The sequence below is a fragment of the Furfurilactobacillus milii genome, from assembly GCF_009864005.1.
In the GTDB taxonomy this organism is placed as follows: domain Bacteria; phylum Bacillota; class Bacilli; order Lactobacillales; family Lactobacillaceae; genus Furfurilactobacillus; species Furfurilactobacillus rossiae_B.
The window spans coordinates 1-57,671 of record NZ_WEZQ01000011.1 but is presented as its reverse complement, the minus strand read 5'-3'; the positions used below and the strand labels follow the sequence as shown (position 1 = coordinate 57,671).

Sequence of the window (57,671 nt, the reverse complement as noted above, 5' to 3'; positions counted from 1 at the left end):
GAACCTGCAACTATTGTTTGGTCACGATTGTCGGATGCCGAAGATTGGTTGCTGGATGTTAGGTGACTAGCGCTTGAATCGTTAGAATCAATCACTGAGTTATCCGTTGAACTTTCGTTGGCGTGATTGGTATCTACGTGATGACTGTCTGAATTACCATTACTTTCAACAGCACTGGTGTCACTATTTTCTGATGAACTGCTATTTGAGCTTTCAAAGGCACTATTGGATTCGCTCGTCGAACTTTCATTGGAATCGTTGCTGTCTGAGCTATTGTTTGATTCTTCGCCAGAGTTATTATTCTCAGAACCACTACCTGTTCCTGAACCAGCAGTTTGTTTCACGCTGGCAGTGGCCTTTTCAGTATTAGTACCACTGCCGTTTTTACCCCAGCTCATTGTGGCCGTATTTTTGAACACAGAACTGCCATCAGAGGCAACGGCTGGATCCTTAAACGTTGTTAGATAATCAATGACAACCATCTGTGAATCAAGTTTAGCAAACGTTGTTTCAAAACTGTCGCCAGTCACTGATACTGTGTAATCTGCTCCAGCAGTCAGGGTTTCATCACGCTTATAGCTTGCTTGTGTGGTGGGGTCTGTCCAATGTCCATTAGATACAGTAATGCTGTCAGGGACTAATTGTTGACCAGCATCAGTGATGATATCTGAAACTTTTACATTTTCCATCAGTAGTTCATTACGGTTAACCAGAATGGTCCATTTGATTGCCGGGTTGCCGTTGCGGTCAGTCGTGAAACTGCCCTTTTTTGACAAGTTATTTGTGGATGGACTGACAATCACTGGGCTTGTTAATGTCCCGTTGTTAGTTTCAAACGGCACATTTTGTTCACCTAATCCGATTGTTGCCGCATTAAGTTTGGTCGAGAAGGTAATGGTGCCATGGAGGTTACTCAGGGTTGCTGCAGTTTCATTAAACGTAACCACCATTGTGCCATCAGTCTTTACGTCGACAGTTCCTAACGCCGTGCCATCGTCAGCAAGCAGCGGAAAAGTTGATTCCTTTGAGACACGAAGGGCGTCTGGTAATTGAATTTTCATTTGATCGTTAGCAGCGATATGAACGTCGTTTGGCACTGCCCAGTCGTAGCGCACGTTGACGTTACTGGCATAGCTAAAATTAGGTCCATTTGTAATTGTTCCGCTAGTGATGAATTCGTTGCCGTATGTTGCGGCTTGTGCGGTCTGAGTGTTGAAAATGAAGCCGATCATCACGGTGAACACAATAAGTAGCCAGTTTATTAATCGAGAACGTTTCATAATTCTATCTTCCTCCCAAATTACTCTTGGAAATAGCGTACGAGAGAAATGAGCGGATAATATCTCAAACTTCACGGCCAGTTCGATTTTTACGAGAAATCTGACTCGTGAAAAATTGATATACCTAGAAAAATGATGAATTTATGACATTCTGTGTCGATTAAAGTACGTTCTTTGGTGTTCGATGGCATGGTGGGTTCGTTGCCGATAGTTCGCGGGGATGCCCAGTTAAGCCTCGATTATTTGGGGTAGCTTGGAGTAATTCAGTTATTTTAGTCAAATCATCTTCGGATCCTAGATCCGTCAAAATATACGTTTGGGCAGCTTGAATAACAGGTTGATCGGGACAATGATCGGATAAATAAAGATCATATTGCTTATTTGGGTCAAAGACTTCAACTGTCGTTCTAAGTGTTTGATTAAAGTAGTTTTGGCAAATTTGAATAAAGGGTTCGAGCCACATCTCACCAATTTCCGGATCGATGGCAATCCTGTAGGTTGGGGCAAATCGCTGTCTCAACGTTAAACGTAGTAGTACCATAAGCTGTTGCACATATCCTGGATCGACAGAAATCTTAAATTTGTCTGCCAAGGATGAAACGATGACGCGAGTAAGCTCGTGGGCCTGACGGATGATCAATTCATTATGAAGGCGTTGGTAGTAACGTGTTGTTGTATCTGGCCGCATAACGTTGATATGACCAGCACAGACGGTGAGGTTGACCAATGTGCGATAGAGAGTAGCGACACTGTATCGCGTAATGGTTGGCGTGTCTAAATTAAGCATTGGCTGAACATGTTCTTGGTGGATAGTTTGCGCCATGATCGCAAGAGAATCAGCCGTATTGACCATGTCCACAGCAGGTTGCCAAAAGGCGTCGTCAATGGGGAAAACTTCATGAGCAACACAAAAAATCAATAAACTTTGCTCAAGTTCTGTTTTTTCGATTCGCTGCATAAACGTGGGCATCGAATCCTGTAGTCGTTGCCACAACTGTTGAAAGTGGGGCGCACTTGCCATCGTCTTATAGACTTGGCGGGCGAGGGGAGATAAGGTCATCGTCGTGTCGGCATGTCGGTTGCGCAGCCGAATAATTAGTAGCCAAGTATACAGTTTGCGAGGCCCGTCAGCCGCGAGATATTTATTAGATCCGTCGATTAATAAACGATGCATTGTCTCCGCTAAAGGACTGTTACGTTGCAAATAACGACGGTAAACGTACTGGTCTTTTGGGCAGACATTCCACAGCAGTTCATACATTAAATGTTGAATAGCAAGATCTGGGCCAGTGAGTTGCAGTTGATTGATTTTGACGTGAAAGGGCGCTAAAAGATCATTAAGTTCGGCAATCTTACGGTAAAGAGTGGCCACGCTGAAGTTGAGCTTGGTGGCCAATTGAATGCTGGTTAGATTGGGATTAAGGACGATGTTTTCGATAATGCTGATTTTAGGTGTCTGGCGATAGTACGAGAAAATGAGCGTTTTTAAACTCATTTGACCGTTGATGTGTAAATGAACTTTTTCATTGTTCCATTTAAAGGAAATATCATATTGAGCTAGTGAAGGTCTCAGCACCATTTGGATGGCTTGCAGGTCGTCCATTAATAAATTGCGGCTTGAAAAAGGTAACGCGGTCGCAATTTCTGAAATTTTGGCCTCGCCATTATTACGGTATAGATATTGCAAAATCCTAATCTGTCGCCGTTCAAACGGCTCTAAAAGATCTTCTTTGTTCATTATTCCACCTCAGTGTCGTAAATAACTGTTGCCATTAATTAATTTACCCACTAAACTAAACGTGTGGTTCTCAAATTTTTCGATAATTTTTGAATTATTGCAAGGCAGTTTTAATCTTCAATTTGTATCTTTAGAATAACGGAAATGATTTTGTTAAGACATTTTTGTGCTTAGGAGGCAAATAGCAGTCGTGGAGAAATTAAAGGCTTCATTAACAAACAAGAAACAGTATCATGATGACCAACTTGGCGATTATAAAATGACCGCTTTGGAATTGGGCAGTGGTTTTTTTCAGTTTGATATTGATAGTTTGATTTATCAGGGAAGAATTGTTGAATCGCGTCGAAGCGATGGCACGTTTCTAACCACGCTTGGTGATCAAGAACGTGTTATTGAAATCGAGTAGTCAAGATTGTTGGTAATTGAATAAATGATTATTGATGGCATCAGTTACTTTTGTTACTGGTGTTTTTTTTGCGCGATGGAAACAACGAATTGTTGATAAAATGGCCATTCTGCGAACCTGTTGAGTGTTAGTAAAGTGTATTTTCAAGCTAAAGTGTTTGCACGAGCAAATAAATGGCCGAAATGAAAACGGATTCTAGCGAAGATTGCCTCAAAATTGTTACGATACTCATGTGAGATAACTTACAAAGCATTTGATGGTTGATTTGTGTACACAGCAAAGATAAGGAGTACAAATTATGCAAATTACAGCAGCTGTTGCGCCAGCTAAGGGTGAACCCTTAGTTGTTGAACCCGTTGAATTAGATGACACGTTACATGGTGATCAATTATTAGTTAAAATCGTTGCGGTCGGCGTTTGTGGCGCAGATATTATGCGTGCCAAAACCGGTATGGGACGCAGTGAATTTCCGATTGTTTTGGGACATGAAGGTGCCGGCATTGTCGAGCAGGTCGGTGAAGATGTCCGCGAGTTTCAAGTTGGTGATCATGTGGCGATTTCATATGCTAGTTGTGGTCACTGTCGCCAATGTCTGGCCGGTCGTCCGTATGCGTGTGAACGCTCAGATGAATTGAATTTTGGCGGCGTTGATTACTACGGTGGTAGCCGTTTTACCTTAAACGGCCAGCCAGTGACGTCGTTCTTCCAGCAATCATCGTTTGGTACCTATGCGAAGGTTCAGGAACGAAACGCTGTCAAAGTAACCAAGGATGTTGATGTTAGTTTGCTTGGACCATTGGGATGTGGCTTACAAACGGGGGCTGGTACCGTTATGCACATTCTTAAACCCGAAGTTGGTAGTTCAATGGCGGTGTTCGGTACTGGAACGGTCGGCGATGCAGCCATTATGGCGGCCAAGGCGATGCACGTAGCCAAAATCATCGCTGTTGATATCTTTGATACACGTTTGGCAGAAGCCAAGGCACTTGGGGCAACGGATATTATCAACAGCAAGGCAGTTGATGATGTGCCAGCGATGATTCAAGAAATGACTGACGGTGGTGTAGATTATGCTGTTGTTTCGGCGCCTGCTAATGGATTACCAGAGCAAGCCATCCGCAGCACGGGGATTCTCGGTCATACTGCAATCATTGGCGGCGCAGCGCATGCGGACTTGAGCATGATGAATGACATTCTGGTGCCAGCTCGCCAAGTCACGGGTGTGTTACAAGGATTTTCATTGCCTAAGCTGTTTATTCCCCAACTGATTCAGTTGTATCAACAAGGTGATTTTCCGTTTGATAAACTGGTTAAGTTTTACGATCTAAAAGATGTCAATCAGGCCTTTGAAGACTCATTAAACGGAACCACAGTGAAGGCCATTTTACGGATGCCTTAATTCACGGAAATGGCATCAATAATGCGAAAATCGAAAATTTAATCGGGAGGTAAGCATGATGATTTTAGTAACCTCAGCAGCTGGCCACACTGGTCGCGTGATTGTGAGCAAACTAGTGGCCGCTGGATTCGACGTGAAAGCAACGGACATTAATCCAGCCGTGAAAGATTTGCCAGGTATTCGTGAAGGGGTCGTTGCCGATTTAACCCGTGCAGATGAAATTGATAAGTTGATTGCGGATGTCGACAGTGTCGTCGAAATTCCACCCTTGTTTGTTGCAGAAGAAGCAGACATTGGCAAGTATTTGACGGACCAGTTGGCTGCTGCCCACAAACAATTTATCTTTATTTCGGTTACGCATCCAATTCTGTCTACGTTGCGTCAGCATTTGATGAAACGTGATGTTGAAGAACACATGATTTATACCGGGATGGTTAAGGATTATCAATATACTATTTTGCAACCAATGCACTATATGCATAATTTCAATCCAAACGTGGTTCATGAAACGGGTGCCTACAATATCTTTTATGATATCAATACAAAACTTTCCTATGTGGCACCGGAAGACGTTGGTGATGTAGTCGTAGAGGTTGCCCAAAATCCTGAGAAGCATAATAAGGCCACGTATGAATTGGTAGGTACGGATTATGCTTCACCGGTAGATCTAGTGGCATTGTATAACCGGTTAACAGGCGAGCATGCCGTTGCCAAGCGTGTCGATATGACAGAGTTTCTTAATCAGGCAGGCATCCAAAATGTTTATTCACGAGACGCCTTTCGCCACCTAGCAGATACGTATAGTAAGTGGGGACTCGATGGCAACTCGAATGTTCTACGCTTGTTGCTTGGACGCAAACCAACAAGCTATGAAGACTATATGAAGCAGCAGATTAAATTTTAAATATGCAAACAGAAAGCGCGACATAATACAGTTTTGCTTTCTCAGGCAACGAAAAAATGGATGTTTATGGGCGATTTTCCCGTGAACATCCGTTTTATGTTAGATGAGCAAAAGTCAGTGTTATGTCTCGCGTTTGCGGCAATTTTTCATCCGCGTGACCTTCTGCGGTTGAAAAAAAGGCTTGTTGCCGTTTCGATAAAATTTAAGTTGAAGAGTTATGCTCCGATCCTTTTTGATTGGTAAGAAAAGTGTTTGTACGGTCAGCTTACAATTGCAAAATTCAATTTTTTATTTGGTTGCTCAATAGTTAAAAACTTGTCACAGTTATGCGCAGTAAGACGGACGTAAATCGGATTTAAACTTGAATCTTAATTAGACTTTGAGGATTAATTTGTTTTGCTCAACGATTCTCAAAGACAGTGAAAATAAATGATTTTATTTCAACAAATTATGCATACGGGGGTTGAAACCGATTACATTTCGAAATACCATGAAGGCGTGGAGCGTTCCAAAGTAGCTATAATTACATATCGATGATGTGCGTGAATGATAAAATAAGCACATAAAAATGTTATTACAGTTGCTCTTAATTGAAGTTGTTCTTGGCGAGCTCATTTGCTCAATAATTCACCAAATAATCATTTGGAGGAAAAACATCATGAAAATTAAAGCAGCAGTTGTTGAAAAAAAGGGTGGTCCGTTTGTTATCAAGGATGATGTTGAATTATCCGAAATGCAGGCCGATGACCTACAAATTCACATGGTTGCCAGTGGCATTTGTCATTCAGATGAAGCCTTAAGAAAAGGTGATGCTGAAATTGGCTACCCAATTGTTTTGGGGCACGAGGGCTCAGGAATAGTTGAAAAGGTAGGCCCAGAGGTTAAAAACTTCAAGGTCGGTGATCACGTTGTCTTGTCATTTTACGGCTGTGGCAACTGTGAAAATTGTTTGAAGGGGATGCCGACTCGTTGTCTCAATTACGCAGCTAATAATTTGTCCGGTGTTCGTCCGGATGGCAGTGATCACTTTACTGAGGATGGTCATCGTGTCAGTGACATGTTTGATCAGTCATCATTTACGACAACCACTGTTGTTCGCGAACGTAACGCGGTTAAGGTTCCTACGAACTTGGATTTGCGCCGTCTTGGACCTTTAGGTTGTGGCTATGTAACTGGTAGTGGGACTGTTTTGAATACATTGAAACCCAAGCCTGGCGAAACTATCGCTGTCTTCGGGACTGGTGCCGTTGGTTTAGCTGCGATGATGGCTGGTAAGATTTCTGGCTGTACCACTGTCATTGCCGTTGATGTTGTCGATTCACGTTTGCAATTAGCCAAGGAACTTGGCGCAACTGACGCAATCAACAGCAAGAACGAAGATGCCGTTGCTAAAATCAAGGAGCTGACGGATGGCAAAGGTGTCGACTATGCAGTTGATACCACTGGTATAACGAAAGTTATGGAAGATTCCATTCAGGCACTCGCCCAGGGCGGAACCACTGCGACTATTGCTGTTACAGCTAACCACATTGACCTAGATACATGGAACGATCTTTGCACAAACGATCGCTCAATCATCGGGGTCAACATGGGCGATTCCATTCCACAAGTCGACATTCCCCGTTTGATCAAGTTCTACCAGATGGGCATGTTTGATTTTGATAAGACAGAAAAGTTCTATCCGTTTGAGCAAATTAACGAGGCTAACGCCGATTCCGGTAGTGGTAAGACTATTAAGCCTGTTTTGGTGATTGATGATCAGTATAAGCCAGAAGAGTGATGCCGAAACTTGGTAAGGGTTGAACAAAATTCAAAAGACGTTTTTAGGTTTCCTTGCCACAAGCGACAAGGCAGAAAGGAAGCACATTATGTCTGAAGCAATTGCGTTAAAGCATTATCAAATGTATATCAATGGTCAGTTTGTTGATTCGAAATCCGGTAACACACTAACTGTCATTAACCCCTCCGATGAACAACCAATCTCAACTGTTCCAAGCGCAACGGTTGAAGAAACGCGTGCAGCAATCGATGATGCGTTTGAAGCACAAAAGTCATGGAAAGAGGTTCCGGCCGCAACCCGTGGTGCATATCTACACAAGATTGCTGAAGAAATTCGGAATCAAGAAGACGATTTAGTTTCCATTTTGATGGAAGAACAGGGGAAGATTAAGTCCTTAGCTCAAACGGAAATCATGTTCTCAGCTGACTATTTTGATTACATGGCTGCCGCAGCACGGATGTATGAAGGTGAAGTTCTTCAATCTGACAACCCTAACGAAAACATCATGATTGCCAAACAACCAATTGGTGTTGCTGCTGGGATTTTACCGTGGAACTTCCCATTCTTCCTGATTGCGCGGAAGATGGGACCAGCTTTGGTAACTGGGAACACCATTGTGATCAAGCCAAGTTCCGATACACCAAACAACGCTCTGGCGTTTGCTAAGATTTGTGACAAGGTTGGCCTACCAAAGGGTGTTGTGAACTTTGTTACTGGTCCTGGTGCAGTCGTTGGCAGCGAATTATCCAAGAACAAGAAGATTGGCATTATCAGTTTGACTGGTTCCGTTGACTCTGGCCGTCGAGTCATGAGCGATGCTGCTGACCACTTAGCCAAGGTCTCACTTGAATTAGGTGGGAAGGCGCCTGCCATTGTTTGCAAGGATGCGGACATTGACTTGGCTGTCCAAGCCATCATTGATTCACGTGTCGACAACAACGGGCAAGTTTGTAACAACGCTGAACGGGTTTACGTACAAGAAGATGTTGCAGACGAATTCGTTAAAAAGCTGACTGACAAGATGAGCAAGATTACGGTCGGTGATCCGAATAAAGATGAGACCATTGGCATGGGGCCGCTGATCAACAAGGCTGCGTTGGACAACGTTGATGGAATGGTTCAACGTGCTGTTAAGGCTGGCGGCAAAGTCACTACTGGTGGTCGCCCAGCTGACATTGATAAAGGGTTCTACTACTTGCCAACGGTTATCACCAACGTTAAGCAGGATTCTGAGATTATCCAGCACGAGATCTTTGGACCAGTGCTTCCAATCGTCACCTTTAAGACGTTGGATGAAGCCATTGATATGTCAAATGACAACGACTTGGGCTTAACTTCATCCATCTTTACTGAAAACTTGGATAATGCTGCTAAGGCTGCCAACGAATTGCAAGACGGTGAAACGTACATCAACCGTTACAACTTCGAGGCTATTCAAGGCTTCCACGCCGGCTGGAAGGAGTCCGGTGTTGGCGGCGCTGATGGTAAACACGGATTGGATGAATTCTTGAACACCCACGTTGTTTATTTGCAGAGGCACCCGGAAAAGGGAAGAGCGTAAACAACCCCGGTTAAAAGCCGAGCAATGACATAAAATAAGCGTTGTAAAGGTGAACTTTCCTTTACGACGCTTATTTTGGGTTATGCACAGACTTTTGGGTTGTGAACGCGTTTGCGACAATGTAACAGGAAAAATTTGGTTTAGTACACTTTGAATTACTGTATTGCAATATTTGCGGCTAAAACCTGCCCCTAATCAAAATTTACCGCGTTTGTTAATTGAGGTGCTATACTCAATGCAAACATAAGGAGGCGCTTACAAATGCAAAATTTCACTGTGGATGAACTAAAGCAATTTGATGGCAAAGATGGTCATAAAGCCTACGTAGCAGTAGATGGCACTGTTTATGACCTGACAAATGTTGATGCTTGGCAGGGCGGCCAACACCATGGTCTGACAGCCGGCAGAGACCTCACGGAAATGATTAAAAAATCTCCGCATGGTAAAAAAAAATTAACTGATAAACCAGTCGTTGGGCAATTGATTTAATAAAAAACATCAAGTACTACAATGAGGTTGTGACATAAGTTTATTGGGGACGAATAATATGAGCAATATTGCGCCCCAAAGTCCTGAGAACTCTGCTTAACCCAAAACTGACCCATTCCCAAAGTTCGGGAATAGGTCAGTTTTACGTTAATGCTCGTTCTCAAACCAGACTTGTGTCACAGCTCCGTTTCAAATCAGGCGTCTTCATTGTTTAAACATCTGTTAATCAATAGCAATAACGTTGAAAGGCTGTGTAGTTAGCCTTTATAATTTGTGGGTAGCTCAAGGAATTTGTCTCGTTTGGAAAGTGAGTTTGGCTCACGCGAGGTTATGATTATGCGTAAGAATTATTTGGGCAGACTTGTAGGACTCGTTGTCGTGATTGTTGGCGGCGCACTGTTTTTACAAAATCACCCACTACTGGAAAAGCAACTTTCTGCCCAGGTTAGTCCGGTCAACATTCAACGGTCATTTCAAAAGGTTCACGAGCAAGTAAATACTTTTTTTACGGCCGTTACATTAAACGCCAATACTGGCGCCCAGAATTCAACGGCCTCACAGGCGACATCGTCTAGCAGCATGCCGTCACCACATGTTGCAGCGTCTAAAGACAATTCAACTGCCACTGATGCGACGCCTGTTGAATCGATTGTCAGCAATGTTCATTTGCAACCCACGTATTACTACGAGTACGCAGCTTCTGATTCGCCGGCAGTGCGTTTGGCGTTTGATACTGCCGTGCAAACGTATAATGCAACCGGGATTGTTACCCTTAAGCCCGGCCACGCGGGAAGTGGACAAAATCAGTTGACGTTTAGCACCTATCATGAAGTTTCAAAAGCAGCCAGCGATGGTGCGGTCGAGGTAGGTCATGGCGGCCCAGAAATTTACCAAACGAATTTTAGTGGTGTTAACGCAACGAATCATGGGAGTGCCAAACTGAATACAGCTTATTTGAGTTCATACAACGATGCTGTGGCCATTCATGAGGTGGGCCACGCATTGGGACTTGATCATAGTAGTGATCCGAATTCGGTCATGTACCCAGTGACGCAGGGTCGTGTGCAATTAACGAGTGGCGATATTGCTGGTTTGAAGGCGATTTATTCGCAGAACTAATTTTTCAATTAAATAGGTCCGAAACTGACAAAAAGCCACATCGCAGAAAAATTGCGATGTGGCTTTTAATGTTTTAAATTAACGGTTTAAGCGATATACCCAAGCCCGGTGGTCACGTTGCAACAGTTCATCTGATGCAGCTGGTCCCATAGAACCGGAGATGTAGTTAGGGAGGTCTGGTGTTTCTGAATCCCATAACTTCTGGATAACATCAACGAACTTCCATGCGTATGAAACTTCATCCCATGAGGCGAAGTTAGTTTGGTCACCCTTCAAGGTGTCATGCAGCAAACGTTCGTATGGTTCTGGGGTTTCTTCCTTTTGAGCAACATCTTGCTGGAAGTCCAAGTGGATTGGTTCCGTTTCGAAGCCTTGACCAGCAGTCTTGGCGTTCAATTGGAGAGAGAAGCCTGAGTTTGGTTCAACATAGATTGTTAAAACGTTTGGTGCTAATGAGTTATCACGGTTTTGTGGGAAGGCGAAGATGTCGATCAAAGGCTTCTTGAAGACAACGTCGATCCGTGTAAACTTGTCAGCTAAACGCTTACCAGTCCGGACGTAGAAAGGTACACCTGACCAACGATAGTTGTCGAATAATAATTTACCGGCAACAAACGTGTCGTTGTGTGAATCCTTTGGTACGTTTGGTTCATCACGGTAAGCAGGTTCAGTATCGTTAGCACCGTATTGGCCGCGGATAAAGTTCTTGGCAGCTTCGGCTGGGCTGTAAACCCGGAGTGAACGCAATGCCTTGATCTTTTCAACACGAACATCGGCGTCAGTAAATGAAACAGGTTGTTCCATTGCCAACTGAGAAACGATTTGCATGATATGGTTTTGAACCATGTCACGTAATGCACCAGCAGTATCGTAGTAACCGGCACGGTCTTCAACACCAAGTTTTTCACTTAAGGTAACTTGAACGTTGTCGATGTAACGGTTGTTCCACAAGGATTCAACGAAGGTGTTACCGAAACGCAAAGCCTGAATGTTTTGAACCATTTCCTTACCAAGGTAGTGGTCGATTCGGTAGATTTGCTTTTCGTCAAACGCACCTGATAATTGCTTGTTTAATGTTTCGGCAGTGGAGAAGTCGGTACCAAATGGTTTTTCAATAACCAAACGGTTGGAACCGTCATCAGAAAGTAAACCTTCAGACTTCAAGTTGAGGGCAACTTCACCGAAGAAACGTGGTGCCATGGACAGATAGAAGATCCGGTTACCGTTGATGCTGTATTGTTTGTCCAGCTTTTCAACTAGGTCCTTCATCACAGCGTAGTGCGCCTTATCCGTAACATCGTGTGCAATGTAGTAAAAATGTGACACGAAGATTTCTGCCGCGTGCATATCTGCATCCGGTTGGTCATCCTTAATGGATTGTGTTACGACTTCACGGAATTTGTCGTCGGTCCAGCTATCACGAGCAGTTCCGAGAACGGCAAAATGTTCGCCTAAGTTTCCGCGAACGTAAAGTTTGAAGAGGGATGGGTACAGTTTACGTTTGGCAAGGTCACCAGTACCACCAAAGAAAGTAAACAATGAGCTGTATTCTGTTGCCACGGTTTTCACTCCTTAAATGCCTGTAAATGTAGGGTTGTATTGACAGAAAACGTAACCGCTTTCTGTCGTTGACTGGTTCATTATATAACAATATCTAGCGCGATGCACCACCGTGAGCAACCGGTTTCATTAGGTTCAGGCCGTGAATTAGTTATGAAAACTTATCATATCAACGATTAGCATTGGTCTGGTCCACCAAAATGAATTTCAAAAAAATTTACATTAATGAAAAATATTGATGAAAAAAGTTTTCTACAAGGTTTGCTGATTGATTCGATATTATCTTTGGATGAGCGGCTAACGCCTACGGTTGGCAACATTGACACGCTCGCCGTGGGACCGGTTCAAGCCGGAAGTTCACCGTCTTTCACCTCGTCGTAAAGCCGAAGTTCACGTCTTCACGACCGTCCGTAACCTAAATTCGAGCAAACCACTCGAATTAACGTTACTTTCACGTCTCGGTGTCAATGTTGCCGCCCTTCGGCTCATATAGCAGCGCAATCGACTAGCTATCAGTCAACAGTCCTGTGTTCTTCTGCAAAATGCCACTAAAAAACTGCTGAATCCATTATTAAGATGGACCAACAGTTTAGAAGATTAAAATTCATTGTTTGATTATAGTTTGAATAATTCTGTTGCTTTGACCGCTGTTTGCCAGCCTTGATATAAACGTTGACGGTGGTCCTCAGGCATATTGGGAGAGAATGTCTTGCCCTGTTGGTAAATAGCTTGGAGAGCGTCGATATTATCCCAAAAGCCAACGGCGAGGCCCGCTAGAAATGCCGCACCGAGTGCTGTTGTTTCCTCATCAGCAGAACGATCAATTTCCATATTAAGAATGTCTGCCTGAAATTGCATAAGATAGGTGTTTCGTGACGAGGCACCGTCAGCTTTCAAACGAGGAATGGCAAGCTGCGTATCTTTTCGCATGGTTTCGATAACATCACGTGTTTGGTAGGCAATCGATTGCAAAGTGGCCTTAACAAAATCGTTTTGAGTTGTCCCACGAGTAATGCCGTAAACAGCGCCACGAGCGGCATCGTCCCAATATGGGGCACCTAGTCCGGAGAAAGCCGGGACCACATAGACTTCATCGTGATCAGTTGAGGCTAACGCAGCCCGTTTGGCGGCTGGTTCGTCCGGAATCATTTTCATTTCATCTTGTAGCCAGCCAATCGCGGAACCGGCCACGAAGATAGAGCCTTCAAGGGCGTATTGCACACCGCCATTTAGACCGTAGGCGATGGTTGTGAGTAGCCCGTTGTTTGAAATCAGCGGTTCATCACCCGTATTCATCACGATGAAGGCACCAGCACCATATGTGTTTTTGATGACCCCCTTATCGAAGCCCATTTGGCCAAACAAAGCGGCTTGTTGGTCACCAGCGAGGGCAGCAATGGGGACTTCGGCACCGAAAAATTGATAGTTTTGGGTGTGACCGTAGACTTCAGAAGATGACTTAACCTCGGGCAACATGGCGCGGGGAATATTCATCAGCTTGAGAATTTCATCATCCCAGTCCAACGTGTGAATGTTAAACAGCATCGTTCGACTGGCATTGGAGTAATCAGTGACATGCAGCGCACTGCCCGACAATTTCCATGCCAGCCACGAATCAACCGTGCCAAAACAGAGCTCACCTTTTTCAGCGCGTTCTTGCGCACCCTCGACGTGATCAAGAAGCCAACGAATTTTGGCGGCTGAGAAGTAAGAATTAATAAAGAGTCCTGTTTTTTGGTGGATCATCTCACCGTAACCATCTTTGATGAGTTGCCGGGTAACATCGTCCGTTTGCTTAGACTGCCAACCAACGGCCGGTGCAATTGGCTCACCAGTTATCCGGTCCCAGATAATGGTCGTTTCACGTTGTGTGACAATGCCAACCCCGTCAATTTGGTCGGGATGGATACCAGCGTTAATCAAGACAGACGAAATTACTGATTGAACGGAATTCCACAGTAATTTTGGATCATGTTCCACCCATCCGGGATGGCGATTGATTTGTGGTAATGGTTGGGAAGCCGCGGTAACCCGTCGGCCATTTTTGTTGATGATAATTGCCCGCGATGCAGAGGTGCCTTGATCCACGGCCAAAATGTAATGTTCTGTGACGAATGCCATAGTTTGCCTCGTTTTTATTTTTGCCTTTGTAACCGGTTACTAATGCTGTCAGTATAGCGAATCAATGGGTAATGAACAAACTCCAAATTAAAATTTAATCTTGTATTTATTTTTAAACGGGATATTATATATCCTGTTAATAAAAAGGATACCGAATGTCGTGTTTATAAACGCACATTTCTGGAGGATATCGCAATGAAAGTTAAACCAAGTTTGGAACAAGCCATCTGTGTGTTGATGCTCTTGGCGATTCAAAAACGTGAAATACCATTACACAGTACTTTGATTTCACAACGGCTGGGACTCTCAGATTCATATACCAAAAAAGTTATTCAACATCTGTCACGAGCCGGCTTAGTTCGATCTGTTTCTGGGAAAGATGGCGGCTTCGTGATTAATCGCGAGCCTGATCAAATTACGATGCTGGACGTTTTTAACACCATTGAGGGAACTGATCCGTTCGGGGTTTCATCCGGACTTGCCGACCACGTTTTCGGCATGTCCAAGGATCCGTCATTTGATGCTTGTTATCACATGGGACGCTTGGATGAAGGCCATAATCCTGGGGATGTCAAGGAAGAGGCGTTGGCCATCTTTGCGGAGGCCGAGAAAAGTTATCGTGACAAGTTAGCTGCATCCACGCTCAATGAGTTGTGCCCGCATCGTGACGGCAAACTGATCACGATCGATTGGACACCATGGTTGCAAGCGAAGAGTGATGCCGCAGCCCGGTAAGGTTTAGGAGGTTAGAGAGAACATGAAATGGATGACTAAAAATCACGTTTGGGGATTATTAGGGTGGTTGATCGTTTTAGTGGCTGCCATCATGATGACACCTGATACGGGGAAGTTGGTGGCCGACAAGGGCCAAATTAAGATTCCTAGTACATATCAAAGTGTCCGCGCTACGCAGATGCAAAAAAAGTGGGGTAGCGACCAGAAAAATACGACGGCAGTTGTCGCGGTGTTCAGTAATGGTGATGACAAACTGACACCCGCACAGAATGCTGCGATTGACCGAACTATTGATAAGCTAAAGTCTGATAAGTCAAAGTATCAGATTAAGGGCATTACAACTGCTCAAGACAGTGCTACCGCTAAACAACAGCTGGTATCCAAAGACAAGACAACCCAGCTGGTTCAGTTAAACGTTAAGTTGAGTAAAACGCACACGCGAAGTTTAATCCGTGATCAATTGACGAAAGCGGTCAAAACGAGCGGCGTGAAAACCTATGTCACTGGTTCAGATATTTTGAACCAAGACTTTTCAGATGCCACTCAGGCTGGGGTGCGAAAGACCGAGGTAATTGCGGCGATTTTCATTTTCGTGGTGTTGCTGTTAGTCTTCCGTTCACCGATCACACCGATTATTTCTTTATTAACCGTCGCAGTATCAGGATTGGTATCCATTAGTGTGGTTACCAACTTGGTCGAGCACTTCAACTTTCCGTTTTCAAACTTTACGCAAGTGTTCATTATCATTGTGCTGTTTGGGATTGGGACGGACTATAACATTCTTCTATACAATCAATTTAGGCAGGAAATGGCGCACGGCAAGAATCCGCATGATGCAACTGCCAGTGCAATCAAGATCGGTGGTCGGACCATCCTGTACTCCGGCTTGTCCGTATTAATCGGGATGTCCGTGTTGGCGTTTGCCAAGTTCTCCCTGTACCGTTCGGCGGTCGGCATTGCCGTTGGGGTCGTCGTGTTGCTAGCAGTTTTGCTTACACTGAATCCGTTCTTTATGACCGTTCTCGGACCAAACATGTTCTGGCCGGTTCGTAAGTCAGCCGGTGAAGGTGACAGCAAGCTGTGGCACGCGCTCGGCAGTACGGCCATGATTCGTCCGATTTTGACGCTAGTTGTGATGGCGATCGTGATGGTTCCGTTAGCCTTAATGGGCCACGGTACGTTGGATTATGACAATACCGTTGAAATTGCTGACAATGTCCCTGCCAAACGTGGTTTTCAAGTGGTTCAAAAACACTTTTCAAAGGGGACTGCTGAACCGACAACGATTTACATTCAGAGTGATCATCGGTTGAACAACGAGCAGTCGCTCCAAATTATCGATCGTTTGACCAAACAATTGCAGAATTCAGCCGGCGTTAAAACGGTTTTGTCCGCGTCACAGCCTGGTGGATCAGCCATTAAGGCACTGTACGTTCGCAACCAGATGGCAACGGTCACCAGTGGTTTAACTAAGTCACAACAAGGGCTGGATAAAATTAATAGTGGTCTGGGATCAGCAAAACAGCAGTTGGACGGTGCTAATATCAGTGGTGGCGTTGATTCTGCTAATCAGTTAGCGTCTGGCTCGCAACAGGTTGCTGCTGGGACATCAACGTTGAGTTCCGGGATTAACCAAGTGACTCAAGGTGTGAATGAATTAAACGCACAGCTTCAAAATAGTACTAGTGGTAGTCAACAGGCACAATTGCAACAGTTAACTACGGCATTACCACAATTGAATCAGGCCATCAGCAGTTTAAACGATCAGGTTAACGCCGCATCAACTGGTTCGACCAGTGGTGTAACGAATTCCCTGACTAGTATCGGTAGTTCAGCCAGTGATATTGGCAGTCAACTAGGTGCCATTCAAAATGCGATGAAGGGCATTAGCACGCCAAATGTTAACGCTGGTCAGTTAGTTGCAGCAATGCAGGGTCAAGGTGCTAACTTAAACGCTCAGCAGCAACAAGTTGTCACGGCGACGATTGATGCAGCACTGAAACAGCAGAGTCAGGCCAGTGCTGGTTTGCAACAAACGTTGGCAGGTTCATTAAGCAAAATTGGTGCTGATGCACAAAACATTGGTAGCAGTGATCAATCCGTTGCTAGTCAATTACAGAGCCTGCAAGGGTCAACGCAACAATTGCAGCAAGCCGTTAGTCAGTTGAACACAGCCTCGAATCAAGTATTGCCGGCGTCTGCGACAGCAATCACGCAGTTGAGCGGTGGTCTCTCACAATTGAGTAGTAGCACTAATCAGTTAGCCAGCGCGATGGGTACTATCAATGGCAATACTGGTCAACTAGTCAGTGGCGCTAACCAAGTTGCGAGCGGAAACCAAGAAATGGCTTCGAAACTGTCACAACTTGGCGGTCAAACAGCTAGTTTGTCCAATGGCTTAGGGACCGCGACAGACGGGCTCAGCAAGATTTCCGCAGGTTCTGGTCAGGCGAATAAGTACTTGAGTGGTTTGCAACATGCCAGCGCAGCAGAAACCTACTATATTCCAGATGCGCAGTTAAAGAGCAAAACGTTTGCCCCGGTCCTTAAAACGTACTTCTCGCCGGATCGCAAGATCACAAAGATGACGGTCATTCTTAAGGACGATCCAAGCTCACAGACTGCGATGAAACGTTTGCCCCGGTTGGAAGGCATTGTTCGTGGCGCTCTTAAAGGAACATCGATGAATAATGCCAAGGTTGCGTTTGGTGGTAGTACCTCGCAAACCAATGATATCAATGAAATGGCGGCTGGAGACTTCAGTCGTACCGCCATCATTATGTTAGCTGGAATCTTCATTGCGTTGATGTTTGTTACCCATTCATTGGTTCAACCAATCGCGATTGAGGGAACCTTGTTGATTGCTTACAGTGGCGCAACGAACATTGTACACTGGCTGGTGAAGGCGCTTCTTGGTCAAAGCATGTTGACCTGGAACACACCATTCTTTGCCTTCATTATGTTGGTTTCACTGGGTGTCGATTACAGTATCTTCCTCATGGCGAAGTACCGTGAGTTCCTGCATCAGCCGATTTCGACCGATGCTAAGATGCTCAAAGCGACGACAATTATTGGAACCGTGGTCATTTCAGCGGGGATTATCCTGAGTGGAACATTCGCAGCACTGATTCCGTCTGGTGTGATGACGTTGATTCAGGTGGCGCTGGTTGTGATTGTCGGGATTTTGTTACTAGTTATTTTGATTCCGATTATCATGCCAGCAGTGATGAAGATTACGTATCCAACACCGGAGTCACGGTTGAATGATGATCAAAAATAAAATATGTAATGTGGATTGAAAAAAGGAGACAGCTCTCAGCTTGAGAGTTGCCTCCTTTTCGTTATCGTTGTGGTGTTTTTGGTTGCGAGGGTAGGTAAGCGTAACCGACTGTCAGCACAACAGAGATAACGACGAACGTTAACATGATGGGGGCGGTATTGGCCGGCCAAAGGTTACCGAAAATAATAATTGCGTATCCAGCCATCGCCAGCAGCCAACCACCAAAATAATTTACTTTATGCCACACTTCTGGAGATCTATAAGTGGGTGGAATACGAATACCGATTAAATGATTTTGCGATACAAATAAACAGGAGAGACCAATCAAGAAAAAGAGAACGCCTATTCCGGTTGCCAAACTTGGCAGTAAAAATTGTGGCCTAGTAGCAAATACAGCCAGTAGTAGAACAAACCCTAACATGTAAGTTGTTGGAACCTCAACACCCGTTGCAAAATTGGATTGTCGGTTATCCATCCATATAGCACCAATACTCGTGGCACCAGCGCCAATCACTAAGATGACGATTAACGGTAATAGTGTTTGCCGAGTTGCTTGAATTAAGAGGTAAATGCCTAAAAGACCATAAACAATAGATAAAGTGATAAAACTTGAACGTCTTTGTAGCAGCTTTCGCATGTAATCACGACCTTCTTAGTTGGCAAGTGAGGCGTTATTTTTGTCATAAGTATAATACAAAGTGATGATTAGATGGCTCAATATGCTGCGTAAAAAGACAACATTTGTGACAGGCCATGAATTAATTTCACAAACTTGTTTTAAACGTAATTGTCTAAGCCAACGACACTTGTGAAGAACCGTTGCGGCAGCGTGTAAGCGTTGACATTTTATGGTAGTGTGTTTAAATTAAATTGTACACAATATAAAAACAATAACTAGAAATTTTGGAGGCCTTCACCATGAAAGTAATCATCGTTGGTGCTACACATGCAGGTACGTTTGCCGCTCAACAGATTTTGACTGAACACCCGGATTATGACGTCACAGTTTACGAACGAAACGACAATTTGTCTTTCTTATCCTGTGGGATTGCTTTGTGGGTCGGAGGTCATGTGTCAGACCCAGACAAGATGTTCTATTCAAGTCCAGAAGCCTTGGCTAAACTTGGTGCAGACATGAAGATGAAACATGATGTGACGGACATTGACACAGATAATCAAACCGTTACGGTTAAGGATTTGGAATCAGGCGAAGTTAGTGAGGTCGCTTATGACAAACTGGTTGTCACTACGGGTTCATGGCCCGTTATCCCACCAATCGACGGGATTGATAACAAGAATGTTTACCTATGTAAGAATTGGACGAACGCCAATGAATTGAAAAACTTGGCTGGCAAAATCAAGAGTGCTGTTGTAATTGGTGCTGGCTACATTGGTGCAGAACTGGCAGAACAATATGCATTGACGGGCAAGCAAGTGACCTTAATCGATGGTTTGCCACGGGTGTTGGCGAAGAACTTTGACAAGGACATCACGGACCGTGTGGAAAAAGAATACACGGATCACGGGGTCAAACTAGCATTGGGCGAAATGGTAACTGGGTTCAGTGGGGATGATCAAGTGACGGTTACCACCGACAAGGGTAGTTACACCGCCGACATTGCCATTTTATGTACTGGTTTCCGTCCAAATACCGGCTTGATGAAGGGCAAGGTCGACATGTTACCAAACGGTGCCATTGTGACCGACGAATACATGCAGACGAGCTTACCAAACGTCTTTGCTGCTGGTGATTCAGCTGCCGTTCACTATAATCCAACGCACAAGAATGATTACATTCCATTGGCTACTAATGCGGTTCGTCAAGGCATTTTAGTTGGTCACAACATCGAGAAGCCAACGGTTAAATATCTTGGCACGCAGTCATCATCCGCCGTTGAGCTATTTGGTAAGACGATTGCCGCATCAGGTTTAACGACAGAAGGTGCTAAGGCACGCAACGTCAACGTTGATTCTGTTACGATTGAACAGGATTATCGCCCAGACTTCATGTTGAGTACCACACCGGTGCAATGCAGCTTAACGTGGGATCCCGAAACACACCGCGTCCTTGGTGGTGCCTTCTACAGCGATCACGATGTTTCACAATCAGCTAACGTCATTTCCATGGCAATCCAAACGGACATGACCATCGAAACCTTATCCATGGTTGACATGCTGTTCCAGCCAAACTTTGACCAGCCATTAAACTGGATCAATGCGGTGGCAATGGCCGCGGTTGCCAAGGCTGGCGAAAAGGTAACAAACTAATCTTATGAAATAAAAAAGCTGGTTCATTGTCAGGGCTTAAGATTAAGGCCATGATAGTGAATCAGTTTTTGTGATTTTTCTTATAGAGTGTGTAATAGCCTAGAACTTCCAACAAGACTGCAAAGTATGCGGCCTGAACAATGGCATTATCGAAACCAATGACAAAAGTACCAAATAACGCGATAAAAACAGTGATGAGGACTATCAAACGTAGTATGAAATCTTTTATCTTCATTTTCTGTGCCTCATTCATCGTTAAAGATGGTGTAATAGCCAAACATTTCGGCCAGAATGGTGACGTAAGATAACTGGACGATTAGGCTATTATCCCCAATGAACAACGTGCCGAAGATTGTGGTCAGTGCTGTCACCAAAATGAGTAGTTTTAAAACAAGTGCCTTCTTTGTCATAATTAGACCTCGTTTCATTGAGAGTAGTTAAATTGCACAAAATGAGTATATTTGAACATTGTTTTACTACGATCAACAAAATAAGGGTACTAATTTGTTTCGAACTGTTTAGTTACTTGGCCAAGTATTAGCTGTGTTAAAACTATTTAAACCTTGCCAAGCTGATTTAGGTTGTGCGGCATCACTGATCTTTTTAAGGGCTGAGCCTTCATTGGCAGTTAGCTTAAGATGATCAGCTAGGCACATCGTGTTGATGTTCTGGTAGACAGAGCGTGCTTCGTTTTGTGGTGTTTGTTGTTGATGAGACAACTTTTCAATGGATTGGTCAATGATTTCTAATAAGTGTTGACGATTATTCTCTTGTTCGTTTGCAGTGGCGACAGACTTTCTGAATTCGCTGAAAAGGTTGAGGATGGCTTCTTGTTCGTTGACTGACATAATGATTCCTCCTATAAAGATTATGTATTATTAATGATTCAATAACAATGTACCACTATGAGTCTCGTTCATACCAGTTGTAGTTATTTGTGACATATGTTATCTTGTTCGTATCAAACAAGAAGAGGTTGGAATGTATGAGTGTGATTAATCTTTAGTAACTAGTTTTTGAACGAACCCGAAATAAGGGTTAGTTTGTGCTGGACTAAAGGTTAGGACACTCGCACGCCAAACAAAATGGAGTTAATCCATGATGGAGACCGTGTGAGTTGCTGAAACGCAATAAGCACGGTCTTTTTGTGCACTTTTTTTCGGCACAAATGCGGAATTGTAGGAGAAACGAACCATCATGAATGAAGAAACTTATCAAAAAACAGACTTTAATGTTATTCGTCAGCAGGTTGCTAAACTTGCGACGAGTGAAGCAGCGCAGACACGTTTGCAACACATGACCATCCTAACGAACCTAGCCGAAGTTCAAGCATTACAAACAGAAACGGTTGAGGCTAGGCAGTTACTTGATGCTAATGTGCATTTGCCATTTCTGAGCCTGGATACGGTCCAAAATTTATTAACTAAGTTGCACCGTGGTTACTTGCTTACGGCCGAACAACTCGTGCAAGTTGCCGACTTTGTTCGTGGTAATGCTGATGTAGTCACGGTACTCAAACGTAACGCGACGATTGCACCGACATTAGCCAGTTACGCGGACGCCTTAACGTCAGTGACCGAATTGGCGGACGATATTTATAACGTTATTCATAACAATCAAGTCATTGATGACGCAACGGGAAATCTGCGAAAGTTACGGCGACACCAACGCGATGTTCAGGCACAGGTCCAGGCGGTTGTCCAAAAGGCGAGTCAGCGATACGCGCGGATGCTTCAAGAACGTTTGCCAGTCACCAAAGCCGATCAGCTTGTGCTAGCCGTCCAAGCGACGTTTAAAAATCAGGTTCCGGGTACGGTTGTCGGTAGTTCTGCGACGGGCTCGACGATTTACATTGAACCGCAAACTGCCATCAGATTGAATAGTGAACTGGCCGAAGTAACGAGTGGCGTTGAAGCTGAGGTTTATCAGATTTTGGCCGGCTTAAACGGGCGCGTCAGTGAATATGAAACCACAATTTTACGTAATCTAGACGTCATCACGGCGTTAGATGAAATCATGGCCCGCGGCAAATACAGTGCCTCAATCAATGGTGTACGCCCACATCTGAATGAGCGTGATCAAGTGAAAATTGACAAAGGCCGTCATCCACTATTGGGCAAACATGCGGTACCACTATCTGTCCGGTTGGGGTATGATCATCGTGGTTTGATTATTACCGGGCCAAACGCCGGTGGAAAAACGATTGTCCTAAAGACAATTGGCCTCTTTATCATCATGGCCCAATGTGGACTACAGGTGCTAGCCGCCGATACAACTGAATTGCCAATCTTGCAGCAGATGTTTGCTGATATCGGAGATGATCAGAGCATTGAGAATGCGTTGAGCACCTTCTCGAGTCATTTGACTAATTTAACGGCCATCACGAATGCCATTAAACCACACAGTTTAGTTCTGCTCGACGAGATTGGTAGCGGGACTGAACCAAATGAAGGGGCAGCACTGGCTATTGCAGTGATTGAATATCTGTATCAGCATGGCGCACTCGTCGTGGTCACAACGCATTATGGTGAAATCAAACGGTATGCTCAGCAGCATCCTGCCTTTACCACTGCGGCGATGGCGTTTGATGAGGCGACTTTGATGCCGAAATATCAGTTATTGATGAATGAGGTTGGCGATAGTAATGCCTTTTGGCTGGCCCGTCGTTTGAAATTGAACCCAAATATTATCGAGCAAGCAGATCATTATCTAACTGACCATGATTATCGGACAGATATTTACCAGATGAAAGCCGTTCAACACGTTGAAAAACGTGAGCAAATTACTTACACACAAGGGGATCGTGTTCGTCTTAACACAGATGGTCGTCAAGGACTCGTCTATGCTCAAGATAAGCAAGCCGAAGCGGTGACTGTTTACGTCAACAATCAGTTTGAAACGATTCCGGAACGGCGGTTAACTCGACTAGGTAAAGCGGCTGATTTGTATCCGGCAGGGTATGACATGACACGGTTATTTAAAAAGTATGACGATTACAAATTCCAACGAGATCTCGATCGTGGTTCCATGAAGGCGCAGAAGAAGCTGGACAAACAGATGCGGCAGTTGCAAGATGATCGGCGCCAGTCATAATTCTAAACTGACGTGGTCGTAAAACTGTCAATCAGTCCGAAACGGCGATAAGCTATGAGCATGATCCAGTTTAAAAAACATCAGTTAATGAGGTTATGCAAATGGCATACAAAGTTGATTTTAAAGAAGTTTCGCCAGTTGGATTGGAAAGTTCACCGGTCGCGGATGCACTGGCAGGTTTGCGGGCAAACGAAGCCCGTTATTTCTGGAACAAATATAAGTTTGAATACGTGACCTATCCAGCCAGTGAAAAGCAGGAAGAAGTAGCCTGGTTTGAAAAGCTAATTAAGGCCGAACGCGATTTAACGTTTAGTGAGAAAATACTGGAAGTCGCCGTTTATGAAGACGATGATCTGTACTGGCCAGAATTTTACTTTGAAAACGGTATGGTATTGAATGTGCTATACGAAAAAACGGGTGAAAGGCCCAAACGTGCTGTTGGTATCAAGCTAGCAGTAGGGGCACCAGTGCCACCTGAGTTGGAAGGCAAATTTAAGTTTGCTCATCAGCGTTCTAAGTTAGCGGGCGAAATTCGTGGCAGCTTCTTTAAGGTAAAACAAACGTGGTTGTAGAAAGTTACACATCAATAACGGATTCTCATGTGGTGTTCATTTTGTCTTCACTTTAACTATGGTAAGATACCAACGTTATTTTTAATTTTGGGGTGAACATTGTGGACTATCGTGAATCATTAATGGCACAAGGAAGTCAGCATCAACGAACGGCTGGCTTCTATGGTTGGGCCAGAGAACACCGGCAACTCTGGCTGTGGTTAACGTTTGTACTCGTCGCCATAGCAGTGGAGCTGCCGTTTTTATTGAACAATCACCTGTTCGGCGGGTGGGATCAACAATTCCACGTCAATCGTATCGAAGAACTGTATCTCTCTGCTAAAAATGGCGTATGGCATAACGCGATTAGTACATACACGTTTCGTGGGTCTGGTCTTGGCATTCAAATCTTTTATCCATATGTCTTTCTGTATCCGTATGCGATATTGAGGTTGGTCGGCCTACCAGGGATTATGGCGTTATACCTAGGCAATGCTTTTTATATCATCGCAAGTTGCTGGATTTCATACTGGTGTATGCGCGTATTTCTAAAACTGCGAGCAGCACGGCGGCCAATCTCCGGGGCATGGTTATTCGCCATATTGTATAACCTGTCTGGTTACATGGTCTTTAATGAAACCGTGCGTTTCGACTTGCCCGAAGCACAATCAATGATGTGGTATCCCATCTTATTTTTTGGCCTATATCTCACACTGACTGAACACCGACGTGGGTGGTTGCTGACAACGCTGGGCGCGACGATGCTCGTATACACGCACGTCTTGTCAGCCTTGTTGGCAGCGGGGATGGTCGTTGTCGTTCTGGCTCTTGGTTGGCGCTACCTTAATCGGTGGCAAACATGGCTGGATTTAGTACTCACGGCAGTAGTAACCGGTCTGCTAAGTTTGCCAGAGCTACTAGGGATGCTTGGTACCACGAAACAAGTAACGGTGGCATCACCGTTGATCGGATCGTTGGCAAAACAGGCGATTTCACCCTTCATCGCAGTCGTCTTTGGCCTTGGCAATGTCACGAAAACGGGCTTGTTGACGCACGGCGTGACCTTGGGCACGATTGTCTTATTGGCGCTTGTGGCGCTATGGATCGGTTTTCGTCATCTCGATCGGTTTGGCAAAACACTGTCGATTTTAAGCACGGTTCTGTTCTGGATGACAACAAAACTCTTTCCATGGCGTTTTCTGGAACATACACCGATCAACCTAATTCAGCATCCGTGGCGGTTTTACACGTTTATCAGTTTCTTTGTCCTGGTCGCCTTTGTCATCCTCGTTGATCGCACGCAGTTACGTTTCAATTGGCAAGGCTGGATTGTTGGCTTGTCACTGTTACTCACGATGGTGACCGGATTCGTCTATGCCGGGGTATCGTCGCCAAAGGTGAGTGCCAGTAGCTATGAACAGTTTGCGACGGATGCGAATTATTTCGATTACGCGCCCAAACGCAGTGTCCATCATCTGAAAGCTATTTATGCGCATCAGGCAGTGGTCTTTGAAGACGGTGAAGCCATTAGTCATCCACATGTGAAGATGGCTGCACAACCTAATGGAATGACCATTCGGTTGCCAAAGACAGTAAGTGGTCACCGGGTAGACTTACCGGTTTTTAACTATGGCAGTCAGCATTATGTGGTAAAAACGGATGATGCCAAGCGATTACATGTGAGTGTTTCTGAACGCGGGACGGTACAGGTTCGCGTGCCTGGGGGTACAAAGAGAGTTTCTATTGAATACCATAAATAAAAGTTTGCTGAGTGCTGTTCAGAAATGGACAGCACTTTTTTATTGCTCAGATGAAAATGTTGATCAAATTACGTATGTTTAGATATGAATCGAAAGAGCCTTAATACGTACTTAAATAATTGAAAAATAAACGTGTAGTACGTATAATCTGAAAGAAGATTAAATTATGACATCACTATCTAAATTTCCACAAACAGGTCGAGAATTGATCAGATTATTAAAACAATATGGTTGGCAGGATGCATTAGGTGCTGACCACGGTGATCACCACTTCATGACGCAACAGTATCAACGTACAAAGATTCCTATCAAGATGAGCCCAAGCAAGCTGCCCAAAAGCTACGTTTGGCTGATTTTGTCTGAGGCAGGGTTAAAAGATTTATTAAAAGGAGGACATTAATTATGTCTAAGGATGAAGTATTTTATCCCGCTATTTTTCACCATCAAGAGGACGGCGCTTTCACCGTTAAAGTGCCGGATTTAAAAGGTGCAGTGACGTATGGTGACGATATGATGACAGCATTTCACAGTGCCCAAGACGTTATTGGCGGCTATTTGTTTTCTGAAAAACATTATCCAGAACCAACTGATGTCGCTGAAATTCCACTCGTTCCAGGCGACCAACTAGTAATTGTGCCATTGGATCTCAATGAATATCGTAGTCGGGAGCAACAAACCAAAAAGGTGAAGGTGACTGTGACAATTCCTGAAGGTTTACGTGATGAAGCTCGAGAACGGCACATTGTGTTATCACATGTGCTGACAGAAGGGTTACGCAGAGAACTTGCAAATGACTAAATGGGAGCAAAAGTTTGACTTACTATATTAGTCGCATATAGTTTATTCAAAATAAAAAAGGATTACACAGATACGCAGGGTTAAATGCTATAAATTAGGACTAATGAGGGGTTAGCAAAGGCCACAACTCGTGATTGTAGGTGGTCTGAATAGTGTTGGAAAAAGTACTATTCGCGAGTGCTTTTTATTAAGTAGGAACAAATAGGACTGCCAGAAGCTCGTTTTGAGCATTGGCTGTCCTATTTGTTTTATAGGTGAAACATGGCATGTTTTTGACCACTTGCAGAAGCCGATGGCGCTTTTTTTGCAGTATTAGTTATTTTTTTGAAAATAAATTGGTGCTTACGAAAATATACAGCATGCTGTACAATTCGTTCATGAGGTGATCTTATGAATGAAGATGAAATGATTTCACGGCAACTGTTACAGTTGGCCCGGCGAATTAAACAACGTCGAAATTTACATATCCAGGATTTAAATTTAACTCTGGGTCAAGGTGATGCGTTGAAGTATTTTGCAGAAAATCCTAATCAGACAATCGCAATGTTCAAAGATTATCAAGGCATTACGCATCAAACTGCACGGGTGATCGTGAAACATATGGTGACCTTGGGAATTGTCACTTTGGTACCCAATCCTAATGATGGTCGATCAAAACTAGTGCAGGTAACGCCACTTGGATCATCTAAATATGCTCAGTTAGATAAACATGGGTGGCAAACAAGTGAGGAACTATTTGCTGGGTTTACACCGGAAGAACGACAATGTTTTTTAACATTAGCGCGTCGAGCTAATGCCAATTTGGAAAGGGAATGATTTAGCGTGAAAACGCGTCTATATACAAAAGATGTGAAATTAGTTTTAGCGGCTAGCTTTTTTTATTTAATGAGTCCAATGTTGATTAACCCGATTATTGCTGGCTTTGCATCCAATGTCGGGGCCAACAGTATTTTGGCTGGCGTGATTGCCGGGGCAATGAACCTAACGTCACTAGTATTACGGCCACTAGCGGGCAATTTAACTGATCGTGTTTCTAAGTATTACTTAACTTTAGCTGGTGGCGTCTTCATTTTATTGGCGAGTTTAGGTTATACGTTTACTACTAATGTGGCGTTGATCATGGCTTTTCGAGTGATTAATGGTCTTGGCTATACATTATGTTCAGTATGCATGGCCACTTGGATGGCGGACCTACTGCCGGCGGACCGGATTGGTTCTGGAATGGGTATTTATGGATTAGCTAGCGCCTTGGGGATGGCCATTGGACCAGCGATTAGTGTTTATTTATATCAACACTATAGTTACCAAAGTGTTTTCTGGTTGGCGTCAATGTTTAGCGTTTTAATGTTGTTCGTCATTCAGTTTGTAGGCAATCGAGGTCTTCCAAGCCCAACGAAGCAAACGACCACGCCAACTGAGGAGAAAATGCAGTTCGTTCAACCTAAAGTTGTACCCGTGATGGTAATTCTAATGTTGTTTTCATTGCCGTACTTCGCAACAGAAACCTACATTGTGAGCTACATTGCCCATCGCCATTTTGCGGTACCAGCCGGACTTTTCTTTCCGACATACGCCGTTATTTTGTTAGTTATGCGAATAGCGTTGCGTGATGCATTTGACCACGTGCCGTTTAAAAGGTTTATTTGGCTGTGTTTAGGACTGAATTTGCTGGGATTAATTGGGCTGACTGATTTAAATAATTTATTTATGTTGTTTCTTGGAGCATTTGGATTTGCTGGTGGATATGGTCTGATGTTTTCAATTTGTCAGGCCAAAGCGTTGACGCTGGTGCCGTCCTCGGATCGCGGATTAGCGAATAGTACATTTTATATCGGGGTGGACCTGGGTATGTCAGGTGGACCGATGATAGCGGGATTAATCACGGCTTTTTTGCCGTGGAAATGGCTCTATCCGGTTATGGTGTTGACGCTGCCATTGATTGTATTGGTTTATCTAGCCAATCGGCGAGCATTGGCGTAACAAAAGCAGACGCCCGTCTGAGTAATTACTCCATTTAACGAAAAAGGGACCATCAACAGCTTTTCTGAGCCTGTTGATGGTCCTTTCTAGCTTCTATTCTTCATTTGGCTTCAGCATCGTTAACTGAATTCGTTGCCGATTCAAATCAACAGAGTCGACCCAGACGGTGACGATATCACCGACGGAGACGATTTCAGCAGGGTTTTTGACGAATCGCTTCGTCAGTTTGGAAATGTGGACGAGGCCATCGTGCTTCACACCAACATCGACAAACGCGCCGAAGTCGATGACGTTGCGGACGGTACCTTGAAGTTCCATACCGGGTTTCAAGTCTTCGATGGTCAGCACGTCATGACGTAACAGTGGGGCAGGCATATCGTCACGCAGGTCACGACCTGGCTTAGCCAAACTATCGAGAATATCGGTGACTGTTTCTAGACCAGCACCGGTTTCTGCGGCAATGGCATGTTTGCCGAGCTTAGCGGTAGCCTGTTTGAATTCATCGGAGCCCAGGCTATCAACATCTGTATTGGTCAGTGTCAGGATCTCGTTAGCGACAGGGTAACTTTCCGGATGGACGTCTGTGTTATCCAGAGGATTCTTACCACCGATGATGCGCAGGAAACCAACGGCCTGTTCGTAGGCTTTAGGCCCAAGACGGGGCACCTTCTTCAATTGACGACGGTCCGTGTAGCGGCCATTTTCATTACGGTAGGCGACCACGTTGTTGGCAATCGTTTTGTTCAGCCCAGAAATGTGTTCCAGTAATTCTGAACTAGCGGTATTGAGGTTAACGCCGACTTGGTTAACGGCCGTTTCGACGACAGTGTCAAGTTGAGCAGACAGTTCTTTGTTCGGAACATCGTGTTGATACTGTCCGACACCAACACTTTGCGGGTCAATTTTAACCAGTTCAGCCAACGGATCTTGCAAACGACGGCCAATGCTGATGGCACTACGCTGTTCAACGTGTAAGTCGGGAAATTCGTCACGAGCAGCTTGGCTGGCAGAATAAACGGACGCACCGGCCTCGTTGACGATGACGTATTCGATATCGCGTTTGATGCCTTTTAACACATCGCTGACAAAGATTTCTGATTCACGTGAGGCCGTACCGTTACCAATGGCGATCATTTCGACTTGATATTTTTCAAGAAAATCATGGAACTCACCAGCGGCTGCCGCGCGTTTGTTAGCAGGAGCAGGCTTATGTGGGTAGATAACAAGTTTGTCAAGGTACTTCCCATTAGCGTCCATGACGGCGAGCTTACAGCCAGTTCGGTAGGCAGGGTCGAAGCCGAGCACAATCTTACCTTTCATCGGTGCTTGCATCAGCAAGTGATACAGATTAGTCCCAAATACTTTAATGGCGTGTTCGTTAGCCGCATCAGTCAATTCATTACGTAGTTCACGTTCGATAGCTGGGCCAATAAAACGTTTGTAAGTATCTGCGTAAGCATCTTCAATCACTGCAACTGCCGGACCCTGTCGATGGCCGATAGTCCGAAAGTGGAAGAAGTTCATGATGGCGTCAGTATCAACGTCGAGACTCACACGCAACACGCCGGCTTTTTCACCGCGATTAATGGCTAAAGTTTGGTACGCTGCCATCTTCGTGAAGGGTTGTTCGAACTCGTAATATTGTTGGTAAACACCGTCTTCATCGGCTTCTTTTCCCTTTGACTTAACCGTCGTCGTTAGTTTGGCATGACTACGCGTATAGTCACGGATAAATTCACGGAATGAGGCTTCTTCACTGAAGGCTTCCGCCAGGATTTCGTGAACCCCAGCCAGGACAGCTTTAACATCAGGGAGATCCTTATCCGGGTTGATATATTTAGCTGCTTCCGTTTCAACAGATTCTTTATGAAAACCGAGTAGCCATTTGGCAAACGGCATTAAACCGGCTTCCTTAGCAATGGTGGCCTTAGTACGCCGCTTTTGCTTATAGGGTAGATACAGATCTTCAACTTCCTGAACTGTTGTTGCAGCGGTGATTTGTTGCTGCAACTTCGGTGTCAGGGCTTTTTGTTCAGTAATACTATTGATGACTTCTGTTTTTCGATTAGCCAGTTTTTCGAAATGGTTCCAAGTATCTTGAACGGTGCGAATCTGCACTTCGTCAAGACTGCCGGTCATTTCCTTCCGGTACCGTGAGACAAACGGAATTGTGTTGCCATCATTCAATAGGTTAAGCGTGGCAGTAATCTGCCGTGACCGAATGTCTGGTAAGGCATCAGCCACCTGTTTGAGTAAAGTTGAATCAAGTTGGGTTGCCATATTTCCTCCGATTAAATCTTGCGAGTTACAGACTTAATTATACGTGTTCGTGTCAGACTTTTGAAGAAGTGTTGAGTGGTGCTTTCGGTTGTCAACAGTGACACGCTTACCGTGGGACCGGTTCGAGCCTTCTGAAACCCGAAGTCTTTCACCTCGCCATCAAGCCTCGTGGGAAACCGAGTCTTGGTGACCGTCCGTGTTGTAAATCCGAGAGAACCATTCGGATTAACAACACTTTCACGGTTCGGTATCACTGTTGACGCCCTCATATTGGCTCCACAGTTGTTTTCGTGTGAATAGCGTAATAGCAGCTTGTAAACTGAATGCAATGCCGCAACAGTAACTATTGAAAATAAGTGTCTTTAGCCCTAAATTGCACAAAAATAATCCCTTTAGAAATCATCAGACAGGTGTCATCTTCGGTGAGTTCAAAAGGGATTACTTTCTATACACTAAATTGCTTGGTACAGTTTCGGCAGTTAATTTATTTTTGTTGACGCCAACGCTCAGTTCGTTTCAACACACCCGGATAGAAGAATTTCATGAAGCGTTTCTTCAATGTAGATGTATTTAGCTGATCAATAATGGTTAGCCCGTGAACTTTCATTTCATCGAACGTAATGGCGTAATCAACAAATTCACCATTCTGATAACAACGATGACAGTAAATGCTTGAAGTGCGTTGATTGGTCTCCGTTCCAAACTGGTTCATATGGGGTAGACCACAACTCTGACAGATGTCGTTCATAAGCGTGCACCTCATTTCGGTTTAGTTATGACCTAACCATATCATGAGCGACACTTGTTCTTCACCAGATGTGCTTGTTGGACAGTCTATTTAATCAAACCCATTTCTACCTGCGGATCAATAAATGGTTCATCAATCCGAAACTCAGCCGGTCGGTGCAATGTCATGCCATTTTCGTCGACTTTTGAACAGTAGGCGGCAATTTTAACCCCGTGTGGCACAGCCGCCTTAATAGCAGCTGTAAGTTTGGGCGCCATGTGATGATTGAGGGTGAGCACATCGATATTATCAATTTGGATGACGAAGAAAAGATAGGCCATGTAGCCCTCGTCAATCGCATGTTCAAGATTATAAACGTGCTTCACTGCTCGAATCGTTGGTGCGTCCGGAAAACCGACGATTCCGTGGCTTTCTAACGTTGCACCCTTAGTCTCAACAAAGAACTCTTGCCCGGTACTCGTCTTACCTTTGAAGTCGACACGGGAATCGCCAAACGTCACTTCAGGACGGAATTCTGTAATTGTGCCAGGTAAGTCAGGAAAGGTGAGTAGACCAGCGTCTACCGCTTCCTTAGTTACCTTATTTGGCATGGCACTATCAATGTTTACCCAGAAGTCACCATGGTCAGTGCGTTTGATGACGGAGACCATATCCCAGTGCGTTTTTCGTTCAGGATTTTTAGCTGGCACGATTGAAACGGTGGCGCCGGGAATTAGCAGATCTGCACCGCGACCCGTATTTTTTAGATGAGTTTCAATGATTTCGCCGTTTCGTTCAACCCGGCACGTAAAGCGACTGGGTCGGTCCACATAATGTGCCAATTGTGCGCCTTCATACTGCATAATTGTGTCTTCCTCCGCATATTTAACAGTGCTGACCATGTTTAATCAAACAGCACTTCATTCAACAATAGTTTACACCTTAAGCGGGAAGCATTAGCTACGGTTGTTTGACATCACTACTATCGTCATTGCGGCTGTTTTCAGACTGCGCCTTTGCTGAACTAGCTTTTGCGCGAGAACTTTGACGTTCGGATTCAGTCGGCGTTGGAGCGACGTAATTGAAGTTCAGTCGTTTAACGTTACTTGTATAGTCGTTGAAAAGTGCATCGCAGTCCTTAAACTGACGATTTACTGAATTGCGAATTTGCATCAAGCTCGTAATTTTTTTGGATGGAATTCCAGGGTTACGTTGGAAGTTATCCTGATAATTAGGGTCACCAACTGTGGTCATGAATGTTGTGAATTCATTGTTAACCTTAGTCGGTGTCAGTGTGGATTTACGTAGTTGACGCCAACGCGACTGAACGCGTTCCGGATAGGCTTGGGCAACTTGTTGTAGCAGGCGATTACCTTCTGCCGTTTTGAGATCGCCGTGGTTCGGATAGTTATGGGATACAGATTCACCCGACGGATAAATATGGCGGCCATTTTCGTACAGCCCCCAAGTGGAATCGAGGTCGTACATGGTGGCGTGCCAAATCTGACCGTTGTAAGTGAGCAGTTCAAGGTTGCGCCCAAGGCCGTCCTGATCGTGAATAAGGTTGGCAAACAAATACATATCAATGACGGAATTAACGTCCAAATATTCAGGAGCATGTTGTCTAAACGTTTGGGTGTCGCTGGTATTAACGAAGTGAACCAATCGTTCAAAGTCTTGTTTTTGTTGACGAGTTAACGAATCAGGCACATCGGGTGTCCAACCGGTCGCATTGTAACTAACCTTGTCTGACCAGAACATGTCGGCTTTATTCCACTCGTTACTGCTGATGGCGATGTTGGTAGGGTCATGTTTATCTAGCCCCCACAGTTTGGCATCTTTAGGCGTGTTAAGTGTATAGAGGCCCCAGCGGTCGCCGTTAACTTTCATTTCGATAGGGAAACCACTGATGGCGCCGTTATTTTGCGAGTCAACTAACTGTTTTGGAGCACCAGAACGAGTGGCAACCATGTCTGACCATAACCGTGAGTTAACGACGTTACGCGATTGAGTGGCGTCAATATAGTTGGCCTTTAATACATAGCTGCTGTGCTTTTTCCACCCCGGTGCGGCCCGCCACTTTAGTTTGTGTTTCAGTGACTTATCTTTATAAAACTTGATTTTCCAGTTTTTCTGCGGATAGCGGCGCGAACTTTGACCCTGCCACTTCATGGTGGCGTAGCCGTCTTCTTGAACACCCGTTTTACGGTCTTTAAACGAAAAACGGACGGTGGGGTTCTTATCGACTGTTTGTGAGACAGCACCCTTGATTTTGACACGTGGCAACCGCTCAACTTTTTGCCGTGAACCCAGCGGTAACTGACGCGTGGAATTAAAATGAAGCCACGTAAACGTACCCGCCAGCAAGACTAGAATGAGGCCAACTAAACTGATGAGCGCCACGCGTGGGCGGCGTTTTTTTGACATGGTTCAAGACCCTCCGTGATTTATTTCGATCCATTGGGGATGACTTGAGTGACCATATCAATAAGATCACTCAGGTCTGCTTCTGCGTTAACACTTTGTGGGAAGAAACCGTTAAAGGACAGTTTGGCGTATCCAAACAGCGTACTCAAAAAGAACCGCATCATTCGCTCACGTTCCTGCTCGTCAGCAACCATTGGTGTCAAAATATCGCGCAGAATATTTACGATTGCGCCAGCTGGTGCGCCTTCGAGTTTGAGTGGTGAACGAAAGCCGTGATGTTCTGTCGTCAACATTTCCTGGAAGGATGGGTGGTCCTGGGCAAACGAAAAGAGTGTGATGGCGAAAACCTTAAGTGCATCCTTGCCAGAAACAGGGACGAGCTTAGTGTAGAGCTCGTGTTCGACGAGCTGGCGACCGTAATCGGCAACGCCCGCCTTTAAATCATCCAGACTTGGAAAGTAATGGTATAACGTTTGTGGTTGCACTCCCAGATGGCGAGCCATACCGCGTAGAGATAGCTTTTGTAGGCTGTCCTGTTCAGCAACGTGGTAGGCCTCCGTGACAATGTAGTCCCGTGATAGTGCTTTTTTCATATCTGTTCTCCTTGGTACTTCCTCTTGAAACGGTGGTTCCTAACCTAAATGTTAAAGCGAATTGTTACTGGTGACGTCTGTCCGCATGGAAATCTCAAGATTGCCGTTGCGTTCCCGTAAGGCGTCGATAAAAGCTTTTTGTTGATCCGGTTTCTTAAGCACGAGTCGGTATTGTAGTTCAAACAGACTCCCCAAATTAGTCGTTCGAACATTATCGAGGGTGACTTCTTTCGCATAACGGTCAAAGATGGCGTCGAATTCATGCTCGTAATCGAGATTTTCCGGCACGGTAATTTTCATTAACCGCTCGTTTTGATTGCTGGCGCCAAAGTCGAGCGTCGTGTATAGCAGCATTGCTAAACTGACAACAATGGTGAAGAAAGTCGCATAAAGCAGGTAACCCCGGCCTGTTGCCAAACCAATCGTCATGGCAAAGAAGATGGTGACCATTTCCCGAGCGTTACCCGGTGCCGATCGGAAACGAACCAGGCTGAAGGCCCCAGCCACAGTAATCCCGGCGCCCAGATTTCCGTGAACAATCATGATAATGGATTGGACTAGGATCGGCAGTAACGCAATCGAGAAAATAAAGTGTTTGGAATAGTGATTCCGGTACATATAAACAAAGGCGATGATAAGACCAAGTATCAATGTGACTAATGTCGTGATGAAAATCTGTTCAAACGTCACGAGATGGTGTTTGGGTCCTAAATAACTGATAAGCATTGTTGCCCTCCCTGAATGCCGTATTTATAGATCAGGCCGTATTTTGAAAATGGTTGTGGGTAAAGTTTGAGTGAGGCGAATAATTGACTCCACTCAAAGGGCAGCGCACGTGGTAGTTTAATTTCCATGACGACCATGCCTGATGCCAGTAAAGGGATGCCCTGATTGTGGTTAATCAGATTGACATTGCGGGAGCGCCAACGAATATTTTCATCAAACGTCAGTCGCAGGCCGTCGGCAGTACTGTACGCTGTGCGTTCATAAATGACTGCTGTTTGTCGTGATAATTCATGGGAGTGCGTAAAACGGTCAATTTCGCGTGCGTTCATATCGTCATTGCGACTGATGCTACCACTGCGACTGGCAAGATAGCGGTGAGCCTGGTTATAAGGCAGGGTGACGCGCCGTTTGTAAGTGATGCCGTTGACCTTTTTCTTTAATTCCACAAAGGCCGGTTGATGATGATCGACTGGGTCGCCATAAGCACGCAAACGTAATTTCTCACGATACTTACTGTTGTCGAGCTGTCGGCGAGCAAACATGTAATCTTCGGTATCGTAATACAGAGATGAAATCGTCTGTTTACCATATTGATCCATGCGAATTTGATCGCCTAATTTTTTAAGAAGTTGTTGATAGGTGGACTGATCCATGACGTATTTTTGTTCATGGCGTTCAAACACCATTGGCACCGCACTTTTTTGTGGTGCCGCCAGGTTGGCGAGCATGTTAAGGCCTCCTTGAGTTGTGCCGTTGTCTAATTTTTTAAAGATAATTCAGGCTGCGATTTTAGTATGTAATCCGCCGATAAACGGACTTTTTTGAGTAGTTACTCATACAATCGATACAGTATATCATCGTTGTCGAACACTGTACACAAGAATGAGACACCTGTGCTAATTTGTCTTATCAATTTTAATTAATTGATGAGTTAACGTGAGAATGTATCCGCGGATTCAGCTGTGAATCGAAATAGGATAAAATACTTTGAGAAAAAGTTGTATTTGGTGATGAATCGTAAAAAACGACCAGTTGACAAAATGAATTCGTCGACTGGTCGTTCGATTAGTTAGTTAGAGATAATGTTTAATCGACGGACTTGAGTGCCCCCAACATGTCGACACGATTAATTTTACGTGCCATTAACCCCATAACAATAAGTGAGAAGATAACGGTTAGTAAAGTTGAAACACCAAGATTCGAGGCCAGGATGGAAGGTACACCCATGGCGGTTTCTGGTGGTAACGCGGCGATGATATAACGATGGAGCCAATCACCACCGAGGAAACCAAATAGAATTCCCGCAATCGTTAACAAAATTGTTTCACGATAGATGTACATGGTCGTTTCAAATGGGTAGAAGCCTAGCACTTTGATTGTAGCTAGCTCTCGAATGCGTTCGGACACGTTAATATTCGTTAACGTATATAGAACGACGAAGGCGAGGAGAGAAGCACAAACGATGATAACTAGGACGACGTTGTTTAACCCGCCAAGAATGCCTGAAATAATGCGTTTGTTCGTCAGCGATTGAACAACGCTGAGGCTGGCTGACTGTTTCGTGAGTTTACGTGACAAACGGTTGACATTTGCTGCATTGTGATGATGCAATTGAATCATTTCTGTATTCGCAGGCGCCGTCTTATTAAATACCTTTTTATAGTAGGCTGACGTCATATATAGCGAATGACCAATGTACATTTCGGTGATGCCGCTGATTTTAACGCTGGTGCGATGACCTTGGGCATCTTTGATTGTGATATGATCGCCCACTTTTTTATTGAACAGGCTGGCCAACTTTTCACTGATTACTACACCGTCATTATTGAGCGTGATCTTTTTCCCAGATTGGCGATTGCGTAAGGTGACGAATTTACTAAAGTGATTGGTTGACTTCGGCACAATCATGGTAATGCTTTGATTATCCAATGTCGCGCTATTTTTAGCGTACATGGATTGATAATATACCAGCATCGATCGTTTGACAGACTTACTTTGTGTGACCGTCTGCTGATATTGATGAATGTTGTGATCGCTATCCTGACTGTTATAAACCCCTAAGGCATCGTAGTGAATAATTTGAGAGTACTGGATATGTTCCAAATCCTGCAGAGAATCACGAATACCAAATCCAGTAATTAGTAACATAACGCAACCAAAGACACCAAGAATCGTCATTAACATACGTTCTTTGTAGCGGAAGAGATTTCTAAACGTCACCTTCTGTGAAAATGGCAAGTGACGCCATAACCATGTGATGCGCTCCAGTAAGATTCGGGAACCATTTGCAGGTGGCTTTGGTAGCATTAATGTAGCTGGGATTTCCTTCAGTAATTGATAGCCTGTCCACCAGGCAGGTAAGGTGGTACACAACAAAGCAATTACGACAGAGATGCTTAACCACAGCCATGGAATGTGAAGCTGGAGTGCACCAACGCTTATGCCAGCGGTGTATGCTCGAAAAATGATGTGGGGTAGCAACATTACTCCTAGAATGGTACCAAGGACGGAACCAACTACCGCGGCCGAAATTCCGTATACCGCAAATTCTTTCATGACATTTTTCTTGCTGAAACCGAGTGCACGTAAGGTCCCCATTTCAATTCGTTTTTCCTCAGCCATTCGTCCCATTGTCGTCGTGCATACCAGTACTGCGATGGCAAAGAAGATAATTGGAAATGTGTTCGAGAGAATGCTGATCCGGTTAGCGCGTTCTCCATATTCGTTGTAGCCGGTGTTGTAATCATTCCGGCTTTGGATAGTGTACTTAAGACTGCTGATCTGACTGAGCTGCTGTTTGGCCGACGAAAGTTTAGCGACCTTTTTTGCCAGCAGTGCTTGTTGCCATTGAAGCTGTTGCTGAGCTTGTGATGTCGAGGTAGTGTCTTGAGTGGTTTGCATCAATGCGGCCTGTTGGGTTGATAATTGCTGTTGTAAGGTTTGGAGTTTTTGTGATTGTTGATTGATTTTCTCTTGGGCGCTGTTAGCTAATTGAGTACGCTGCTTCCGAGCGTGATGATTCAACTTTTTTTGTAATTGGTTAACGTTACGATTCGTTTGTTTTTCGTAGCGGTCTGAGTAGGCGGCTCCGTGAGTGTTATTAAACTTAATTCGTGCTACCTGATAGTTGTTTGTTGCAAACGCATTGTGGGCGACGACTGCAAAACCAGTCAGTTGGCCATTACCAACGTTGGCGTTACCGAGATCATTTTCCTTGATGTAGTTGGCGGAATTAACAAAGCCAACTACTTTAAACAGGCGGTGTTTTAGTTGTGAACTCTTACGGTCGCTGTTTGCCGTTAGCGTAATCCACTGACCGATGTGATAACGGTTTTTTAGTTTGTTACTCAACGCGACCGTGTTATCGGCTGTGGGTAGATGACCACTTGTTAAGGAAACCGTGGACAACGTTTTCGGTAGTGTCATAACTCGTGTCACACGTTGTCCGCTGTCATTTAAACGCAGATCAACTTGTTGACCAAGGACAACTTTTTTAACGTGTGGGAGTGTCCGCAAATATTTAGCATCCGACTGAGTCAGATTAGTGGTTGAGGTGACTTCTGCGTCAGCAAGGTGATGCTGTGAAAAGTAACGTTGTCCCGTTACTTTCATGTCTGGCCCCGTAGCTTTGAGACCTACAAGAATAAACACCCCCAGTGCGATTAAGATAGTTATGGAGACAAAACGAGCTATTGATAGTTTAAACTCCCGACGGATGTTGCGATTAATCAGTTTCATAATGTCTTCACCACCCTACCATTCAATTTCGCTGACCGGCGTTGGGTCATCATTACGGGTGTCTTGCTTTACTTGGCCATCACCAATTTCAATTACATGGTCAGCCATTGGCTTGATTAAACCATTATGGGTCACAATAATAACGTTTTTATGATTTTGGTGGCAGAAATCTTGCAGTAACTGCAAAATACTTTTCCCCGTTTTGTAGTCAAGCGCACCCGTTGGTTCATCGCAAAGCAATAAATCAGGGTTCTTCGCAATTGCCCGAGCAATCGCGACCCGTTGCTGTTCACCACCAGAAAGTTGTGCCGGGAAGTTGTTCATTCGGCCACTGAGGCCAACTTCCTGCATGATATCTTTTGGGTTCAACGCATGAGGAGCAATTTCAGAGGCGAGTTCGACATTTTCAATGGCGGTTAGATTAGGAACGAGATTATAAAACTGAAAGACAAAACCAATCTGGTCTCGCCGATAAGTCGTCAATTTCTTGGGTGAGTACTGACTGATGTCTTTGCCATCAATGATAATGTTGCCTTTAGTATTGGTATCCATCCCGCCAATAATGTTGAGTAAAGTTGATTTGCCCGCCCCGGATGCACCGACAATAACCGTAAGTTCTCCCGAACGAATAGCAAAACTGATATCATCGTTTGCGCGAACTTCAGTTTCACCACTGCCATAAATTTTTGAGCTGTGTTGGACCTTAATCATGACCATAGATAAAACCCCTTTAATAAAAATGAAATGAACAACGTGTTGATTATCTTTTCTTCGACGCTTATACTACTAGCATTCAAAGATGAATCAATCGTCAATTTAAGTGAAAATGTTCATTTCGTTTAAAGGAGTTAGACTAAAAATGAAAGATAATGTCAAAATCGCCCGTACAGAGGCAACAATTAAAGCGACCGTAATTGAATTGATTAAGCAGAAATCATTAGCTAAATTATCAATTTCGGATATTACGCGGGGCGCAAAGATTAATAGAGGCACATTTTATTTACACTATGTGGATAAAAATGACCTGATTGACCACTATGAGAAAACGTTAATTGACCACTTGAAGATTATCTTTGATGGTTATAAGCCGTTGATGCCACGACCATTATCAGAAATTAAAGTCATGATCACTACGGCATTAACCTACATTGATTCTGAACGACCATTATTCAATGCTCTGATGAGTGACCAAGGGGATATTACGTTTACCAATCAGCTTAAACGGATGTTTTTATGGTATGTTGAGGACAGTCTTGAACATGTTAAAACAAAGTATTCGCACCCGATAATTCCAGAAAAGTACGCCAAGGAACTTGTTCTCGACAGTGTCGTCGGCATCGTAACGGTTTGGGTGACGGATCCACATCCTGACTCGATTGAAAAGGTTGCTAACATTCTTACTAACACGCGATTTATGGCACCAGTGAACTTAGCAGGTGTGAAGTATTGAAGGCCGGATGTTGAGAATGAATAATAAAAACGCTTAGTCGACAGAGCTGACCAAACTTGTTTTGCCAACGATGCGTCAGCAACACTTTTGCCGAATTGTAAATAATTCATCCATTGGTGGCGACATGTATAGTGCTCTTGGTGGTTGGTACCACGTCTCAAAACATGCGTTGAATGTTTGGTCTGATGTTTTGGATACAGAAGTGCAGCAATTCGGATTACGCTCTGTTGTGGTCGAACCTGGAGGAACCCAGTCGTCATGGGGCAAAATTGCGATGGGATCAATTAAAAACAACGTTTCTGAAAATACACCTTATCAATCACTTATCGATGGAACCATGGCAATGGTATCCAACGTTGGCAGTCATTCGTCTGCGACTTCGGAAGATTTGGCCAAAGTATTCTACCGTGCAGCCACAGAGGAAAAGCCTAAATTACGTTACTACTTCAGCTTTAGTGATCGAATGACGTCGCATATTGCCCGTGTACATCCAACTTTTGGTACTTTTTGATTTCATTTGCTCTTAAAAATTGTATTTAATTAATCCGCAGATAGCGCATCAATTGGATTCAAAGCTGCTGCATGTCGAGCTGGAAGCCAAGCAGCAATCAAAGAGATAATTAACGCAATTACAAAGACGGATACTACATTGGTAACACTAATCTGTACAAATGCGTATGCGGCAATAGATTTAATGAATATATTTGCGATTGCTCCGATACCTAGGGCTAAAATAGTGGCGAGGCTTGCACTTAAAACACCAATAATCAATGACTCGCTAATGAACATCCGCCGAATATCTCGTTTGCTTTCACCGAGCGCTCGTAGAATACCAATTTCCTTGGTTCTATCGGACACGGACATATACATAGTGACAATAATCATCAGGGCGGAAACTAAAAGTGAAATTCCTGCGATGATAGCCAATAGCAGTGAGGCTAAGTTCACATAAGTTTGCACCTTATCAATGATGCTAGTAATGGCAGTGGCCGAATATAATCGTTTACCGTCTGATTTAACATGATTAATTTTCTGGGCTACACCTTTGACTGAATCTAGTGAGTTGATTTTCAGAGATAAGGAAGAGGAGTCGGTGTTAACGTTTGCCTGTTTCATTGCCTTCGTTAGCGTTTTTGTATTGACGGCGTTAACGGAAGAGATACCACTACTACTCTTTCCAATTCCAGAGACCTTGGCATTAAATTTTACGTTTACTAATTTGCCGGTTCTGTCCATTGTTTGATAGTTCAGAGTAATAGATTTTCCGATTAATTTAGAAGGATCAGATTTTGACAATTTTTTGGCAACTGCCTTTTTATCTATGATGACTTCTCCAGCTTTAGGTTGTTTTCCTTTTGTAATAGATGAAGAAGATTGTGATTGAGTCCAGTTAGACATTGATGCAACTTTTGTAGACTTTCCTTGGTAATCAATTTTGACGTTTGACAAATTGTATGTCTTTTCTACTGAAGAAACGTGCTTTAAAGCACTAAGTTGGTCAATTTGTTTTTTACTGAAATTCTTAACAGTTTGTGAGGCGCCCATTGAGGGAGAACTTCCATTTCCCATTGCTGCGGTTGGACTTGGCGCGGCACTTGGATCCATTTTTGCGTAACGGGAGACGGTAATAACTTGAGGATTGGTCATTTTTGTAATCTGGTTACTAATGTACCCGCTTATTCCGTTACCAAGACCGGAAAAAAGCATTACCGCAAATAGACCAATGGTGGTGCCCAGCACAATGAGTGAGTTTCTACCTAAATGAAAGCGAAAATGCTTAAATGCAGTTCTAAGGCTAACGCTAAAGGGAAGAAGTCTGGATCGTAATTTTGAAGGCGACTGTTTTGGCTTATAAGGTGATTTAATTTCTGTGTCGTCAACAATTTTCCCATCAGCTAAACGAACAATTCTAGTTCCGGCATCTGCTACATGCTGGGAGTGGGTAACAGTAATGACCAGTCGCCCTTCCTGCGCAATGGAATTAAGCATCTCTAAAACTTCTTCGGTATTTTGAGCGTCCAACGCACCAGTTGGTTCATCAGCAATAATCACTTTTGGATCACTGGCAAGAGCCCGCGCAATTGCGACTCGTTGTTTTTGTCCACCAGATAGTTGATTTGGATACTTATAGGCGTGCTCTGATAGGCCAACACGATCCAACAAGTTTAGTGCACGTTTTTCCCGTTGCGCCTTATCTAGGGTTGTCATATCCAAAGACAACTGCACATTGTCTAAAACGGTCAAATGACTGATCAGGTTGTATGATTGGTAAATATAACCGATTGTATCTCGGCGATATGCGTCAAGCTTTTTTTCCTGCGAATGATCTAATTTATGTCCATCAACAGTGACAGACCCTGTGAATTCTCGATCCAGTCCTCCGATAATGTTCATTAAAGTGGACTTACCGCCGCCGGACTCTCCTAGAATTGACACGAATTCGCCAAGTTCAAAATTTAAATTAATTCCATTAAGAACTGGAAATTCCTCTTTACCCAAATAATATGATTTGTGAATATTACTCAATTGTAAATATGACATTTAGTTCCTCCATAATTTTTAAAAGTATAACAAAAATGAAAAATATTAAACTTTTTTCATGAAACTAACTGTATATGTTTCATAATTAGATGTCAATAAAAGTTTAATATTCTGAAAACATGTTATACTTTTGGAGGAACAAAAATGAATTACTTGATTGAGTCCTACAAGGAGAACTATGAAAAGAAATGAAAAAAAGGCAGTCAATCGCAATAAGATTATTGTCGCTGCATATTCACTCATGCTTCATAATGGTTTTCAAAAAACGAGCGTCAGAGATGTCAGTCGTGAATCTGGTATTTCTTTAGTGACAATGTATAAATATTTTCCAAGTAAGGATGAACTTGTACATGCTGTGATCCTTCAAATGGTTCGTGAAAGTATAGTTCATTCACAAGATGTACTAGAGGATGACTCATTGGATTTTATCGAAAAGTTCCGGCAGTATACTGCCGATTCGGCTAAGTTGAGAGCTAATATTTCACAGGCCGAGTTAGATGAAATCTCTAAAATCATTAACTCATCATCGGAAATTCAAGAAAAAATTCAAAAGTGGCAAGATGATTTGGGAGAAAAACTGATCAATTATGGCAGAAAAACAGGAGAAATTCGGACTTCTGTATCGGATGAAGCAATTAAAACATTTGCGATAATGTTGTCTCAATATGTGACAAATGCGCCTTCTGGCACCATGAATGAAGAATTAATCAGTCAACTTGAGTCTTTGTTTTTATTCGGGTTAGCTGGTGATCGTAAAAGTGAATCATGATTTCGGCGGATCGGATTTCGTGTGATGGATTCTTGAGAAAATATAGTAGATTAAACGGCATTATAAACGGCTTGAAAGATCGGTCTGACAACAGAAGGTTGTGGAAATAGCCTATTGAAAAAATCGACCAGCGAAAAGTAAGAAATACCTTTCACTGATCGATTTACTTTGAATCATTTTAGATTTTTATTTAATTGTACGTTTATAAAATACCTGTAATCTTTACCGCCGGCGGTGAACCAAAAAAGTGACCGTGTGGAGAATGATGGCTAGCAAAACGAAGAAAATAACGACAAACGTCCCCCAGTTGATCCAGAAGTTAGTTTGCGTCAGGACACCGCTGAGAGCACGTTGAATACCCATCGTAATTAAAGACATCACAGCAATCATGCAGAAAAGTTCAACGTAGCGCTTCATTGTATTATCATCTCGTTTCGATTTTTGTGGTAGACGGGCACCCCATTTGCGGCAGAGTTGGAGTTTGCTTTCGGGGATGTGGTCGCCATTTTTAAATGTATTAGGGCAGACGATTTCGTGAATTTTAATCACGCCGGCGGCAGACATGACGCGATCGATTTGTTTGAACGTTTCATCAGTAATGCCCGTGAAGAAGTTGTTAATGGGACTAATGTAACAGTCTGTAATGGATAGATAATGTTTGTTCTTAAAACGGTCGGGATGTGCGTCACCAACGTGATCGATGCGCACTAAACGCCAACGTAAACAGTCCAAAAAGTTTTTTGTCACACCGGATAAACCGCCCCAAAAGGTTGGCGCGGCAAACACCCAGACATCACTGGCTAGCAGTTTCTTAGTGAGCTCATCCAAAACGGGATTGGATTGGCCCTTAATATCTGGATGAATATCATAGTCCTCCAAATAAATTGTTTCCGTTTCAGTAGAATCGGGTACCGCGGCCAAAGTTGTGGCGAGCAACTTGGCGGTCACACCATGCTGTTTATGTGCGCCCAAGATACCAAGTACTTTCATCAAATCGTCCCCTAAGTTTCGTGACTTAAAAGCTATGTAAAAATGGTATGAATCGTTGTTATCACTTGATAAATCAACGTTTATAACGGTTTATATATATTCACTTTAGCATACTTATTTAATCTTGTTGACCTTGGTGTGTAACATAAATAATCGTTTTGTCAAATTGACAGCGGCGGAATTGTTCACTATACTGTCCTTACATTTGAAATGGGGGACCGATTATCGCATCTTCACTACATCCATATATCCACTTCCCCAACGCTAAAGAAGCGATGGCCTATTACAATGAAGTTTTTGGCGCAGACCATCTATTCCGCATTCCGGTAACAAAGAACGCAGCGCGGGATTTAGATTTAATTGATACTGATTTAAACAACTCAACGATGCATGGTGGCTTTGAAGTCATGGGCTCAGAAATTCTATGTGCAGACGACTTTATGAACCAGCCACAACATGCGACAAACATTGCGATTTTACTGGAATTTAACGCAGATGATAACGCAGACGTTGTTAAGGCTCAAAAGTTTTTTGAACACGTGGCCAACTCTGGTCGAGTACGTGTGACTGAACCATATACGAACGCTTATTTTGGCGGCAAACGAGGCGAGTTCACTGATGAATATGGTGTGAACTGGATTGTTAATTGTCGTCCGCATGATTGGGTTCAAAACGCGCCTGTTATTGATGAAGCGCCAATGAATGAACCAGCGTAATAAACTAAATAGTCATTAAACGAGTAAACCTCGTGCAACGCTGTTCGAAACGACAGTAATTGCACGAGGTTTACTCGTTTTTTATTCAGGTTGTTTTTGGAAGAAGTGGGTTGTGGCGTATTGCAGTGTTTCAGTTAAGAAATGAACCGCATCTTGGGCCGCTGCTGAGTTTGGACAAACCATATCAAAACCGTGGAAGCAGCCTTTCATGACCTTACTAAAGGTTGGGACACCGCTGTCCTTAAGTTTCTGCATGTACTGCATTGTCTCATCATAAAATGGTTCAACATCGCCGATGAACGTGCACGTAGCAGGCAAATTGTGAAAATCAGTTGCCCGACTGGGTGCGGCATAAATTGGGACTTCGTTTTGCGCGAACTGATTGTCTAAGTACATCTGCCATGCCAGTTTGTTAGACAATGTATTCCAAACGGGCGCATCGTTGTTTTGCGACGACTCTGTCAACATGCGGTCATCAAGCATGGGGTACAGTGGCACTTGAAAAGCAATACCAACATCACCATGATCGCGGTTATACAATGTCAACGCGGCAGTCAGGCCGCCACCGGCGCTGGCCCCAGCTACCATAATTTGATCGTCACGCATACCGTACTCAGCACCATGCTGTTGAAGCCATTTTAAGGCAAGGTAGGCATCATTTAGAGCGGCCGGATAAGGTGCTTCACTTGCCAAGCGATAATCCGGTGCAACAACGACTGCGTTTGTAGCATTGATAAAACGTTGAATGGCAAACGCCTCCGTTTCGGGCCGTTCCATAACGTAACCACCGCCATGCAAATAGAGGATACCGGGTACATTGTGTGGTCGATTCAACGATGTATACACACAGAGTCGTAGTTGGCTGCCATCTGGACGATCGATAAAGTGCTGTTCATAATTGAGTGATTTGCGACCAACGCCGCGTTGTGCACCTGTAAGGGCATTGATAACGTGGATTTTAGTCGGCGTCAAATAAGGTACAGCTCGACGGGCAATGCGACCAAATCGCTGTAATTCAGGTCGAATCATATCATCCGAAACATGCATGTTACTCGCAATCCTTTGTTTGCGAGTTTGACAATCCGTTTCGTCTGTCCGTTTCGGCCTGTTGTTGCCGGAATGCTTCAAGCCGCTGGTGCGCTAAGTTCATTTGAAAGACCAATAAAACGTTAAAACCTAAACTGAGGATGAATAGCAACTTTTTCATAAGCACGCGTCTCCTTCGTTTGATAACGATTACGATGTTAGTTTCAATTATGGTAATTATAGACCAGATTATCAAGTGAAGGTTCAGCGAAACTTAAATGACGTCTGTTAAATATGGTAATTGAAAAAAGGTGGCCAGAATCCGCAAAGTAAATACGCAGAGTACACCTGCTAGAGCTAGAACAAGTGCTATTTTCATTCCACGACTAGGCTGTTTACGAATGTTGATGAGCATGTACAAGAGCGCACCAACCGGTACGATTAGGCTGAACAAAATCGGCACATACACTAGAATTGGGTGAACGGTGCCTGGGACTAGCTGGACAAGTGTGAAAGCAATCGTTAACGCAAATACAATGGTCAGGACAAGCGTTGCTAACACGATTTTTAAAATTGTGAACACCTTAGAGTCATGCGAAATCTTTGTCATCATAGTGGTATCTCCCTTAATTAAATCGTCCAAAGACAAATCGAAAAGCGTACTTAACCGAATTAGATTTTCGATATCGGGCAAAGTTTTGCCAGTTTCCCATTTCGAAATAGATTGACGTGAAATATGAAGTTCATCGGCAACGGCCTGCTGTGATAAATTGGCTTGTTGGCGAGCAGCTTTTAATGCAGTGGCTAATTCCATAACTCGCTCCTTTCTTAATGAGCAAAGTGTCGCATGATTTGGTGAAACTGGGTAGCACCTAATGGGCGCAACCGCATAGTGACGGCATTTGTTTATTCCTGTTATTATGTCATAAGTATAGTAATAAAGTTAAAAAGTCGTGAAATAGTAGTGAAATAATACAGGTGAAATTTTCAGAAATAATTTAAGAATATACAAACAAAGAATCAAAAACATTAGTTTAAACTATGGACGCTTATAATTATCTTTATAATATAGTTCGTGTTTTATGGTATTTACACAACAAAAAATTGTGATATGATAATTACCATTACTATTACACGAACTTATTCTTGAGGAGGATTTCAAGCGATGCCAATTACCCGTGAATTTACTAGTGGTTTACCCAAAGCTGAACTACATGTGCATATTGAAGGAACACTGGAACCAGATTTGAAGTTGAAATTGGCACAAAGAAATCATATCGATATCGGTCAACAGACCGTGGAAGAAGTTCAAAAAACGTATGACTATGACGATTTGGCCTCGTTTTTGGCCGTGTATTATCCAGCAATGGATGTTTTACAAAAAGAACAGGACTTCTATGACTTAGCTTTTGCATACTTGCAACGAGCCGCTGCTAATAACGTTCGGCATGTGGAAATGTTCTTCGACCCACAGGCGCATACAAGTCGTGGGATTGCGTTTGAAACAGTGCTTCACGGACTGCATCGTGCAATCGTTGATGCTCGAGCGCTGAATATTGATGCAGCATTGATCATGTGTTTCCTGCGTGACTTTACTAGTGAGTCTGCTCGCCAGACTTTGGTTGAAGCATTGCCATACAAGGATCAACTGGTGGGTGTCGGCTTGGATTCTGACGAACACAACAATCCGCCTCTTAAGTTTGCTCGTCAGTTCGCTGATGCGGCTGCCGCTGGTCTACATTTAACTGCTCACGCGGATATTGACCAAAAGGATTCTATCGAGCATATTCGACAGGCATTAGAGATTATTGGTGTTGAGCGATTAGATCACGGGACAAATATTGTTGAAGATCCTGACCTCGTAGATTTTGTTAGTAAAAATCAGATTGGGCTTACTTCTTGTCCACTGTCCAATGCCTTTATTTCCCCAGAAATGAAGGGCAAGGAAGTACTCGAATTATTGGCAAAAGGTGTCAAAGTTTCAATTCACTCAGATGATCCTGCTTATTTTGGTGGATATATTGCCGATAACTATTATGCAATTGCCAACAAATTTGATTTAACGAAGGAACAGGTCGTTCAATTGGCTAAAAATTCGTTTGAAAGCTCATGGATTAGCAAGGAACAAAAGGCACTTTACCTGAAAGAATTAGATGAGTATGTAGCAACGCATTAATATATAGAGTGTGAATACAAAAATACGGATTGGGTAGCCTCGTTTTGAGAGCTAACCAATCCGTATTTTCATTTGCTGTTTATTTTAGTAAACGGGCCGATTTTCACCTTGAGTGGCTGGATCAGCAATTCCAATGCTGTCATTTGCCGCAAAGGTGGGATCGGCAACAATTTTCAATACAACATCAGCGATGCTTTGGCGCGAACCGGAAACGCCGACGTAAGGTTCATGGCGTGTTGTGATGTGATAATTAACCTCGTCACGGTCGTTTAGCCAAGGCAAACGAAGCGTTGTGTAAGTAATACCTGATTCTGATAGCAGTTTGTCAGCGTTAATGGCTGCGGGTAAACCGCTGGCAACCATTTGTTGATTCCACTGACCAAACTCACCGGGAACCTCGTTGTATAGGCCTAATAGACTGGTCGAAATAATTCGGTTCGTGCCCGTTTCTTTAGCAGCAGCAATAATGTTCTTTGTTGGTCGATTGGTTTTATCGTGGTCAACAACCGCAGAGACCACCATGTCCTGATTAGCCATGGCACTTTTCACTTCATCAGTATCATCAAGATTAACTTCAATTAACCGAACTCGCGGATTATTTGATAAAGTGTTTAAACGACTGACATTGCGCAAGCCAAGTGTCAGATTGATATCTTTAAAGGTTGGCTCAGTCAAAATACGATGTTCAACGATTCTGGCAATCTGTCCATTTGCAGCTAAAATTAATAAGTTCATTGTCTTACCTCCGTTTGAAAGAACGATTAGTGTTAATTAAAGTAATTCGTGTTGTTTTAGATAGTCTCTAAGTGCCTTGTCATTTGTGTAGCGAATGCCATCAACGACGGTGATGCCACTAAAGGATGCAGCCATTTTTTGCAGATACGGCATTGAATCGGTGATAGGCGTACTCATGCTTGTAGTAAAGGGAATGATAGTTTTATTTTTAAAATCCAACTGATCAAATAAAGAATGGATAATCATTGGTGGTTGTTGCCACCATGTTGGAAAGCCGATAAAAATGTTCTTAAAAGATGTAATATCTGGAAGAGTAGTTAAATCTAGCTGGGGATGGATTTGGGCGTCCAGTTCATGTTTGCCAACTTCAACAACGGCATCGTATCCTTGGGGATACGGTGGTGTTGACTGGACGGCGAATGCTTTCACACCGGTCAACTGAGCAATATTGTTTGCCGCTTGACGGGTGGTACCGGAACTAGTGAAATAGAGGATAATGGATTGTTGATTCATAATATAGTTTGAGTTTCCTTTCTAGCAAACGGTTTTGCTGGTCATTTACAAACGCACAATACACCTTAAAGTGCAGTTTAAGGCAACCATGTAGGAGGTATTTATGGATAAAGATAGATTGGCTGCATTTACGGACGCGGTTCTTGCAATTGTGATGACCATTCTAGTACTGGAATTAAAAAAGCCAGCAAGTGTGACACCTGCTGGCTTGTGGGACTTACGCATTAACTTTTTTGCATATGCTTTATCATTCTTTTGGATTGGCCTCATGTGGATGACCCATCACAATAATTGGCAACAAGTAAAATTGGTCAATGCTCAAACGGTTATTTACACGCTACTAATGTTGTTTTTTGCTTCTTTATTTCCATATACGACCAGTTTAGTCGCGGACAATTTTGATAATCCCACGGCGCAGGCATTCTACGGCGTGGTCGTTCTTGCTGTGACCCTCAGTAACATGGCAATCTCACATTCAGTGAATGTGGCAAACGATGATCTGTCGCTTGGACTGCTGTATACGTTATCGGATCGGGCTGTGATTATTGATATCGTCATTAAAGTAACAGGGTTAGTACTTACATTAACGGTTTTTCCACCGGCAATGATGATTGCTATTTTTATAACGATGTTCGAGATAGGCGTAGCACACTTTTTTGCCAGGATAGATTAGTTTTAAGCCATTAATAATGGTATTTAAGCTGGAAGATGTTTATAGCTGTATCGATAACTCTGGTTTAAACTCGGCGTGCTACCAAACCCTGAAATCTCCGCCTAACAAAATAAGAACCATCAGCCAAAGTGCGGCTAATCGTTCTTATTCCGTTAGTGCTCAATTTCAATACGGGTTTGTCCGCACTGGTTTAATCTTTTACTTGTTATGAACGAAGTCAACGACGTTACGGCCAACAACCTTGTTGTCCATTAATTCTTGGATCATGTCGTTAATTTCTGATAATTTACGAGTCTTAACGATTGGGTGAACCAAACCTTCAGCACCGAACTGGAATGTTTCGGCTAAGTCTTGGCGAGTACCAACCAATGAACCGGCAACGACGATACCATCAAGAACCGTCTTAGCGATGTTCAATTTCATGTCACCTTGTGGTAAGGCAACGGCAACTAATTTACCATCAGGACGGAGTGAGTCAACGGCTTGGTCGAAGGCTGCAGTAGTAACAGCAGTAACCAAAGCAGCGTGAACACCGCCAACCTTTTCTTGGATTTGCTTGTCAACATCACCATCGTGACGGTTGATCAGCAAATCAGCACCGGCTTCTTTAGCAGCTTGCAATTTGTCAGGGTTACCATCAACAGCAACAACGTGGGCGCCAAATACGTGTTTAGCGTATTGGATAGCCAAGTTACCTAAACCACCGGCACCGACAACAGATACCCATTGGCCAGGCTTTACGTCAGCAACCTTGATTGCTTTGTACATCGTAACACCGGCACAAGTTAAGGAAGTTGCTTCAACAGGGTCCAAGCCATCTGGAACCTTAACAGCGTAGTTAGCGTCAACGATAACTTGTTCAGCCATCGCACCGTCAACAGTGAAACCAGAGTTTTGAACCTGACGGCAAAGTGTTTCACGGCCAGTCAGACAATATTCACAGTGGCCACAGCCCTTGAAGAACCAAGCAATGGAGACACGGTCGCCAACTTTAACGGCATCAACGCCATCAGCAACCTTAGAAACGATCCCAACACCTTCATGACCGATAATCCGGCCAGGCTTTTCACCAAAGTCACCGGCAGCAACGTGAAGGTCAGTGTGACAAAGACCACAGTATTCAACATCTACTAAAGCTTCACCAGGTTTTAAATCACGTAATGTAACATCTTTAACGTCAACAAATCCGTCGACTGGTTCTCTAACAACAGCAGCTTTCATGAAGCAATCTCCTTTATGTGTCCTTATTTGTTTACGTTTACATCATAGCAGGCAAACGGTTGAATTTAAAGTGAATAAATGAGCATTTGTAAACTTTTTACATGTTTTTAATTTAAACGTAAACGAAACGAACTTTACAAAACGGCAATGTACGAATTTTAAGTAAGTAACTTTCATAAATATTCTTGTGAAGAAATATCAATTAACCGTCCATAGGCGACCTAATCTAGGCGTCGTGATAGAATGAGGTAAGTAGGACAAACGAACTCAAAGGAGTGGATTTTTCTGTCATCCCAACGTTCAGAAGTTAAATTTAGCTGGTTGTTTGTAGCATCCATGTTGAATAACAGCGGGGCGAGTTTCTTATGGCCACTAACGACGATTTATCTACATAATTATCTTCATGAATCACTTACTTTATCAGGACTGGTGTTATTGGGGATGTCCTTGATGATGATCGTCGGTGACTCAGTTGGTGGCTATTTATTTGATCACTGGAAACCATATCAAACGGGGGTACTGTCAGCAGCTTTGGCTACTCTAGCTGTAGTCGCCTTGATATTCTGGCATGGTTGGCCGGTATATGGCATTTTGTTGCTAGTTGTCGGGTTTGGCGACGGTGTCAACATGACCATTTTGAATTCACTGGCAACATGGGTGAAATCTACCTCGACACGGCATGTTTTTAACATGCTTTACGTGTCAATGAATATCGGGGTCGTGATTGGGACATTGATTGTCGGTTATGCCATTAAATTTGGTATTACGACGGTTTTCATTATTGCTGCCGTTTGTTACGCGGCGCTAACGCTCGTCGTGGCCTTACACTTTAATGTTAAACCGCAAACACAAACGAACAGGTCAACGGCACAATCTAAGAATCCTAAGACCAATGGTACGCCAAAGCGCTCACGGCCAACTGTTTTGATCACGTTGATTTTAGTGTTATTGCTGGCGATTAACCTGGCGTATTCACAATGGGAGAGTGTGATTTCGGTTCACATGACCAATTTAGGCATTCCCGTGCTGAATTATAGCCTGTTGTGGACTTTGAACGGGGTCATTATCGTGCTGTTACAGCCAGTAATTACGCGCTGGAGTGAGCGATTTAAGATTGAAAACGTCATTGTTGTTGGGATCACGCTATTTGCAGCGTCGTTCTTTATGCTGATTTTTGCCCGAACCTACGCAATGTTTGTGATCACTATGATCGTGCTTACGTTTGGTGAAATGATTGGTCACCCGGCCTTGCCAGCTTGGATCGCCGTTAAAGCGCCCGCTAGTGAAGCCGGCCGCTATCAAGGCTTTGCAAACATGGCGATTGCATTTGGCCGTGCATTGGGTCCGCTATTTGGTGGCTTTATGCTAGATTATGCAACATTCCCGGTTTTATTCATGGCGGTTGGTGGCGTGCAGATGATTGCGTTGATTGCCGTTTATTGGCGCGCACACTCAGAACGGGTTAAACAACAAGCTAAAATTTCGAAATAATTATTCGTTAAATGAAAAATATCCTGAACAGTGCGGCACTTGCGAACGTGCACATTGTTCAGGATATTTTTATTTGTCTGCTTGAATAGCCGTTTTAACGATTAAATCATAAATGCGGGTGACGTCGCGGGTCGTTCCACGCAACTCATAATCGGCTAAAAACGGGAAGCCATATTTGTCGGCATAGCGACGGGCTGTTAAACAATATTGTTCGTTGAAATTACGGTTACCGGAACCAATCACGCCTAAACATTGTTTGCGATTATCATGATAAGCAATGTATTCACCAAGGACATTTGTCATTAGCTCTTTAACACCGTTGTCGATGCCATTGCCGCCGTCTAGATAAGTTGGGACAAACGCAAAGTAGGGCTCTGTTTCATCGATAAAATCTGATTGTTCGGAGATTTCTTCAACCTTAAGTGTGGGCTTATCAGCATTTTCTTCATGTTGTTTGTCAGCATATTCAGCCAGGTGACTGACGAAGCTGCGGGTGTTTCCTTCAATAGATATGTAGCGAATGTTTAATGGCGTCATGCATATGAACTCCTCGTTTTTGATTTAAGTTGAGTGTACAGCAAGGATTTTTTTGAAACCAGTCTTGACGATTCGCAATCTAGCTTCCAGACGCATCATGAACAGGCGTAAAATGGTGTTAACGGAGGAATTGTTAATGGCACATTATTTAATTGTTACAGATATTGATGGCACGTTAATTCCAAAGAGCCAAATTGTGTCACCCTTGACGAAGGCAGTGTTTGCCAAACTTCGTGCGGAGGGTCATGAAACATATATTGCTAGTGGACGATTGCTTGCATTGGCGCGGTCAATTGGCAATCAATTAAGTCCTGACATGAACATCATCTGTTCCAATGGGGCGGTGATTGCGCAAGGCGATCAGATTCATCAAACGCAGCTTGGCACGGATGCCGCCATCGCTGCGTATGAAATTTGTGAGCGCTACGGACTAACACTCCGTTTGTTCAACTTGAAGGATACTTTTCATACGTCCACTGAACACGAGGCGATTGAGCATATGCGATTCTTACGCCGCGGCGTTGACACCGATACGATTTACTTGAAAGATATCGTCGATGTAAAAACGATCGCAGATACGATTACAAATGGCCTGGCAGTGTCACACTACGGCGACAAGTTAGCGCTAGCGCGTCAAGCGTTTGCGGAGACTGGTTTATTCTCATTGTCAGCATCAAATCCGTGGAACATCGAGTTAATTCCAAAGGATGTCAGTAAGGCAACTGCGCTCAGGTCAGTACAACAACAGCTACATATCGATGCCGCGCATACTATTGTGTTCGGTAACGGACTCAATGATGCGCCAATGTTCAGCGAGGCACAGACCAGTGTTGCGATGGCTGATTCTCCACAAGCAGTGATTGATCAAGCGGCGACAACAACCGTTCCGGTCGACGAAGATGGTGTGCCCAAGTTTTTGATGAAGATGTTTGGTATCACTGCGTCAGATTTGGCGGAGGCTCAAGAGCATTGAGACCTTCATTTTTGTATATCGGGACTAATTCTCAATGCTGATTATCGTGAAGATGCTACTAGAAAGGCTCATCATTCTTCCGCTTTCGGAGGAGTGATGAGCCTTTTAAAAATAATTATTTTTCTTCACTTACAGGTGCTTCGGAATCACTATTTGTTTCTTCATTTTCAACGGGTTTGCGAATTACTTCAAACCAGTTAATATAGGCGTTTTCGTAATCAAGGGCGGTAAATTGGAAGTCACCAATTTGATAACTGTCACCAGCCTTGATGTCGGGGTCCGCTTCAATGATGTAACCTGTCAGCGTAACCACTTCAGACTCTTCAAACTTCTTGATGTCCGTTTGGAAATAACGTTCAAAATCATATAACGTCATTTTCCCAGAAACATGGTAAGAACCATCATCTTGCTTGAAGATATATTCGTCAGAAACATCATCGATTTCGTCATGAACAGTGCCGAACAGTTCTTCGTAGATATCCTTATCCGTAACGATCCCAGAAGTACCACCATATTCATCAACAACCACAACGATTGGCGTTTGCTTGTTGATCATTTGTTTCAGCACATCTTGAATTGGCATGGTTTCGGGTACCGTGATAATGTTGCGCAAAACTTTCGCAACACTGATGGAATCGTCAACCTGACTTTGACGGATCAAGTCGTAGTTAAAGACGTAACCCAAGATCTTATCCTTGTCACCATCAGCGACAACGGGGAGACGACTGAATTGCTCAGTTAAGTAAACCTGCAGAGCGTCCTTAACGGTGTCAGTGACGTCGACGACTTCCAACTGTGTACGGTCGATCATGATGTCACGGGCAACCTTGTCGTTCATTTCAAACGCCCGCTGCATGAACACGTAATCTTCCTGATCCAGTTCACCACCAGAGACGGCGTTTCGTGACAAATTCAGGATTTCAGCCTGACTGAAGGCTTCGTCACTTTCAGAAGCAGGTTTCATCCCCATCATTTTCACGATGCCGTTTGCCGAAGTGTTTAATAACCAAACAAATGGGTAGAAAGCGACATGGAAATAACGCAAAGGCGTAACAACCAACATCAAAACTTGGAATGGCCGGTCAATCGCGATGTTTTTTGGTACGATTTCGGTGATAACCACTTCAAAGTAAGTCAGCAAGATAATCCCAACAACAGAACCGATAGCATGTGCCAAGGTTGTATTGAAATTGAGGTTAACGATGCCAAACAGGTCAACCAACATCGTTGTTACGGTTTCTTCACCAATCCAACCAAGGATAATCCCACACAGCGTGGTACCAACCTGTGTTGTTGATAAATATTCATTTAAGTTGTGGACCATTCTGGTGGCCACATCGATCTTCTTTGATGTCTTTTCGCGTTTATCCTGTTCTTCTTCCAGAACACTAGGCCGCGTTTGCACCAGCGCAAATTCAGCCGCCACGAAAAAGGTAGCAAATACAAAAGTAATTAGCATAATGACTAAGTTGCTAATTATTTCACCACTATCCAACGGAATATTCCCCATTTCTTGTTTCAAAAGTCTGCCACAATTATAACGCGCCAGCTATAGAGAACAAAACACTTTACGCGCTTATTCGTAAATAAGTAACGATTAAGTTGTCATTATTGACCTTAAACACTGATCTAATACGTTTTATCTTCCGTATAGTTGTGCTTGCGCTTACGGTTGTCAACATTGCAACACCGTCGTGGGACCGGTTCGAGCCTGCAAACCATAGTCTCTCACCTCGTCATGAAGCCTCCAAAACCGAGTCTTCATGACCGTCCGTTCTGTAAATCCGTAAAACCGCGGATTAACAGAACCTTCACGACTTGGTTTCAATGCTGACGCCCTCCAGCTCATATAACAGAATAGATGAACGACATTTATGTGATTAGCCTTTTATCTAAATGTTGGAAGAAACCAACCATTACATAGTGGAGGCAAACGGCGTCTCTATTGGCTGGAACGACAGATATTAAGATGGTCAGTAGAAAAGAGTGGATTCGCTTACCATTTAAAATCCACAGTGCTATGCTGGATTTATAAATAAAGAGGAGATGCTGATGATGGCAGACGAGAACGGACAATATAATGATGCCAACATTGAATATGACGATGCCGACGTTAAGAAAGCCTTAGATATTATTGCAGACAAGGGCTTTATTTCAGTAAAGGACTTTCCGAAATTAGACGATCGGGATTGGGCGCATGGCTTCTCGACTAAGATTATCGCAGCTTCAGAAGACCGTAACTCAGACCCATATATTTACTTTGAACAATTTGATTATGATGATTCATCCATTCATTCCGCAATTTGGGATATGGATCAAATCAAGACGCGTGAAGACGCATTACTTGTTTTGGGTAAAGAATTGGGTGTAAATGAGTTGAAGCCAAACGGTGGTTTGGTTGAAGATGAAACCTACTAAACAGTATAGACAGTAAGGCCGCGAATTCATATGCACTGTGCCCTGTCAAGTTGACAGATGAAATAATATAAAGTTTTGGTATTCTCTAAGCGGCTTCATTCCAGTATTCATCTGGAGTGAGGCCGTTTC

General features: G+C 43.7%; 53 protein-coding genes (1 of these 53 running past the window's edge). 26 read left to right on the top strand and 27 right to left on the bottom strand.

The window, feature by feature from the left end:
• Positions 1-1,280, bottom strand: partial view of an Ig-like domain-containing protein gene (locus GB993_RS06805; RefSeq protein WP_161003633.1) — the 5' portion only. 184 nt of this gene lie to the left of the window's left edge; the window shows 1,280 of its 1,464 coding nt (coding positions 1-1,280); its start codon is at positions 1,278-1,280; the stop codon falls past the left edge of the window.
• A gap of 160 nt (positions 1,281-1,440) precedes the next feature.
• Positions 1,441-3,018, bottom strand: a complete 1,578-nt coding sequence (locus tag GB993_RS06800; protein ID WP_161003632.1) for a helix-turn-helix domain-containing protein — start codon at positions 3,016-3,018, stop codon at positions 1,441-1,443.
• Between the two features lie 190 nt (positions 3,019-3,208).
• On the opposite strand from GB993_RS06800, the gene GB993_RS06795 reads away from it, so the two are divergent.
• The 7 genes from GB993_RS06795 (at position 3,209) to GB993_RS06765 (ending at position 10,676) form a co-directional block, all read left to right on the top strand.
• Positions 3,209-3,424, top strand: coding sequence for a hypothetical protein (locus tag GB993_RS06795; RefSeq protein ID WP_161003631.1), 216 nt, complete (start codon positions 3,209-3,211; stop codon positions 3,422-3,424).
• 298 nt (positions 3,425-3,722) lie between these two features.
• On the top strand, positions 3,723-4,823 hold the full coding sequence (locus tag GB993_RS06790; RefSeq protein ID WP_161003630.1) for an NAD(P)-dependent alcohol dehydrogenase: 1,101 nt from the start codon (positions 3,723-3,725) through the stop codon (positions 4,821-4,823).
• Positions 4,824-4,878: 55 nt separating this feature from the next.
• Positions 4,879-5,727, top strand: a complete 849-nt coding sequence (locus GB993_RS06785) for an SDR family oxidoreductase (RefSeq protein WP_238331619.1) — start codon at positions 4,879-4,881, stop codon at positions 5,725-5,727.
• A 658-nt stretch (positions 5,728-6,385) separates the two neighbouring features.
• Positions 6,386-7,507: an NAD(P)-dependent alcohol dehydrogenase gene (locus GB993_RS06780; RefSeq protein ID WP_161003629.1), complete on the top strand. Its 1,122-nt coding sequence runs from the start codon at positions 6,386-6,388 to the stop codon at positions 7,505-7,507.
• A gap of 88 nt (positions 7,508-7,595) precedes the next feature.
• Complete coding sequence (aldA, locus tag GB993_RS06775; protein ID WP_162854077.1) at positions 7,596-9,068, top strand: aldehyde dehydrogenase; 1,473 nt, start codon at positions 7,596-7,598, stop codon at positions 9,066-9,068.
• A gap of 261 nt (positions 9,069-9,329) precedes the next feature.
• Complete coding sequence (locus tag GB993_RS06770) at positions 9,330-9,557, top strand: cytochrome b5 domain-containing protein (RefSeq protein ID WP_161003628.1); 228 nt, start codon at positions 9,330-9,332, stop codon at positions 9,555-9,557.
• Between the two features lie 336 nt (positions 9,558-9,893).
• Entirely contained in the window at positions 9,894-10,676 is a 783-nt protein-coding gene (locus GB993_RS06765) for a matrixin family metalloprotease (protein WP_161003627.1), read from the top strand.
• Positions 10,677-10,754: 78 nt separating this feature from the next.
• Here the strand turns inward: GB993_RS06765 and zwf are convergent, their stop codons facing one another.
• Together zwf and glpK are read right to left on the bottom strand one after the other, a co-directional pair.
• Positions 10,755-12,236, bottom strand: coding sequence for a glucose-6-phosphate dehydrogenase (gene zwf / locus GB993_RS06760; RefSeq protein ID WP_161003626.1), 1,482 nt, complete (start codon positions 12,234-12,236; stop codon positions 10,755-10,757).
• A 615-nt stretch (positions 12,237-12,851) separates the two neighbouring features.
• A complete protein-coding gene (glpK, locus tag GB993_RS06755) occupies positions 12,852-14,357 on the bottom strand; it encodes a glycerol kinase GlpK (RefSeq protein ID WP_161003625.1) in 1,506 nt (501 codons plus the stop codon).
• 195 nt (positions 14,358-14,552) lie between these two features.
• Between glpK and GB993_RS06750 the strand changes: the two genes are divergently transcribed.
• Together GB993_RS06750 and GB993_RS06745 are read left to right on the top strand one after the other, a co-directional pair.
• Positions 14,553-15,092, top strand: a complete 540-nt coding sequence (locus tag GB993_RS06750) for an RrF2 family transcriptional regulator (protein ID WP_161003624.1) — start codon at positions 14,553-14,555, stop codon at positions 15,090-15,092.
• A gap of 22 nt (positions 15,093-15,114) precedes the next feature.
• Positions 15,115-18,372 (top strand): MMPL/RND family transporter, encoded by a 3,258-nt coding sequence (locus GB993_RS06745; protein WP_161003623.1) that lies wholly within the window; start codon positions 15,115-15,117, stop codon positions 18,370-18,372.
• Between the two features lie 61 nt (positions 18,373-18,433).
• Here the strand turns inward: GB993_RS06745 and GB993_RS06740 are convergent, their stop codons facing one another.
• Positions 18,434-19,009, bottom strand: a complete 576-nt coding sequence (locus GB993_RS06740) for an SdpI family protein (protein WP_161003622.1) — start codon at positions 19,007-19,009, stop codon at positions 18,434-18,436.
• A gap of 281 nt (positions 19,010-19,290) precedes the next feature.
• Here GB993_RS06740 and GB993_RS06735 point away from each other — a divergent pair, with 281 nt between their 5' ends.
• Entirely contained in the window at positions 19,291-20,640 is a 1,350-nt protein-coding gene (locus tag GB993_RS06735) for an FAD-dependent oxidoreductase (RefSeq protein ID WP_161003621.1), read from the top strand.
• A gap of 61 nt (positions 20,641-20,701) precedes the next feature.
• Here GB993_RS06735 and GB993_RS06730 read toward each other — a convergent pair whose 3' ends face one another.
• The 3 genes from GB993_RS06730 to GB993_RS06720 form a co-directional block, all read right to left on the bottom strand.
• Positions 20,702-20,875 carry a hypothetical protein gene (locus GB993_RS06730; protein WP_161003620.1) on the bottom strand — a complete coding sequence of 58 codons (174 nt, stop codon included), beginning with the start codon at positions 20,873-20,875 and terminating at the stop codon, positions 20,702-20,704.
• A 10-nt stretch (positions 20,876-20,885) separates the two neighbouring features.
• Positions 20,886-21,050: a hypothetical protein gene (locus GB993_RS06725; RefSeq protein WP_161003619.1), complete on the bottom strand. Its 165-nt coding sequence runs from the start codon at positions 21,048-21,050 to the stop codon at positions 20,886-20,888.
• Positions 21,051-21,158: 108 nt separating this feature from the next.
• Positions 21,159-21,488: a bacteriocin immunity protein gene (locus tag GB993_RS06720; RefSeq protein WP_161003618.1), complete on the bottom strand. Its 330-nt coding sequence runs from the start codon at positions 21,486-21,488 to the stop codon at positions 21,159-21,161.
• A 349-nt stretch (positions 21,489-21,837) separates the two neighbouring features.
• Between GB993_RS06720 and GB993_RS06715 the strand changes: the two genes are divergently transcribed.
• The 7 genes from GB993_RS06715 to GB993_RS06685 all read left to right on the top strand — a co-directional run bounded on the left by GB993_RS06715 (position 21,838) and on the right by GB993_RS06685 (position 28,822).
• Positions 21,838-23,733, top strand: a complete 1,896-nt coding sequence (locus GB993_RS06715) for an endonuclease MutS2 (protein WP_161003617.1) — start codon at positions 21,838-21,840, stop codon at positions 23,731-23,733.
• A gap of 101 nt (positions 23,734-23,834) precedes the next feature.
• Positions 23,835-24,305, top strand: coding sequence for a DUF8821 family protein (locus tag GB993_RS06710; RefSeq protein ID WP_161003616.1), 471 nt, complete (start codon positions 23,835-23,837; stop codon positions 24,303-24,305).
• Between the two features lie 101 nt (positions 24,306-24,406).
• On the top strand, positions 24,407-26,044 hold the full coding sequence (locus GB993_RS06705) for a YfhO family protein (RefSeq protein ID WP_161003615.1): 1,638 nt from the start codon (positions 24,407-24,409) through the stop codon (positions 26,042-26,044).
• Positions 26,045-26,210: 166 nt separating this feature from the next.
• Positions 26,211-26,444, top strand: coding sequence for a type II toxin-antitoxin system HicA family toxin (locus GB993_RS06700; protein WP_161003614.1), 234 nt, complete (start codon positions 26,211-26,213; stop codon positions 26,442-26,444).
• Between the two features lie 2 nt (positions 26,445-26,446).
• Positions 26,447-26,842, top strand: coding sequence for a type II toxin-antitoxin system HicB family antitoxin (locus GB993_RS06695; RefSeq protein WP_161003613.1), 396 nt, complete (start codon positions 26,447-26,449; stop codon positions 26,840-26,842).
• Positions 26,843-27,232: 390 nt separating this feature from the next.
• Positions 27,233-27,658 (top strand): MarR family winged helix-turn-helix transcriptional regulator, encoded by a 426-nt coding sequence (locus GB993_RS06690; RefSeq protein ID WP_161003612.1) that lies wholly within the window; start codon positions 27,233-27,235, stop codon positions 27,656-27,658.
• 6 nt (positions 27,659-27,664) lie between these two features.
• On the top strand, positions 27,665-28,822 hold the full coding sequence (locus GB993_RS06685; RefSeq protein WP_161003611.1) for an MFS transporter: 1,158 nt from the start codon (positions 27,665-27,667) through the stop codon (positions 28,820-28,822).
• 93 nt (positions 28,823-28,915) lie between these two features.
• Here the strand turns inward: GB993_RS06685 and GB993_RS06680 are convergent, their stop codons facing one another.
• The 9 genes from GB993_RS06680 to GB993_RS06640 all read right to left on the bottom strand — a co-directional run bounded on the left by GB993_RS06680 (position 28,916) and on the right by GB993_RS06640 (position 40,030).
• On the bottom strand, positions 28,916-31,102 hold the full coding sequence (locus tag GB993_RS06680) for a Tex family protein (protein ID WP_161003610.1): 2,187 nt from the start codon (positions 31,100-31,102) through the stop codon (positions 28,916-28,918).
• 484 nt (positions 31,103-31,586) lie between these two features.
• A complete protein-coding gene (locus tag GB993_RS06675) occupies positions 31,587-31,850 on the bottom strand; it encodes a zinc ribbon domain-containing protein (protein WP_161003609.1) in 264 nt (87 codons plus the stop codon).
• Positions 31,851-31,936: 86 nt separating this feature from the next.
• Entirely contained in the window at positions 31,937-32,692 is a 756-nt protein-coding gene (gene sfsA, locus GB993_RS06670) for a DNA/RNA nuclease SfsA (protein WP_161003608.1), read from the bottom strand.
• A 97-nt stretch (positions 32,693-32,789) separates the two neighbouring features.
• Positions 32,790-34,256, bottom strand: coding sequence for a CotH kinase family protein (locus GB993_RS06665; RefSeq protein ID WP_161003607.1), 1,467 nt, complete (start codon positions 34,254-34,256; stop codon positions 32,790-32,792).
• 20 nt (positions 34,257-34,276) lie between these two features.
• The gene (locus GB993_RS06660; protein ID WP_161003606.1) at positions 34,277-34,849 is read right to left on the bottom strand and encodes a TetR/AcrR family transcriptional regulator; all 573 of its coding nucleotides are present in this window, start codon (positions 34,847-34,849) and stop codon (positions 34,277-34,279) included.
• Positions 34,850-34,900: 51 nt separating this feature from the next.
• Complete coding sequence (locus GB993_RS06655; RefSeq protein WP_161003605.1) at positions 34,901-35,575, bottom strand: DUF4956 domain-containing protein; 675 nt, start codon at positions 35,573-35,575, stop codon at positions 34,901-34,903.
• Positions 35,557-36,303: a polyphosphate polymerase domain-containing protein gene (locus GB993_RS06650; RefSeq protein WP_161003604.1), complete on the bottom strand. Its 747-nt coding sequence runs from the start codon at positions 36,301-36,303 to the stop codon at positions 35,557-35,559. Before GB993_RS06650 ends, GB993_RS06655 begins: the two co-directional genes overlap by 19 nt.
• 358 nt (positions 36,304-36,661) lie before the next feature.
• Positions 36,662-39,187, bottom strand: a complete 2,526-nt coding sequence (locus GB993_RS06645) for an ABC transporter permease (protein WP_161003603.1) — start codon at positions 39,185-39,187, stop codon at positions 36,662-36,664.
• Positions 39,188-39,328: 141 nt separating this feature from the next.
• Positions 39,329-40,030 (bottom strand): ABC transporter ATP-binding protein, encoded by a 702-nt coding sequence (locus GB993_RS06640; RefSeq protein WP_161003602.1) that lies wholly within the window; start codon positions 40,028-40,030, stop codon positions 39,329-39,331.
• 142 nt (positions 40,031-40,172) lie between these two features.
• On the opposite strand from GB993_RS06640, the gene GB993_RS06635 reads away from it, so the two are divergent.
• Both GB993_RS06635 and GB993_RS06630 read left to right on the top strand, forming a co-directional pair.
• Positions 40,173-40,763, top strand: a complete 591-nt coding sequence (locus GB993_RS06635) for a TetR/AcrR family transcriptional regulator (protein WP_161003601.1) — start codon at positions 40,173-40,175, stop codon at positions 40,761-40,763.
• 46 nt (positions 40,764-40,809) lie between these two features.
• Complete coding sequence (locus GB993_RS06630) at positions 40,810-41,274, top strand: SDR family NAD(P)-dependent oxidoreductase (protein ID WP_284142836.1); 465 nt, start codon at positions 40,810-40,812, stop codon at positions 41,272-41,274.
• A 29-nt stretch (positions 41,275-41,303) separates the two neighbouring features.
• Here the strand turns inward: GB993_RS06630 and GB993_RS06625 are convergent, their stop codons facing one another.
• Positions 41,304-43,304, bottom strand: coding sequence for an ABC transporter ATP-binding protein/permease (locus tag GB993_RS06625; protein WP_161003599.1), 2,001 nt, complete (start codon positions 43,302-43,304; stop codon positions 41,304-41,306).
• A gap of 178 nt (positions 43,305-43,482) precedes the next feature.
• Here GB993_RS06625 and GB993_RS06620 point away from each other — a divergent pair, with 178 nt between their 5' ends.
• Positions 43,483-44,073: a TetR/AcrR family transcriptional regulator gene (locus GB993_RS06620; protein WP_161003598.1), complete on the top strand. Its 591-nt coding sequence runs from the start codon at positions 43,483-43,485 to the stop codon at positions 44,071-44,073.
• Positions 44,074-44,295: 222 nt separating this feature from the next.
• Here the strand turns inward: GB993_RS06620 and GB993_RS06615 are convergent, their stop codons facing one another.
• Positions 44,296-45,063, bottom strand: a complete 768-nt coding sequence (locus tag GB993_RS06615; RefSeq protein ID WP_161003597.1) for a flavodoxin family protein — start codon at positions 45,061-45,063, stop codon at positions 44,296-44,298.
• A 275-nt stretch (positions 45,064-45,338) separates the two neighbouring features.
• Here GB993_RS06615 and GB993_RS06610 point away from each other — a divergent pair, with 275 nt between their 5' ends.
• On the top strand, positions 45,339-45,779 hold the full coding sequence (locus tag GB993_RS06610; RefSeq protein ID WP_161003596.1) for a VOC family protein: 441 nt from the start codon (positions 45,339-45,341) through the stop codon (positions 45,777-45,779).
• Between the two features lie 81 nt (positions 45,780-45,860).
• Here the strand turns inward: GB993_RS06610 and GB993_RS06605 are convergent, their stop codons facing one another.
• The 3 genes from GB993_RS06605 to GB993_RS06595 all read right to left on the bottom strand — a co-directional run bounded on the left by GB993_RS06605 (position 45,861) and on the right by GB993_RS06595 (position 47,619).
• The gene (locus tag GB993_RS06605) at positions 45,861-46,826 is read right to left on the bottom strand and encodes an alpha/beta hydrolase (RefSeq protein WP_161003595.1); all 966 of its coding nucleotides are present in this window, start codon (positions 46,824-46,826) and stop codon (positions 45,861-45,863) included.
• Position 46,827: 1 nt separating this feature from the next.
• On the bottom strand, positions 46,828-46,986 hold the full coding sequence (locus GB993_RS06600) for a hypothetical protein (RefSeq protein ID WP_161003594.1): 159 nt from the start codon (positions 46,984-46,986) through the stop codon (positions 46,828-46,830).
• 93 nt (positions 46,987-47,079) lie between these two features.
• Complete coding sequence (locus GB993_RS06595; protein ID WP_161003593.1) at positions 47,080-47,619, bottom strand: helix-turn-helix domain-containing protein; 540 nt, start codon at positions 47,617-47,619, stop codon at positions 47,080-47,082.
• Positions 47,620-47,970: 351 nt separating this feature from the next.
• On the opposite strand from GB993_RS06595, the gene GB993_RS06590 reads away from it, so the two are divergent.
• The gene (locus GB993_RS06590) at positions 47,971-48,981 is read left to right on the top strand and encodes an adenosine deaminase (RefSeq protein WP_161003592.1); all 1,011 of its coding nucleotides are present in this window, start codon (positions 47,971-47,973) and stop codon (positions 48,979-48,981) included.
• Positions 48,982-49,065: 84 nt separating this feature from the next.
• Here GB993_RS06590 and GB993_RS06585 read toward each other — a convergent pair whose 3' ends face one another.
• Positions 49,066-49,716: an NAD(P)H-binding protein gene (locus GB993_RS06585; RefSeq protein ID WP_161003591.1), complete on the bottom strand. Its 651-nt coding sequence runs from the start codon at positions 49,714-49,716 to the stop codon at positions 49,066-49,068.
• Positions 49,717-49,752: 36 nt separating this feature from the next.
• The gene (locus tag GB993_RS06580; protein WP_161003590.1) at positions 49,753-50,229 is read right to left on the bottom strand and encodes a flavodoxin; all 477 of its coding nucleotides are present in this window, start codon (positions 50,227-50,229) and stop codon (positions 49,753-49,755) included.
• Positions 50,230-50,332: 103 nt separating this feature from the next.
• On the opposite strand from GB993_RS06580, the gene GB993_RS06575 reads away from it, so the two are divergent.
• A complete protein-coding gene (locus tag GB993_RS06575; protein WP_161003589.1) occupies positions 50,333-50,902 on the top strand; it encodes a TMEM175 family protein in 570 nt (189 codons plus the stop codon).
• A gap of 198 nt (positions 50,903-51,100) precedes the next feature.
• On the opposite strand, the gene adhP is transcribed toward GB993_RS06575, so the two are convergent.
• Positions 51,101-52,123: an alcohol dehydrogenase AdhP gene (gene adhP, locus GB993_RS06570; RefSeq protein WP_161003588.1), complete on the bottom strand. Its 1,023-nt coding sequence runs from the start codon at positions 52,121-52,123 to the stop codon at positions 51,101-51,103.
• A gap of 321 nt (positions 52,124-52,444) precedes the next feature.
• Between adhP and GB993_RS06565 the strand changes: the two genes are divergently transcribed.
• A complete protein-coding gene (locus GB993_RS06565) occupies positions 52,445-53,614 on the top strand; it encodes an MDR family MFS transporter (RefSeq protein WP_284142835.1) in 1,170 nt (389 codons plus the stop codon).
• A 69-nt stretch (positions 53,615-53,683) separates the two neighbouring features.
• Here GB993_RS06565 and nrdI read toward each other — a convergent pair whose 3' ends face one another.
• Positions 53,684-54,151, bottom strand: coding sequence for a class Ib ribonucleoside-diphosphate reductase assembly flavoprotein NrdI (gene nrdI / locus GB993_RS06560; protein WP_161003586.1), 468 nt, complete (start codon positions 54,149-54,151; stop codon positions 53,684-53,686).
• A gap of 136 nt (positions 54,152-54,287) precedes the next feature.
• Here nrdI and GB993_RS06555 point away from each other — a divergent pair, with 136 nt between their 5' ends.
• Positions 54,288-55,124 carry an HAD family hydrolase gene (locus GB993_RS06555; protein ID WP_161003585.1) on the top strand — a complete coding sequence of 279 codons (837 nt, stop codon included), beginning with the start codon at positions 54,288-54,290 and terminating at the stop codon, positions 55,122-55,124.
• A 115-nt stretch (positions 55,125-55,239) separates the two neighbouring features.
• On the opposite strand, the gene GB993_RS06550 is transcribed toward GB993_RS06555, so the two are convergent.
• Positions 55,240-56,619 (bottom strand): hemolysin family protein, encoded by a 1,380-nt coding sequence (locus GB993_RS06550; RefSeq protein WP_161003686.1) that lies wholly within the window; start codon positions 56,617-56,619, stop codon positions 55,240-55,242.
• A 557-nt stretch (positions 56,620-57,176) separates the two neighbouring features.
• On the opposite strand from GB993_RS06550, the gene GB993_RS06545 reads away from it, so the two are divergent.
• Positions 57,177-57,542 (top strand): hypothetical protein, encoded by a 366-nt coding sequence (locus GB993_RS06545; protein WP_017261587.1) that lies wholly within the window; start codon positions 57,177-57,179, stop codon positions 57,540-57,542.
• Positions 57,543-57,671 lie beyond the last annotated feature (129 nt).

Coding starts and splice junctions, on each gene's coding strand:
- GB993_RS06800 (WP_161003632.1), bottom strand. CDS start 3,018: ATGAACAAAGAAGATCTTTTAGAGCCGTTTGAACGGCGACAGATTAGG.
- GB993_RS06790 (WP_161003630.1), top strand. CDS start 3,723: ATGCAAATTACAGCAGCTGTTGCGCCAGCTAAGGGTGAACCCTTAGTT.
- GB993_RS06785 (WP_238331619.1), top strand. CDS start 4,879: ATGATGATTTTAGTAACCTCAGCAGCTGGCCACACTGGTCGCGTGATT.
- GB993_RS06780 (WP_161003629.1), top strand. CDS start 6,386: ATGAAAATTAAAGCAGCAGTTGTTGAAAAAAAGGGTGGTCCGTTTGTT.
- aldA (WP_162854077.1), top strand. CDS start 7,596: ATGTCTGAAGCAATTGCGTTAAAGCATTATCAAATGTATATCAATGGT.
- GB993_RS06770 (WP_161003628.1), top strand. CDS start 9,330: ATGCAAAATTTCACTGTGGATGAACTAAAGCAATTTGATGGCAAAGAT.
- GB993_RS06765 (WP_161003627.1), top strand. CDS start 9,894: ATGCGTAAGAATTATTTGGGCAGACTTGTAGGACTCGTTGTCGTGATT.
- glpK (WP_161003625.1), bottom strand. CDS start 14,357: ATGGCATTCGTCACAGAACATTACATTTTGGCCGTGGATCAAGGCACC.
- GB993_RS06750 (WP_161003624.1), top strand. CDS start 14,553: ATGAAAGTTAAACCAAGTTTGGAACAAGCCATCTGTGTGTTGATGCTC.
- GB993_RS06745 (WP_161003623.1), top strand. CDS start 15,115: ATGAAATGGATGACTAAAAATCACGTTTGGGGATTATTAGGGTGGTTG.
- GB993_RS06740 (WP_161003622.1), bottom strand. CDS start 19,009: ATGCGAAAGCTGCTACAAAGACGTTCAAGTTTTATCACTTTATCTATT.
- GB993_RS06735 (WP_161003621.1), top strand. CDS start 19,291: ATGAAAGTAATCATCGTTGGTGCTACACATGCAGGTACGTTTGCCGCT.
- GB993_RS06730 (WP_161003620.1), bottom strand. CDS start 20,875: ATGAAGATAAAAGATTTCATACTACGTTTGATAGTCCTCATCACTGTT.
- GB993_RS06725 (WP_161003619.1), bottom strand. CDS start 21,050: ATGACAAAGAAGGCACTTGTTTTAAAACTACTCATTTTGGTGACAGCA.
- GB993_RS06720 (WP_161003618.1), bottom strand. CDS start 21,488: ATGTCAGTCAACGAACAAGAAGCCATCCTCAACCTTTTCAGCGAATTC.
- GB993_RS06715 (WP_161003617.1), top strand. CDS start 21,838: ATGAATGAAGAAACTTATCAAAAAACAGACTTTAATGTTATTCGTCAG.
- GB993_RS06710 (WP_161003616.1), top strand. CDS start 23,835: ATGGCATACAAAGTTGATTTTAAAGAAGTTTCGCCAGTTGGATTGGAA.
- GB993_RS06700 (WP_161003614.1), top strand. CDS start 26,211: ATGACATCACTATCTAAATTTCCACAAACAGGTCGAGAATTGATCAGA.
- GB993_RS06695 (WP_161003613.1), top strand. CDS start 26,447: ATGTCTAAGGATGAAGTATTTTATCCCGCTATTTTTCACCATCAAGAG.
- GB993_RS06690 (WP_161003612.1), top strand. CDS start 27,233: ATGAATGAAGATGAAATGATTTCACGGCAACTGTTACAGTTGGCCCGG.
- GB993_RS06680 (WP_161003610.1), bottom strand. CDS start 31,102: ATGGCAACCCAACTTGATTCAACTTTACTCAAACAGGTGGCTGATGCC.
- GB993_RS06675 (WP_161003609.1), bottom strand. CDS start 31,850: ATGAACGACATCTGTCAGAGTTGTGGTCTACCCCATATGAACCAGTTT.
- sfsA (WP_161003608.1), bottom strand. CDS start 32,692: ATGCAGTATGAAGGCGCACAATTGGCACATTATGTGGACCGACCCAGT.
- GB993_RS06665 (WP_161003607.1), bottom strand. CDS start 34,256: ATGTCAAAAAAACGCCGCCCACGCGTGGCGCTCATCAGTTTAGTTGGC.
- GB993_RS06660 (WP_161003606.1), bottom strand. CDS start 34,849: ATGAAAAAAGCACTATCACGGGACTACATTGTCACGGAGGCCTACCAC.
- GB993_RS06655 (WP_161003605.1), bottom strand. CDS start 35,575: ATGCTTATCAGTTATTTAGGACCCAAACACCATCTCGTGACGTTTGAA.
- GB993_RS06650 (WP_161003604.1), bottom strand. CDS start 36,303: ATGCTCGCCAACCTGGCGGCACCACAAAAAAGTGCGGTGCCAATGGTG.
- GB993_RS06645 (WP_161003603.1), bottom strand. CDS start 39,187: ATGAAAGTAACGGGACAACGTTACTTTTCACAGCATCACCTTGCTGAC.
- GB993_RS06640 (WP_161003602.1), bottom strand. CDS start 40,030: ATGGTCATGATTAAGGTCCAACACAGCTCAAAAATTTATGGCAGTGGT.
- GB993_RS06635 (WP_161003601.1), top strand. CDS start 40,173: ATGAAAGATAATGTCAAAATCGCCCGTACAGAGGCAACAATTAAAGCG.
- GB993_RS06625 (WP_161003599.1), bottom strand. CDS start 43,304: ATGTCATATTTACAATTGAGTAATATTCACAAATCATATTATTTGGGT.
- GB993_RS06620 (WP_161003598.1), top strand. CDS start 43,483: ATGAAAAGAAATGAAAAAAAGGCAGTCAATCGCAATAAGATTATTGTC.
- GB993_RS06615 (WP_161003597.1), bottom strand. CDS start 45,063: ATGAAAGTACTTGGTATCTTGGGCGCACATAAACAGCATGGTGTGACC.
- GB993_RS06610 (WP_161003596.1), top strand. CDS start 45,339: ATGGCCTATTACAATGAAGTTTTTGGCGCAGACCATCTATTCCGCATT.
- GB993_RS06605 (WP_161003595.1), bottom strand. CDS start 46,826: ATGCATGTTTCGGATGATATGATTCGACCTGAATTACAGCGATTTGGT.
- GB993_RS06600 (WP_161003594.1), bottom strand. CDS start 46,986: ATGAAAAAGTTGCTATTCATCCTCAGTTTAGGTTTTAACGTTTTATTG.
- GB993_RS06595 (WP_161003593.1), bottom strand. CDS start 47,619: ATGGAATTAGCCACTGCATTAAAAGCTGCTCGCCAACAAGCCAATTTA.
- GB993_RS06590 (WP_161003592.1), top strand. CDS start 47,971: ATGCCAATTACCCGTGAATTTACTAGTGGTTTACCCAAAGCTGAACTA.
- GB993_RS06585 (WP_161003591.1), bottom strand. CDS start 49,716: ATGAACTTATTAATTTTAGCTGCAAATGGACAGATTGCCAGAATCGTT.
- GB993_RS06580 (WP_161003590.1), bottom strand. CDS start 50,229: ATGAATCAACAATCCATTATCCTCTATTTCACTAGTTCCGGTACCACC.
- GB993_RS06575 (WP_161003589.1), top strand. CDS start 50,333: ATGGATAAAGATAGATTGGCTGCATTTACGGACGCGGTTCTTGCAATT.
- adhP (WP_161003588.1), bottom strand. CDS start 52,123: ATGAAAGCTGCTGTTGTTAGAGAACCAGTCGACGGATTTGTTGACGTT.
- nrdI (WP_161003586.1), bottom strand. CDS start 54,151: ATGACGCCATTAAACATTCGCTACATATCTATTGAAGGAAACACCCGC.
- GB993_RS06555 (WP_161003585.1), top strand. CDS start 54,288: ATGGCACATTATTTAATTGTTACAGATATTGATGGCACGTTAATTCCA.
- GB993_RS06545 (WP_017261587.1), top strand. CDS start 57,177: ATGATGGCAGACGAGAACGGACAATATAATGATGCCAACATTGAATAT.